Source organism: Prevotella micans F0438 (assembly GCF_000243035.1).
GTDB lineage: Bacteria > Bacteroidota > Bacteroidia > Bacteroidales > Bacteroidaceae > Prevotella > Prevotella micans.
Genome location: NZ_JH594523.1, coordinates 454,115 through 511,785, shown reverse-complemented (window position 1 = coordinate 511,785; position 57,671 = coordinate 454,115). Strand labels below are relative to the sequence as shown.

The 57,671-nt window shown below is 46.5% G+C and carries 38 protein-coding genes; 10 read left to right on the top strand and 28 right to left on the bottom strand.

Translation table 11 applies throughout. The features are described 5' to 3' along the window. Positions 1-568 precede the first annotated feature (568 nt). Complete coding sequence (locus HMPREF9140_RS09820) at positions 569-1,072, top strand: OmpH family outer membrane protein (RefSeq protein WP_006953748.1); 504 nt, start codon at positions 569-571, stop codon at positions 1,070-1,072. A gap of 20 nt (positions 1,073-1,092) precedes the next feature. Then, positions 1,093-1,938, top strand: coding sequence for a glutamate racemase (gene murI, locus HMPREF9140_RS09815; RefSeq protein WP_006953747.1), 846 nt, complete (start codon positions 1,093-1,095; stop codon positions 1,936-1,938). 92 nt (positions 1,939-2,030) lie between these two features. Here murI and HMPREF9140_RS09810 read toward each other — a convergent pair whose 3' ends face one another. The 9 genes from HMPREF9140_RS09810 to HMPREF9140_RS10405 all read right to left on the bottom strand — a co-directional run bounded on the left by HMPREF9140_RS09810 (position 2,031) and on the right by HMPREF9140_RS10405 (position 17,525). Continuing rightward, on the bottom strand, positions 2,031-3,704 hold the full coding sequence (locus HMPREF9140_RS09810; protein ID WP_006953745.1) for an ABC transporter ATP-binding protein: 1,674 nt from the start codon (positions 3,702-3,704) through the stop codon (positions 2,031-2,033). Then, on the bottom strand, positions 3,701-5,491 hold the full coding sequence (locus HMPREF9140_RS09805) for an ABC transporter ATP-binding protein (RefSeq protein ID WP_006953743.1): 1,791 nt from the start codon (positions 5,489-5,491) through the stop codon (positions 3,701-3,703). The genes HMPREF9140_RS09810 and HMPREF9140_RS09805 overlap by 4 nt, the downstream gene beginning before the upstream one ends. Before the next feature lie 216 nt (positions 5,492-5,707). Then, entirely contained in the window at positions 5,708-7,135 is a 1,428-nt protein-coding gene (locus HMPREF9140_RS09800) for a CCA tRNA nucleotidyltransferase (protein WP_006953740.1), read from the bottom strand. A gap of 73 nt (positions 7,136-7,208) precedes the next feature. Beyond that, on the bottom strand, positions 7,209-8,282 hold the full coding sequence (locus tag HMPREF9140_RS09795; RefSeq protein ID WP_006953738.1) for a hypothetical protein: 1,074 nt from the start codon (positions 8,280-8,282) through the stop codon (positions 7,209-7,211). Positions 8,283-8,288: 6 nt separating this feature from the next. Then, positions 8,289-10,169, bottom strand: a complete 1,881-nt coding sequence (locus HMPREF9140_RS09790; protein WP_006953734.1) for a peptidase U32 family protein — start codon at positions 10,167-10,169, stop codon at positions 8,289-8,291. A gap of 298 nt (positions 10,170-10,467) precedes the next feature. Continuing rightward, the gene (gene cdd, locus HMPREF9140_RS09785) at positions 10,468-10,956 is read right to left on the bottom strand and encodes a cytidine deaminase (protein WP_006953733.1); all 489 of its coding nucleotides are present in this window, start codon (positions 10,954-10,956) and stop codon (positions 10,468-10,470) included. Positions 10,957-10,972: 16 nt separating this feature from the next. Beyond that, positions 10,973-12,430, bottom strand: coding sequence for a right-handed parallel beta-helix repeat-containing protein (locus HMPREF9140_RS09780; protein ID WP_018571983.1), 1,458 nt, complete (start codon positions 12,428-12,430; stop codon positions 10,973-10,975). A 122-nt stretch (positions 12,431-12,552) separates the two neighbouring features. Then, the gene (locus HMPREF9140_RS09775; protein WP_006953728.1) at positions 12,553-13,836 is read right to left on the bottom strand and encodes an MFS transporter; all 1,284 of its coding nucleotides are present in this window, start codon (positions 13,834-13,836) and stop codon (positions 12,553-12,555) included. Positions 13,837-13,838: 2 nt separating this feature from the next. Next, entirely contained in the window at positions 13,839-17,525 is a 3,687-nt protein-coding gene (locus HMPREF9140_RS10405; RefSeq protein WP_006953726.1) for a DUF4922 domain-containing protein, read from the bottom strand. An 839-nt stretch (positions 17,526-18,364) separates the two neighbouring features. On the opposite strand from HMPREF9140_RS10405, the gene HMPREF9140_RS09760 reads away from it, so the two are divergent. From HMPREF9140_RS09760 to HMPREF9140_RS09735, 5 genes are all read left to right on the top strand, one after another. Beyond that, the gene (locus tag HMPREF9140_RS09760) at positions 18,365-22,819 is read left to right on the top strand and encodes a choice-of-anchor J domain-containing protein (RefSeq protein WP_006953722.1); all 4,455 of its coding nucleotides are present in this window, start codon (positions 18,365-18,367) and stop codon (positions 22,817-22,819) included. Between the two features lie 172 nt (positions 22,820-22,991). After that, positions 22,992-24,335: a TIGR00341 family protein gene (locus HMPREF9140_RS09755; RefSeq protein ID WP_006953721.1), complete on the top strand. Its 1,344-nt coding sequence runs from the start codon at positions 22,992-22,994 to the stop codon at positions 24,333-24,335. Between the two features lie 200 nt (positions 24,336-24,535). Next, positions 24,536-24,778: a BCCT family transporter gene (locus HMPREF9140_RS09750; RefSeq protein ID WP_036882923.1), complete on the top strand. Its 243-nt coding sequence runs from the start codon at positions 24,536-24,538 to the stop codon at positions 24,776-24,778. A 513-nt stretch (positions 24,779-25,291) separates the two neighbouring features. Beyond that, positions 25,292-25,855, top strand: a complete 564-nt coding sequence (locus HMPREF9140_RS09740) for a hypothetical protein (protein WP_006953717.1) — start codon at positions 25,292-25,294, stop codon at positions 25,853-25,855. Positions 25,856-25,868: 13 nt separating this feature from the next. Then, on the top strand, positions 25,869-26,306 hold the full coding sequence (locus HMPREF9140_RS09735) for a DUF6078 family protein (RefSeq protein ID WP_006953715.1): 438 nt from the start codon (positions 25,869-25,871) through the stop codon (positions 26,304-26,306). A gap of 463 nt (positions 26,307-26,769) precedes the next feature. Here the strand turns inward: HMPREF9140_RS09735 and HMPREF9140_RS09730 are convergent, their stop codons facing one another. The 13 genes from HMPREF9140_RS09730 to HMPREF9140_RS09670 form a co-directional block, all read right to left on the bottom strand. Beyond that, on the bottom strand, positions 26,770-28,113 hold the full coding sequence (locus HMPREF9140_RS09730; protein ID WP_006953713.1) for a nucleobase:cation symporter-2 family protein: 1,344 nt from the start codon (positions 28,111-28,113) through the stop codon (positions 26,770-26,772). A 6-nt stretch (positions 28,114-28,119) separates the two neighbouring features. Beyond that, complete coding sequence (gene xpt, locus HMPREF9140_RS09725; RefSeq protein ID WP_006953711.1) at positions 28,120-28,689, bottom strand: xanthine phosphoribosyltransferase; 570 nt, start codon at positions 28,687-28,689, stop codon at positions 28,120-28,122. A gap of 127 nt (positions 28,690-28,816) precedes the next feature. Next, positions 28,817-30,373: a hypothetical protein gene (locus tag HMPREF9140_RS09720; protein WP_006953709.1), complete on the bottom strand. Its 1,557-nt coding sequence runs from the start codon at positions 30,371-30,373 to the stop codon at positions 28,817-28,819. A gap of 38 nt (positions 30,374-30,411) precedes the next feature. After that, positions 30,412-31,365 carry a PorV/PorQ family protein gene (locus HMPREF9140_RS09715; protein ID WP_006953707.1) on the bottom strand — a complete coding sequence of 318 codons (954 nt, stop codon included), beginning with the start codon at positions 31,363-31,365 and terminating at the stop codon, positions 30,412-30,414. Positions 31,366-31,380: 15 nt separating this feature from the next. Next, complete coding sequence (locus tag HMPREF9140_RS09710) at positions 31,381-34,149, bottom strand: S8 family serine peptidase (RefSeq protein ID WP_006953704.1); 2,769 nt, start codon at positions 34,147-34,149, stop codon at positions 31,381-31,383. Between the two features lie 12 nt (positions 34,150-34,161). After that, positions 34,162-35,775 carry a BACON domain-containing protein gene (locus tag HMPREF9140_RS09705; RefSeq protein WP_006953702.1) on the bottom strand — a complete coding sequence of 538 codons (1,614 nt, stop codon included), beginning with the start codon at positions 35,773-35,775 and terminating at the stop codon, positions 34,162-34,164. Positions 35,776-35,780: 5 nt separating this feature from the next. After that, the gene (locus tag HMPREF9140_RS09700; protein WP_006953700.1) at positions 35,781-37,403 is read right to left on the bottom strand and encodes a BACON domain-containing protein; all 1,623 of its coding nucleotides are present in this window, start codon (positions 37,401-37,403) and stop codon (positions 35,781-35,783) included. A gap of 554 nt (positions 37,404-37,957) precedes the next feature. Further along, positions 37,958-38,797, bottom strand: a complete 840-nt coding sequence (locus HMPREF9140_RS09695) for a DUF6261 family protein (protein WP_006953698.1) — start codon at positions 38,795-38,797, stop codon at positions 37,958-37,960. Between the two features lie 1,367 nt (positions 38,798-40,164). Further along, positions 40,165-41,067 (bottom strand): hypothetical protein, encoded by a 903-nt coding sequence (locus HMPREF9140_RS09690; RefSeq protein ID WP_006953696.1) that lies wholly within the window; start codon positions 41,065-41,067, stop codon positions 40,165-40,167. A gap of 13 nt (positions 41,068-41,080) precedes the next feature. After that, positions 41,081-43,039 carry a TonB-dependent receptor plug domain-containing protein gene (locus HMPREF9140_RS09685; protein WP_006953694.1) on the bottom strand — a complete coding sequence of 653 codons (1,959 nt, stop codon included), beginning with the start codon at positions 43,037-43,039 and terminating at the stop codon, positions 41,081-41,083. Positions 43,040-43,045: 6 nt separating this feature from the next. Then, entirely contained in the window at positions 43,046-43,837 is a 792-nt protein-coding gene (locus HMPREF9140_RS09680; protein WP_006953692.1) for an HmuY family protein, read from the bottom strand. Positions 43,838-43,856: 19 nt separating this feature from the next. After that, positions 43,857-44,429, bottom strand: a complete 573-nt coding sequence (locus HMPREF9140_RS09675) for a calycin-like domain-containing protein (RefSeq protein WP_006953689.1) — start codon at positions 44,427-44,429, stop codon at positions 43,857-43,859. Next, positions 44,426-44,899, bottom strand: coding sequence for a hypothetical protein (locus HMPREF9140_RS09670; protein ID WP_006953687.1), 474 nt, complete (start codon positions 44,897-44,899; stop codon positions 44,426-44,428). The genes HMPREF9140_RS09675 and HMPREF9140_RS09670 overlap by 4 nt, the downstream gene beginning before the upstream one ends. Before the next feature lie 373 nt (positions 44,900-45,272). Between HMPREF9140_RS09670 and HMPREF9140_RS09665 the strand changes: the two genes are divergently transcribed. The 3 genes from HMPREF9140_RS09665 (at position 45,273) to HMPREF9140_RS09655 (ending at position 48,946) form a co-directional block, all read left to right on the top strand. Then, entirely contained in the window at positions 45,273-45,596 is a 324-nt protein-coding gene (locus tag HMPREF9140_RS09665) for a hypothetical protein (RefSeq protein WP_006953685.1), read from the top strand. A 98-nt stretch (positions 45,597-45,694) separates the two neighbouring features. Then, positions 45,695-47,872 carry a TonB-dependent receptor gene (locus HMPREF9140_RS09660; protein ID WP_006953684.1) on the top strand — a complete coding sequence of 726 codons (2,178 nt, stop codon included), beginning with the start codon at positions 45,695-45,697 and terminating at the stop codon, positions 47,870-47,872. A gap of 39 nt (positions 47,873-47,911) precedes the next feature. Further along, complete coding sequence (locus tag HMPREF9140_RS09655; protein ID WP_006953682.1) at positions 47,912-48,946, top strand: hypothetical protein; 1,035 nt, start codon at positions 47,912-47,914, stop codon at positions 48,944-48,946. 857 nt (positions 48,947-49,803) lie between these two features. On the opposite strand, the gene HMPREF9140_RS09650 is transcribed toward HMPREF9140_RS09655, so the two are convergent. From HMPREF9140_RS09650 to HMPREF9140_RS10615, 6 genes are all read right to left on the bottom strand, one after another. After that, positions 49,804-51,357, bottom strand: a complete 1,554-nt coding sequence (locus HMPREF9140_RS09650; RefSeq protein WP_006953678.1) for a peptide MFS transporter — start codon at positions 51,355-51,357, stop codon at positions 49,804-49,806. A 5-nt stretch (positions 51,358-51,362) separates the two neighbouring features. Next, the gene (locus HMPREF9140_RS09645) at positions 51,363-52,097 is read right to left on the bottom strand and encodes a porin family protein (RefSeq protein WP_006953676.1); all 735 of its coding nucleotides are present in this window, start codon (positions 52,095-52,097) and stop codon (positions 51,363-51,365) included. 1 nt (position 52,098) lies between these two features. Then, positions 52,099-53,472 (bottom strand): LysM peptidoglycan-binding domain-containing protein, encoded by a 1,374-nt coding sequence (locus HMPREF9140_RS09640; protein ID WP_006953674.1) that lies wholly within the window; start codon positions 53,470-53,472, stop codon positions 52,099-52,101. A gap of 516 nt (positions 53,473-53,988) precedes the next feature. Continuing rightward, the gene (locus HMPREF9140_RS09635) at positions 53,989-54,915 is read right to left on the bottom strand and encodes a DUF6261 family protein (RefSeq protein WP_006953672.1); all 927 of its coding nucleotides are present in this window, start codon (positions 54,913-54,915) and stop codon (positions 53,989-53,991) included. 395 nt (positions 54,916-55,310) lie between these two features. Further along, positions 55,311-56,957 carry a hypothetical protein gene (locus HMPREF9140_RS09630; RefSeq protein ID WP_006953669.1) on the bottom strand — a complete coding sequence of 549 codons (1,647 nt, stop codon included), beginning with the start codon at positions 56,955-56,957 and terminating at the stop codon, positions 55,311-55,313. A 26-nt stretch (positions 56,958-56,983) separates the two neighbouring features. Continuing rightward, positions 56,984-57,145 (bottom strand): hypothetical protein, encoded by a 162-nt coding sequence (locus HMPREF9140_RS10615; RefSeq protein WP_006953667.1) that lies wholly within the window; start codon positions 57,143-57,145, stop codon positions 56,984-56,986. Positions 57,146-57,671: the final 526 nt, after the last annotated feature.

Here is a 57,671-nt window from a genome sequence, read left to right as displayed (position 1 = left end):
TCTCTACCGTACTCATTGTGTTCTCATAATTTGAGGATTGCCCTGCCCACCTACAGCCTGTCGCCCCCTTCGAGATTCTATGAGTTGCGCGTTTATTTACACAAAGATTGCGCCTTATCGGACTTTACCGCCAGCTTGTAATCTATCGCCTCTCCCAAGCCTACCTGGAACGGTAATCGTTCTCTCAACGAAACAGCAAGTGTTGACTCGACGAAACAGCAATCATCCTCAATCTAATCGACATTTGTCGTTTAGGTTAATCGGCATTTGTCGTTTAAGTTGGTCGACGTTTGCCATTTAAGTTAATCGGCGTTTATCGTTTAAGTTGGTCGATAACTACTCTTCGCCAGTATTGACGGAACCCCGAAGGGGTGGCGAGACCACAGGCAGGCGGTAGAGCGACAGCAGAACCCCTGCAACTCACACCATCAAATAGAGAGCCACGAAAGGGCGACGGACTCCCCAAATTATACCCATTCCGACGCCCTTTTAGTCGCAAAAGAATATCTTTACACTCCGAATCCTCATTCAGAGAAATAGACACAACTTCAAATAACAAACAAAGAACATGAAAAAGATTATCCTCACCATCATCTGCGTCGTCTTCCCCTTGATTGCGGGCGCGCAAGGAATCAAATTTGCCTATTTCAGCTACGAAGAAGTACTGAAAGCAATGCCCGAATACACCACGGCTACAAAAAGTGTAGCCGAACTACGGGCCAAATACGATGCCGAACTCAAACGCGCCGAGGACGATTTCAATAGCAAATACGAAGACTTCCTCGACGGACAACGCTCTTTCGCACCCTCTATCCTCCGTAAACGACAAGCTGAACTGCAGGACATCATGGACAAGAACATCGTCTTCAAACGTGAAGTCGACAGACTCCTAAAACAGGCCGAAGCCGATGCCTATACACCAGTTAAACGCAAACTCGACGCTGTTCTGCGCGAGATGGGCAGACAAGCAGGATACGCTTTCATTATCAATACTGACAATAATTCGCTGCCCTATGCGAACTCGGCCATGGGCGAAAATATAACCGAATCTCTCAAAGCCGCCCTTAGATAGACCGAACAATCAGCAAATAAATGAAAGAAAACCTAGCACACGGCCCTGGCCCAATCGGAATATTCGATTCGGGATATGGTGGACTGACAATTCTCCACTCCATACGCGCCTTGTTGCCCGAATACGACTATGTCTACCTAGGCGACAACGCCCGTGCACCTTATGGCTCACGGTCGTTCGACGTTGTCTATCAATTCACCCGGCAAGCAGTGATGAGACTCTTCAGAATGGGTTGTCAACTGGTTATCCTGGCTTGCAACACCGCCTCTGCAAAAGCTCTGCGAACCATTCAAATGAACGACTTGCCGGCCGTAGCCCCAGCCCGACGCGTACTAGGCGTAATCAGACCTACGGCCGAAATCATCGGCCATCTCACCCGCTCTGGTCACGTGGGAATCCTCGCAACCGAAGGCACAATCCGCAGCCAAAGCTATTCTATGGAGATAAAGAAACTCTGGCCAAACATTACAACAACCGGGGTTGCATGCCCACTCTGGGTTCCGATAATCGAAAACAACGAAGCCGATAGCCCGGGTGCCGACTACTTCGTACAAAAACGCATCAACACCATCATGCAGCTCGACTCGGCAATCGATACCATCATCCTCGGCTGCACGCACTATCCCATACTTTTGCCGAAGATTAACCGCTACATTCCCGCAAGCGTGTCCGTCGTGGCACAAGGCGAATACGTTGCTCGAAGCCTACAAAATTATCTGGTTCGCCATCCCGCGATGAACGAACTATGCACACGCGGTAGAACAGCACGCTACTTTACAACCGAAAACAAAACTAAATTCAAAGAAAGCGCCCGAATATTCCTTGCCGAAGATATCGACGTAGCGCACATAGAACTGGAACTATAAAAACCTCGTGCAAAAAAGTGTATAGCCTCCTGCAATGTCTTGCAGGAGGCTATCTTTCTTGAATATTTCAACTCTGGGGAACTCTACCGAGTCTAAAACTCAGTTTCTTTATCTTGAACGTGAACCTTACCGTCGCGGAGAGTTACAATCTTGTCGGCGCCCGACACCGTGCGCATTCGGTGAGCAATAACCAGTACGGTTTTATTCTCAATGAGCTTTGAGAGCGACTCCTGTATCATTGTTTCGTTTTCAACGTCGAGCGAGGCCGTAGCTTCGTCTAGCAGGATTATTGGGGCGTCTTTGAGGAATGCTCGGGCGAGAGAAATGCGCTGACGCTCGCCACCGGAGAGCTTTGAACCGTTTTCGCCAATCATTGTGTTCCATCCGTCGGGTAAGCGCTCGGCAAACTCGTCGCAATGCGCCATTCGGGCTGCCCGAAGCACTTCGTTGTCGTTAGCGTCTTTACGACCGATACGTATATTCTCCATCACGGTGTTGTTGAAGAGAGTCACGTCCTGGAATACGATTGAGTAGAGCGAGAGTAGAGTTTCGGGGTCGATAGTAGTGATGTCCATTCCGCCTACAGTGATTCGCCCGGCGAGCGGATCCCAGAAGCGGGCAGCTAGGCGAGACACGGTAGTTTTACCACCACCCGACGGGCCGACAAGCGCAGTTACCTGTCCCTGGTAAGCGGTGAACGACACGTCCGTGAGCACCGGTTCGGAGGAGTCATAGGCGAAGCTAACATGGTCGAATACGATGTCATAACCCTGATTGGTGAGCTGAGACGTTCCGCTCTGAATAGGATGTTCGAGGATTTCGTTCATGCGATCGGTTTGCACTTTAAGACTTAGCATTGCGGCAAGGTTGATGAGGACGGCGGCGAGCGGGTCGTACATTCGCGCAACAACGAGCAAAAACATGAAAAACAGAATAACATTGAGCTGTCCCTGAACAAGCAGTGTCCCGCCGGTGAGAATCACGGTAACGATACCGAGTTTAAGAATCATCTGAGCGCTAACTACGAATAGTGACATGCCTAACTCGTTTGTGAACGAGCGTTTTTCAACTGTAAGAATCTTCGCGTCGAGCCCGTCGAGATATTTCATTTCAGCATTGTTAGCATGGAGGTCGCGTAGGGTTTCGAGGCATTCCTGAATGCCGTCGGCGCAAGCCATTTTCGCTTTCATCTGTCGCCGGCCCAGTTGGCTTCGCACGGTGATATAGAGCAGTACTACGCACATGCTCACAGGCAGTACCCACAGGGCTGCCGTAGCCATACGCCAGTCGTATAAGAATAATCCGATGCCCACCGGGACGACGGAGAGAATGGAGCCGAAGAACTCTGGGATCCAATGCGACGAGGCGTTTTCGAGCGTAGCACAATCAGTCATGATGGTGCTGGTAAGGTCGGAAAGATCTTTTTTCCCGAAGAACGAGAGGGGCAGGAGGCGTAGGCGTTCGGCAATGGAAACGCGTCGCACGCCACTTTCTACATAGGTTGCAAAGAAGGTGGCATTGTATTGAATGTGGGTTGTCAGGATGATGAGCCCCACACATGCAGCCGTGAGAACTGCATACCACATGGCGTGTGTAGAGTCTATTCTGCCGTTCTGCAACAGGTCGGCCACGATGAAATAGAGCAATCCGACGGGCATAATAAGCACTAGATTTGAGAACATGCAGCTTATACAGGCTTTGAGCATGTCGTGTGCCCCCTGTTCGGAGAGCGCATATTGATGTTTCAGGGTTTTGATGATATTCATTTTGTTCCTCCCAGTTTCCAGTTAATCGATTGATTATATTCTCGCCACATGTTGGCATACAGGCCTGCGCTCGAGGTCAGTTCGGCGTGTGAGCCTTTTTCGCATATTCTTCCGGATTTTAGCACGTAGATGCAGTCGGCTTTGGTGACGGCCGACAGGCGATGGGCTATCATGATGACCGTTTTGCCAATCGACAGGGTGTTGAATGCTGCTTGTACACGTGTTTCGTTATCGGGGTCGGCATAGGCCGTTGCTTCGTCCAGAATAACGATTGGTGTGTTCTGAAGCATTACTCGGGCGATGGTTATGCGCTGTTGTTCGCCGCCGGAGAGATAGGTTCCCTCACTACCGAGGATGGTGTTGATACCTTCGGGTAGCTTGGCGATTATGTCGTCACATTGTGCCTCAGAAAGTGCACGCCGTACTTCGTCGTCGGTGGCATTGGGCCGACCGAGCCGGACATTGTCGAGGATGCTTCCTTTGAGCAGTCGACTGTCTTGGAACACGAACGACACCTGTTGCATGAGGTCGTCTTTGCGAATGTTGCGAACGTCGGTTCCACCGATGTTCACGCTACCTTTCGTTGTGTCCCAGAAGCGGGCTATCAGGCAAGCGAGGGTGGTTTTTCCGCTGCCCGACGGGCCTACGAGAGCTATGTGCTCACCTGCTTTGATAGTCATTGAAATGTCGTTGAGCGCGTCGGTGTCGGCATCTTTATATCGGAAACTTACGCCTCGGAGTTCCACCGAATTATCGCGTGGTTGGATTGTTTCGAGTGGTTCTTCGAGCGGTTCAACGTCTAGCACGCTGTCTATCCGTTTGAGTGCGCTTTCGACGATTATTTTGTCCTGGCTCATGTACATCACTCTCATGAGCATCACAGTCATGGCGGGTGTGATGATGATATAATAGAGTAGGTTCGACAGGAACTGCCCATCCATCCGTTCTCTGCTGGTGCCCACAAAGAGTGCGGCTGCCACCAGGATGGCGAAGACGCTGTTGATTATCGTAGTGAAAGCTACCATCGGAGAGTGCAGCGAGCGGGTGTAGCCGATAACCCATTGCTGGTAGCGATCGATTGCGCATTTGAATCGTTTGAATGAGAAGACGGTTTGTCCGAAGGTTTTCACCACTGGAATGCCGCGCACATATTCCACTGCTTCGTTGGACATCGTGTCAAGCGCTTGCTGATATTCTTCCATAGTTTTCCGAAGACTGCGCCCGGTCATGAAAAAATACATAATTCCGTAAGCCAGCACAGCGGGTGCAATGCTGAGCAATCCTAACCGCCAGTCGAAATACATCAACATGCAGAGCAGTCCTACGGGCGTTGCTATTCCTCCTGCATTGTCAGGCAGTCGATGTGCGAGATAGGTTTCGGTTTCTTCGCTCGACTCGTTAACTATCTTGCGCAACTTACCACTTCCGATGCTGCTCACAAATCCCATCGGCAGCTTTGTGATGTAATGCATCAGTATCGTTCGGATATTTGTGGCTACCCTGAAGGCGGCTTTATGCGAGCAAAGCAGAGCTGCTATATATACAAGGATGGAACCTATGGCCCACATGAGTGCTGCCCAACCATAGGGTACGATGTTTTCGGCTTGCTCGAAGTGCGGTGCAACGTTAATTATGTCGCGCAGAATCATCCAGATGTAAACGAATGGGGCTAAGGCCATTAGTGCGCTCACAGCTGAGAGAATCCACGAAGCATAGGTGAGAAATCTAAGTGGCCCGGCATATTCGAGCAATCGTCTCAGATTTGATTTTCGGTTTTCTTTTTCCATATAATATTTTGTTTAAGAAATGTGGTTGGTTTCCAACACTCTGCAAAGATAGAACGCGCCGGTAACTCCTTGCAATACCTAAAAATCAGGAATTCTGGGGGTGATGTAGAGCGATTTTACGCAGAATTTCGTCTTTGGAGTGGATTGATAGCAATCATTCCGGATTTTTCGCCCGGGGGCGGATTTTCCAGGGATTATGGTATTATAAGATGTGGGTTACCGCCCGATGTTCATGAGTTTAACTTGTTCTTTTAGCAGTTGCATAAGCGGTTCACGTTCGTTGGGTACGCGGTTGTCGAGCACAGCTTCTTTTAGTATTTTCTTTAAGTTGCCGACCTCACGACCGGGCTTGAGGTTGAACATCTTCATTATTTCGTTACCATCTATGCATGGCTGGAACTCGCGTTCGTAATCGCGCTTTTTTAGGTCGGCCAGCTTTTCGCGAACTATTCTGAAGTTCTCGGTGAATTGTTTTTTTCTAATGGCATTCTTGCTCGTTATGTCGGCCTCGCAAAGTGTCATGAGATCGTCGATATCTTCGCCTGAGTCGTTGAGAAGTCGCCTGACGGCCGAGTCGGTCACCTCGTCATCGGCAATAGCGATTGGTCGCATGTGCAATTCGACCAGCTTCTGGACATATCGCATCTTAGCATCGAGTGGAAATTTCATTCTCCTGAACAAATGTGGAATCATTTTCGCTCCGATTGTATTGTGGCTGTGGAAAGTCCATCCGACCGATGGTTCCCATCGCTTGCTTCTGGGTTTTCCGATGTCATGAAACAGTGCGCTCCATCTGAGCCATGGGTTTTGGGTGTGTAGTGCGATGTTGTCGAGTACCTCGAGTGAGTGGAAAAAATTGTTTTTGTGGGCTTTTCCGTTTTTTGTTTCCACAATGTCCATAGCGGTGAGTTCGGGCATGATTATATGGAGCAACTTTGTGCGATAAAGCTCCACAAAGCCCTTGCTGGGAGTGGGGGTCATGATTATCTTGTTGAGCTCGTCGGCAATTCTTTCTCCACTGACTATTTTGATTCTTTCGGCATTTCGCTCAAGAGCCTCGAAGGTTTCGTCCGCAATGTAGAAGTTTAGCTGGGCGGCAAACCTAATGCAGCGGATCATACGCAGCGGGTCGTCTGAGAAGGTTATGTCGGGGTCGAGCGGTGTACGTATTGTTCTGTCCCAAAGGTCGGCCACGCCGTCGAATGGGTCGACGAGTTTTCCAAATCGTTTTTTGTTGAGGCAAACAGCGAGGGCGTTTATGGTGAAGTCGCGTCGATTCTGGTCGTCTTCTAGAGTTCCATTCTCCACGATAGGTTTTCGGCTGTCATGAGTGTAGCTTTCCTTTCGTGCTCCCACGAATTCTATTTCCATGTCCTTGCTTTTCACTTGCGCGGTTCCGAAATTCCGGAACACAGAAAGATTTGCTTTTCGTCCGAGTTGTTTTTTCAATTCGGTTGCCAGACTGATTCCATTTCCCACCACGACGACATCAATGTCGTCCGAAGGCCTTTCAAGAAAAAGGTCGCGCACATATCCTCCTACAACATAACACTCCAGCCCAAGGCTGTCGGCAGCGTCGGAAATCCGGTGGAAAATGTCTTTGTCTAGAAGTTTCGCCAGTTCGGCGTCAGAGAGTTCTCTCATCTTATTATTGCTTCACAGAATACTTTTTGAGTCACGAATTTAGGAAATATTTCCAATTTAGGATTGAAATGGACTATTCGTTCATAACTCCGCATTTGGGACAGCGACCTTTGCGACGAAGGCGGGCGGAACAGTTGCCGCAGATATAGATTTCTACGCCGTTGCGGAAGAAAGTGCGGAGAGCAAATATTATGTAGACTAAAAGAAGGAAATAGCCTACATAATAAAGCGTGAGAATGGAAAATACAATATAGTTGATGGCGCAAACGGCTGTCAAACCGCAGAGATAGAGCAGTGTATCGGCCGAACCTAAGCGTCTACGCACATCGTCGATTGTTGCCAGGGCAGTTATAAGCATAGACCAAACGAGAATAAGGAAAATGTTAAGCAGGAGCGGTTGTGAAAATGGATTGAGCGACGGATGAAAATAGAATTCACGCCAGGTTTCAGAAGCGAAAAGCTGGATACTAGCATAGAAAGTGGCCGAAATGGCTACGAGTATGGCGAGCGCTGTGGGATAGAACGAGTTTATGTCGTTGAAGTGGACAATGTGTGCGTTTTGGCGCAGAATTTTTCGTGCAAGATAGCCCACAGCGATAAGTAATATGACCACGAGGAAGATTATCAGGTGGCGGTTGGAGAACATAGAAATAAACTGTGAAATAGGATCATCGGGATCTACCTTCTTCAATAAGTTGGTTTCGTGAACCCATCCGAAAGTATTGTTTTCCGTTGCAATCTGCACCCATACGGAGTCAGTTTTATCGGCTGGGATAATCCTAATGTCGGCTACAACTAACGATTTTCCGTTCCTAACAGCGAACGAATCTGTAGGCATTCCGTTGACAACCTCCTCTGGTTGTTGCCTGAAGAGCATGAGTGAATCTGAAGTGACAATAAAGTTGAAGCCCTGTGAATAGTGATGCCGCACGCGAAAGGCAAATGAATCGATCGGACTGGTAGTGTTGTACCAATTGGCTGCGGTATCGGTTTTTGAAAGCGAATCTCCACGAGCTTGCAGATGGCGCGAAATCTGCGCCTCCTGAATACTGTCGGGCAAGTGAAAGCGTGACGGACTTTTTTGATGATAACAACTGGTGAGCACGAGTAATAGCACCAAATGGAGGAAGAAGAATGTTTTGCGCATAATGAGTTATGAATTTGTGACAATGATGTTCATTTGACAATGTTCGCAATCGAAATCCAATTTAAAGCGCCGTCCGTCGGCCAATTCTAGGAAGAGAGGTTCGCGCCATGAGGGACGGCGGCCACCGTGTCGCAAACAATAGCCGAGCGAATATTTTATGCAGTGCCGGCATTGCATCAGCAGCGATTCTTTTGTTGTGGGCACGGCGCATTCGAAAGCCGGAGCGGGAGAAGATAATCCCTGACGGCGATAGAATTCGGCAGCTGCACGATTGGAAATATTATAGAGATAGGGATGGCGGTCGTATTCGCTAGCATTAACCGATTCGAACGACTGCGGCCTAATTGTTTTGCGAGTATCTGTTCGATTGACTGCAATAAGCCTCTTGTCAAGCTCGTCGACGGCTTTGCGGCGTAGCTCAGCCAGAACACTGCTCGGAATAAACAGCTTTTCAACGCTGCTTTCGAGCGTAATATCGTTGCAGACATAGACGGTGGTGCCGAGTTTAGTAAGTTGGTGTCGAATATTATCAACCTGCGGATGCTGTGCCGATTGATGCTCGAAGTCAACTCTGCCTGAAGCATAAATGTCAGTCCCGGACACGCGAAGTTTAAGTAGGAATCCATTCTCCGCTAAACATAAGCGCATGTTGAGCGGAATACGTCTACGGGCAGATTGAGTGCCGAGTAATTTTTCGAAAACATGGTCTTCGTTACGATATAGCGACATGCCACGGCGTAATCTTTTGGGCATTCTGAACGGATAGAGCCTATTACCTATAGCCCGATTAATACGGAAACCCTCAAGTATCGGCACAGAATCTGGCCCGTCGCAAACAAAGCACATTCCGTCGCCGTTACTGAAAGCGGCCGTGCCAGCTACGGTTAACGAATCGCGACCTATTTCCTTGACCCTCCCAACAAATTCGCCGAACGCCTTGGGAGTATCAGGAGAAAAGATATCGGGTTTCCTGCCATCGAAGAAATAATCCGTGTATCCGCGATTGAACGTACGATTCAAATTAGGTTCGAAGAAATAATCAACTCGACCGAGCGACGCGCGTTTGAATTTGTCAGGATGCTGCGCAATAATCTCGTTCAACCGCCTACTATAGGCCGAAACTACATTCTTAACATAAGCCACATCCTTCAACCGCCCCTCTATTTTGAAAGCGCAAGCCCCGGCGCGCATCAATGTTTCGAGGTTATTTATTTGGTTCATATCCTTAAGCGAAAGCAGATGCCGGGCATGTTCTATAATCTTTCCGTCGGAATCTTTCAAGTCGAACGCTAACCTGCAGAATTGCGCGCAGGTTCCGCGATTGGCCGACCTTCCGAAACAATGTTGCGAGGCATAGCACACGCCGCTGTAACTCACGCACAACGCTCCATGCACAAACACTTCGAGTTCCACATCCGGCACAGCCTTATGGATTGCCATAATTTCAGGAGCCGACAACTCGCGGGCCAGAACAACGCGTTCGAATCCCAGACCGTTCAGCCAGCGCACCTTATCTGGCGTTCGTGTGTCGCATTGCGTACTGGCATGCAAAGCCATCCTCAGCCCGAGTTTGGAACGGCATTCGGCTAGCAACCCCATGTCCTGAATGAGTAGTGCATCGGCGCCCGCCTCTTCGAGCTGCTCGATAAGACGGAGCATCTCCGGCATTTCGTTGTCGTAAACTATTGTGTTCACCGTGACATGCACTTTCGCGCCGAATCGATGGGCATATCGGCACAGCTCCGCAATGTCGTCGACACTATTACCCGCAGCCTGTCTGGCACCGAATTTCGTAGCTCCGATATACACGGCGTCGGCGCCGTGGTCGATAGCCGCAATGCCGCATTCAATATTCTTGGCCGGAGCCAGAAGTTCGATAGTCTGCATGGATGAATATTTTCACAGCTTCGCCTTTTCTTTCCTTAGGCTGTTTTCTAACTGAATTGTTAAAAGAAGATGACCAAAACGGCAGAAAAATCAACTTGGTAACTCGTTGATAATAAAAGACTCGGGAGAGTACTAAACTTTCTGCGCAGAAAGTTTAAATTAGATGCGCAGAAAGTTTGAACTTGGTGCGCAGAAAGTTTTACCGACTCCCGCATCTACTTCCGCCTGGCTTTAACACAATGGTTACTAAACATTAAAAAACGGATGAATTGTGAGCATCTACTTATTCATGTTCTTTTTAGAGTGTTTCAATCATTGAGTCGCCGATGAACGAAAGCGGTAGTAAATCTTTCACTGAGTTTACGATATAGACCCCCTCAGTGCCGCAAAGAAGAACTTTCATCGGACGTTTATAACGTTCCTCGATTTCGATGAGCGACTGCCTACACGCTCCGCATGGAGCCACCGGACGAGCTGTAGGCACTCCGTTGTTTTTGGCTGCAATGGCCAATGCTACGACCGATTGCGACGGGCATTGGGCTTGGGCCGCAAACATGGCCGTCCGTTCGGCACACAAACCGGATGGGAAGGCGGCGTTCTCCTGATTTGCACCGATGATAATCTCGCCATCTGACAATCTGAGAGCTGCCCCTACGCTGAAATGACTGTAAGGCGAATAGCTGTTTGCCGTTGCCTGCCGAGCTGCCTCAACAAGTTCGCGGTCGGCTTCCTTGAGTTCATCAACACTACAGAATCCTATTTCTATTTTCAATTCTAAAGTTTTCATGAGCACATATCGCTTTTTAGTTCTTTATATATTCAAAACATCCCACATCAGGCTTGTTGTCGCGTGTGTGCCCCAGACGGTCGGTTTCGCTGAATCCGCTCCAGAAATATGCCGAGTCGATTGCGGTCGACACAGAATCGAGCCTGAAATCGTAGAATTGTTTCGCGCCATCAATGTTCCGGAAGTTCTTTGCTCCGCCTCGAACCGTGTCAGTCGGCTCCTCCCACCAAACGTAATTCATTTTAGAATAGTCTATCGTTTCTGGGCGCGGAGTTCGGAGAATACAGCGGAAGAAACGATAACCGGCTGCCACGCCATCTTTCGTTTTTATGTCTATCACGTCGTTAGCTAAACCCGTTACGAGCAAATTATCGCCTTGAAATCGAACGAGCGGATAATCAACCTCGCCATTACTGTTGCATAGCCTCAGTGCCACGCCTCGCCTACTGTCGAATGGATAGAACTGAGCTATTGTGCAATGAACCATCGCTACGTCCCCGCCCAGAAAATAAACGCAATCGGCTAGTGTGTTCGTAATTTGCGAGTTACTTACGCTTACGGCGCAATTCGTCGCACGTAACCCATAGCCCTGGCAGTTGTGAATTGTACTGTAGTTCATTTCAAGCTTCATTCGGCTCACGTCCGACGAATCGCATACTACCCCATCGTAGGCCGAATGAATATCGGCATAAATGATATAATTGTCGTAGCTCGAGGGGCGGAATCTGATTCCGCGCCATTGTCCGCTCACCCGGTCGTATGGCAAATAACTAAACATTCGGTCGAGCCGGTTGCCACGCAGGATCACGTTACCATCGGCTGTTCCAATGATTCGCAGCGAACCGTATACGTCGATTCCCGCATTGTTTGCGAAGTATATTGTTGTGTTAGATGCTATCGTGAGCCTTACTGCCGAGTCTACCTTTATTCCGCCACGAATCACGATTGGCTTTCCCGATGAAATCATTGTGTCGCGTTTCACAACAAGATTATCAATCAGTTCAGCATCCCAGCTCCATGCATCGAGATTAATCTTTTGCACTGCTCCGCTCTCTAGGGTGAAAACAAGATTATCTTTCACTCTCTGTGGAGTGGCAAAGTTATTTCGTGGTGTGGTTAGCTTTACAAACACTTGCAAACTGTCGTTGCGTCTCACCTCCAGACCGCTTGCCTGAAAGCCGTTCTCCTGTTTGAGCGGAATACCGTCAACGTTCACAGCAAAGCCTGTTTGATTACCGCTTTCGAGTCTTATACTTGCAATTCTCAACCCTTTCCCCCCCCTATTTCTCACCCAGACGGTTTTTGTGGGCGTTGTGACGGTTGAGAAAGTGGTGTCTAATTTAACAGTATCTGTAGAGAACTCGAGCCGGACAGCAGGATCGACTGTGAATATTTCGTCGCTGTCGGAACATGCAGTCCAAAGCGTAGCAACGGCTAGTATTACTAAAATGAATTTAATTTGTATTCTTTTCATCGATTCTCCTAACGCATACACTTACAAATTATTGCTTCGGCATTTTATTCAGATGAAATACCCAAATCATTTGATTTAATATTTGCGGAACTTCCACAAGACCAAAACCTTTTGGTTTTACTCTACAACCTATTAGTCTTGCCTGAATAGAATACATGTGCTGCGGCAAGAACAGGTAAACCGAGCAAAGTTACAATTATAAAGAACTGACGATATCCGATGTACTCCTCCAAAATACCGGCAATGAGTGAACCGAGAAATATCGAGAAAGCAATCAAGGATATCGCAAAGGAATGAGAAAACATGGCACGCGAACTAGAAGATATTTCAAAAACAATGGTGGTATAGACCATTATGCCGAAACCCAAACATAATTGCTCAACGAACATACAGCTATTGATGAGCCACAACGACGAGGTAAAACTATAACTAAGGTAGATATATAGCGCTTTTGGTAATGTAATAGCCAACGCCATTGGCCAGAAACTTCGACGCAAGCCCTGGATTCGAATTGCTCGAGCACCAAGGATAATGCCGATTATCAAAGAGAATGTTCCAACCGTTCCAAGTACGAGAGCAATCTCCTGAGGCGACAAACTTAAACCGCCATTACTTCCCGGATCAATGAGAAACAGCGGTACAACACGCGAAAACATACTTTCAGGAAGAATGAAAACAAAAAGAGCCACGAGAAGCATATTATTCTGCCTCGCAAGGAGGTTTATCCTGGCTTTTAAACGGAACTGCAAACTTTTCCAGGCCGAATGCGATGGCATGTCGACCGGATGCGGAAGAAAAACAATATGAAAAATAAGCAACACCAACATTATCGCGGAAACAATATGGAATGCGGCCGTCCACGACGACTGAATAGTACGATTGATAACCTCCAAATTACCAGCTACCATTGCCGGAAGAGCAAACAACACCGCAATAGACATCAGACAAATCACGGTTCGAATGATTATGCTTGCCCGCCGTTGTCGGCGCACCGTCGAAAGACGATAGAAATACTTTATGGCAACCGAATGGATTTCGCCGGCCGTGACTATCGCTACTAACAGAAATACAGAAATCGGCAACCAAAATCGGGAGTAGAGAGCTAATGCCAATATCTCGACTGCAACAATCACAGCAAGCTCGGTTAAAATAATCCATCTACGCTTCGTACCATACCACACCACAACTCGTTCGAGCAAAGGACGCAAAGCAATGGGTAGAAAACAGAGCGCACTTACAAACGAAATTGCACTGTTCGAAAGTCCCATTCGATTGAAAAACACAATTGCAGTAAAAAATACCGTGACATATGGCACACCGCAAGCTAAGTAAAGCGGTAAACTCCACAACCAATTGCTTTTCCGCCAGCCGGCGATTGGGATTCCATTAATTATTTTATCGTTCATGGTCAATATTGCCTGTCTATCGTGGTGTCGGAATAATAATGTGCCAGAATTTCGTGGTATTTATAACCTTTTTCGCCCATCACGGCAGCACCTATTTGACATAGACCAACACCATGTCCCCAACCGGCTCCGTGAAATACGAATCGTGAGGGGATACCGTCGACCGTTTCGAGTGCGTCGACAACAAACGCCGAACTGTAAAGATGGGTTTCGCTTAAAGCACGACGAATCTCGAGCTCTTTTCCGATGATAAACGTACGATTAGATCCTACAATTTTCAGTCGGCTTATACGACCGCTTCGCCCTCGCTCAAGCGGAATAAGTTCGCGAATAGTCCCAAAATCTATTCCAGTTTTACGTTTGATTAGGGCCGATAGTTCGCTTTGCTCGATTGTAAATCTCCACCTGTAAAAATCAGGCGTTTCCTGATCATAGTCATTAAGTACCTGTTGCAGTACTTCCTTGTTTTTAGTGTTGCAAAAAGCCTCAGGTTCGGCAAGAATCCATCGGCGCGCCTCGTCTTCGCGAGTCAGATTGGGCAGGTCGCCAGCTACAGATTTGTCGGCTACAGCTGTAAGGTAAGGCTTATGAATATTCTCCCAACAGTAAGAATATTCCTCCGTTGCGCCGCCGCAACATTTACTGAAACGCGCATCGCACAATTCACCATCATGCATCAACACTTGTCCACGCGTCAATTCCACAGCCTCGGCCACTCGCCGGTTACTAGCTTTGGTTATACCTTGATAGCGCTGGCAATGGTCGTCGGCACACACGTCAAAGAACTTATGGTCGTCGCGATCATACCATTTTGTCAACTCATCCTCGGTACACTGCTCGGTTGTTTTCGTGCCGTTTCGCTTACCTATCTGTGCCATTATCCAGCTGCGCGAAATCACGGCGTGAGCTTTGAGGAGTTCAGTTGAAGCGGTTGCACTCATTTCGCTCGAAATAACACTCACGAGATATTTTTCGATTTCCACATCGTTCACAGCACAAATACGGTTGTTATCCACTATCAGCCGAAGTGCACCGCAGAAGGTTTGCGATTCGTGCCGCTGCCAATGGAATTCTTTACCAATGACGACATCATTGAGCTTGAATGAGCTTTCAGGAGAGTCGGGCCGAAAGATTATTTCCTTGCTTATCTGCTTCTGCCATTCGATTCCGCCGTTTGTGAATACAACCTTATGCGAACCGCTTATCTTGACCCCATCAACAGTGTAACAGCCATTGAGAGTAAAGCTGATTTCAGATGCACTCATTATACCTACGGCTACAATTGGTTCATTTCTTTTTATTTGTTCGACTAAGCGTGCCATTTTGCTTTCCGAAAGACTCACTTCCTGCAATATATTCGTAGCAAGTTCTTCGGTGAGACGTTCAAAATCTGTTTGACGCGGCGTGATGAGCAGCCCGCCCATATCGAGCGCACCCGGACTCACAAGCAGTTGTTCAGAACCCTCGGAATAATAACAATCAGGCCGATGTTTCGCCCGCGGAAACACAACTGTGAACTGTACTCCCAACTGACGCCAGGCTACAATATTCATCATCGGTTCAATGTTGTCGGCAGGCCATGGAAGCACATAATAGACTCGCTTGAACAAACGTTTGAAACTCTCCTCGTTCTTGCTTTTAACTAGTAACGCCGGACAAACATATCCCTTAACTCGGGCGATATATTCATCGCTCCCGAGTTCGAATATACGCTGTAGATTATAGGCCTTTTCACATGCCAACTGAATAGGTAGAACCAGTCCGCTCCCAGCCTGCAAATGCAGATGGTCGGGCGCACTGGCTCCGCATTTCGGCCCGTTGTAAAACACTATCGTTTCGGGATAAGCGTTGAGGAAACGATTAATCGTGACATAGCTGTCCGCAATTCTCTGCGGCTGATGATTCCGTGACGGTAGAGTGAAATGCATCGGTAAAATGGGGAACGGATTAATAAGAATGTCGAACTGCTCATCGAACTCCAGCTTCATCTGTTCAGTCGGTCTGTTTTCCTCACAAAGGAAGCATGGGCGTGCCTCTATTGCAGCTTTGTTTATCTTGGCGCCAGTGCTTGTAATTCTTCCTGGATTGAATTGAACAGAAAGCATCCCCAGCTGTCGCGTTTGTACGTTTTTAAGTTCATTGAATCGCCTGGCCGCGTCGGGCCAACGCCGAAATTGTTCGCTAGCGAATCGTTGCAATACCGAACAACCTAGTCTCTGTCTCTGGCGAGCGAATATTTCAATTGTGCGTAGCCGATCCTTATAAAGATTGTTTGCGTTGATTTTGTCGATACTTAGAGCTGCATCGCTATTGCCACTCCATCGTCGACAGAGATATAACTCATCATAAATTCGCCCGATTCTATGACTTCGGCAAATCGCCAATCCCATGGCATAGTCCTCGCCATAGCTCGTATTCGGGAATCCAATCTTGCGAGCAAGCGGAGTGAAGAATGCTCGCGGTGCACCGAGTCCATTTATGCGAAGGGCATTATTACAGCCGTTAGCTTCTGTCCATTCGTCGTGACTGATGAGTCCGGGTGGCAGTGTTTCAAGCTGAAAGTTGCACATTCGATAGCTGCCGATAATCATGCCCGACTGTTGTTCATGAAAGGCATCGACAATGGTCTGCAACGTCGCAGACGATGAATAGAGGTCGTCGCTGTCGAGCTGCACTGCAAAGCGTCCGCATCGCTTGTCGGCCAACGCCACATTCCAGCATCCACCTATCCCGAGGTCGTTTCTACCGGGTATAATGTGCACAAGCTTCGTATTCTCAGCTGCCAGTCTAGCCAGAATATCCGTTGTCCCGTCAGTTGAATGATTATCCACAACGATAACATTATACTCGAATTTAGTTTCCTGCTCGAGAGCCGATTTCACCGCATCTGTAATGGTATGCTCGCGGTTATAAACAGGAATAATCACCGACGCCTCTACCGGGAACTCCTCCGTATCGAAGTTGGGCGATTTATATTTAGTTGTGTCTACCAGCGCCCCAATTTCGGCCAGATGATTCGTCACCACACGTTCCATCTCGAGCTGGACCTGCTTGTTATGCGGATTCACATAGTCGAACTGCTTCTCGCCGCTCGTCCGGAGGTCATACTCCTCTTCGGTGTAAAGAAATTCGTTGAGATGCACCAGTTCCCCCCGACGGCTAAGAAACAGCCGAAGGTCGAACCATCCGGCGTGCGCATAATCGGTTTCTTGCCGAGCATATTCATGTAGATAATCAGCCCGAATCAAAACCACCGATCCGAAGTCAAAGTCGTCGCGCACACTTCCAGGCTGATAATCTATGACCGGATGAGCCATCCTTTCACCGCCCTTTATGGAATAATAGTCGGCATAAACCATTGCTGCACCCGACGCTACTGCCACCTGTAGCATCCGCTCCACTGCACGATAGCCCATCACAATCGGTGTTGTTCTGAGGAACAGCATAGCATAATCGCCCATTGTTTCGTGAGCGATGGTTCTCATCGTAACCGATGACAGCAGTCCATCGACCGTCATTACATTAGGCATATCTTCTGCCTGGCTATCTGTGAGAGTCGCCATTTCCCCGTTTGTGAGAATATTCAGTCGACCAACAGTGTCACAACCGCTCATTTCTTTAATTACATTCTCCGCCTGCTCCCTACTAACGCAAGGCACGAAGCAATCTATTTTTTTTTCGCAATTCATTTGGTTTTCGATTTTTCTAATCTTATGCGTGCAAAGGTAAACAACTAAAGAAATTCCAGTCCTGCCCTCTTCATTCCCAATCAGTCATTAAGAAATAAGACGGTATCCGCGCCTCTCATCCATATTCGACACGTGTCCGGCGAACTCAAAACACTTCATGTCGTGAAGCCGTACAATTCCAACATCCCTTATTCTCATATTTCTATCTATCCGGTTAACGCGACCTTGCTTGCATGCCATTCGACAGACGTAGAAACCAAATATTATGTCTTTCTGCAAGTGAATATCGATATAAAACATACTCAATATGTATTTCTGCAAATGAATATTGACACAAACCATACTCGATATGTATTTCTGCAAGTGAATATTGACACAAACCATACTCAATATGTATTTCTGCAAGTAAATATTGATATAAAACATACTCAATATGTATTTCTGCAAGTGAATATTGATATAAAACATACTCGATATGTATTTCTGCAAGTGAATATTGACATAAAACATACTATGATGTATTTCTGCAAGTAAATATCGACATAAAATACTCTTCTGACCCCTTTAGCTCGTATAATAAACCTAGACTTTAATCGCGTTAACCAGAAAAACGCCGAGAAATGATGAGCCACAGAATGAGGGACGGTCTCTCACCCCGTCAATCAACGTAAACTCGGCACAGAGACTATATATAAATGTGTCTTAACCTATCTAAAATCTTAATTAGAGATTCCGCATAAACAAAACATAAGGAAATCTTGGTCGACATAAACACTTTGACTATTTTCGCGCCGTAATAATTTACACAATCTTAATTATCAATTTTATTCCAACACAACATGAAAAGAAAAACATTTCTTTTAGCCGCACTAGCCTTTGTAAGTACAATGCTTGTGCCGGCGTCGGCACAAACGGAGCCGAAAACCGAAGTACCTTTTAAATTTGAAAAGGTGCTACCCGGAACGAGAAAACCGGGCGGAGAGCTAAAGAAGACTAATGCCTTTCCGATGTTCAACCAAATGATGCTGAACCATGCAAAAACATCGCTTATGCGCGAACCGGTGAATGGAGCGTCGCTCTACGCGCCTCTCAAGGCAGGCGAGGTACTAACGGTATTGCCTAATCTGGAAATATGGGCAGATATCTTGTCGAATAACTTCACTGGAATTTGCATGTTCAATCCTGTAAGCGACATCTCATTCACAAGATTAGCCTCCTATGAAAAAGGCTATTTCAACGCCGGAAGCGGCCTAGTGGAGGATGCCGAACAGCTGCACGGAATATATCTCGATACAACCTATTCGGGCTGGGGAATAATACTCATTATTCATTTCGCTTTCGATACCCAGACATGGGAAATGATTGGCGAACCGCAAGTGGTGAGAGATTATAGCGTGGTGGCAACTGAAACAGCTAACGACCCGCAAACTGGCGAAGTGTTCGGCGAGTTCTATAGCTCTGATTTATCTCGTAAAGAATTCGGCGTGATAGACTATCAAACCATGACTCGCACAACCATTGGACCGGCCACACATCAATATGTCGCAATGGGAATCACTAGCGACGGTAAAGCCTACGGTGTTGCCAATGATGGTAATCTTTATCACATCGACCGCAACACAGGAGAGGAAACTCTTAAAGGTTCTACCGGCATCCAGGTGGCCCGACACGACGGTAATGCCTATTTCCAGAGTGGCGAAATCGACCCTCGTACCGATGAGTTCTATTGGGCTTCAGTAGACTCTACCGGATTATCTATGCTCTACACGGTCGATCTTAACGACGGTCATGTGACCCAAGTGGGCAGCTTGCTCAACGCTAATGTTATGGGTCTAACCATACCCGCTCCGAAGGCTGCCAACGCAGCTCCGGCCGCGATAGAAAATCTTACTAAAGAGTTTACAGGTTCATCGCTCTCCGGAAAAATAAAATTCCGTGCCCCCAATAAAACATTCGGTGGTTCAGCATTGAGCGGAGCATTGACCTACAACATAACCAGCAACAAGAACGAAATAGCAACGGGCACCGTCCAGGCCGGTAGTGAATGCGAAGTGGACGTCACTCTGCCAGAGGGAATCAATAGGATTGCCGTGACGGTGAGTAATGGCGTAGGCCGGAGTCCGAAAACCAAGATGGAAACCTACATTGGCTTCGATATTCCCAAAGCTGCAACCAACGTAAAGCTCGAAATAAACTCGGCCAATAAAGCCACCGTTACATGGGACGCTCCTACCGAAGGCGTGTACGGAGGTTTCCTTGGTACGCTGAAATATGACATCTACAAAATATCCGGCAGCGACACCACTCTCATCGTAAATGACTATACCGGAACAACCTATACCGGAATTATCCCCTCAGAGACTCTGAAGAAATACATCTATGCCGTTCGCGCCAAGAATGAAAAACACCAGAGTAGTCTTGCTTTTAGTAACGGCGTGGAAGTGGGGTCGGCATTCAGCATTCCATTCTTCGACGACTTCCTAACCGAAACTGATGCTGCCCTCTACACAATTATCGACGCCAACAACGACGGCTCAACATGGAAATGGCTCAGCGGGAGTACCAACTGTTTCTTCTACAAATTCAGCGATGCGAACCGCGGCGATGACTGGCTCATCACCCCGCCCATACATCTCCATGGTGGTAAGAACTATACATTGAGCTTCCGTGCACGCAATTCGCTTAAATCGTGTATTGAGCGCATCGAAGTGATGTATGGACAAGGTAACAAGGCCTCCGACATGGCCAACCAGATTATGGGGCCAACCGAATTATCATCCATTGCCTACACCCCGCTAAGCAGTACATTTTCTCCCAGTGTGGATGGCGATTACCACTTTGGATTCCACGCCATATCCGACGCCGAGATGTACTACCTCTACATGGATTCGCTCATGATTGAATCGGCAGAACCCACAAGGCCCGCAGCCGTGACCGACCTCACAATTTCGCCCGACCCATCAGGCACGCTAAAAGCATTGTTCTCATTCAAAACGCCAACCCAAACAACTGGTGGAACAACTCTCTCTACAATCTCACGAATTGAAATACGCAAGGGCAACTACATCATCAAAACTATTAACAACCCAACTCCCGGAGCTAACATAACAGCCACTGACGACAAGGCTACTAAGGGACGTAACGAATACTCCGTCATTGCCTTCAATGGAGAAGAACCCGGAGAACGCGCCACTGGCAAGGTGTTCATCGGAATTGATAAACCAACCGTACCGATTGTTCGGGTAATCGACCAGACAACATCGGCTAAGATTACATGGCAGCCTGTCGAGGGCGCAACAGGTGGAATCATAATTCCGTCGGAAGTAAGATACGATATATACAACGTGACCGATGCCGGTGCTGTGGGCGAAAAGATAGGCTCGGTTAAAGGCGGAACGGAATATATTGTAAGCGGACTAAGCAACAACGATGGGCCGCAAAACTACAAGCAGTGGGCCGTGAACGCAAACACCGATATGGGATCGAGTCTCTACGGAGTCGGTGCAATTGTTGTAGGCGCGCCATATATTCTGCCATTCCATAACAGTTTCAAAGAGCTTTCACTTGAAAACCAGTTCTTCGCCATCGAGCGTCCCAACAAGGAAACAACCTGGGAAATCATAGGCGACATGACGGTGGATAATGACGGTGGAGCAATCGTCTTCCGTCCTCAAAGAGCTGGCACTGCATCAATCGTCAGCGGAAAAATAAGCCTCAATGGAGCCACACTGCCCAAGCTACTCTTCGACTATCGCGCACTGTCAGGAACGAAGGGAGCCCTAGAGCTCGAGATTATCAAGAAAGACGGAACATCAAGCAAAATCTGGGAATCGAACTTTGCAGCCTTACCGGCAGGTGAGACCAAGTGGAACCATGTTATATTGGATTTACCATCCGACCTTATAGGGCAGGATTATATCCGCGTTAGGATCCGCGGTATAGCAAATGCCTCACTAGAGTCGACCCCGATATACTTCGATAATATCAACATTACCGACCCGCTCCAGAAAGATGCTGCCATATCCATGACAACCGTTGAAAGCGTCAAGAAAGGACAGCCCATAAACCTCAACATCAGAGTAACCAACGTTGGCATCGATAACATCCGCGGCTCGAAAGTCATCGTCACCGCGAACGGAAAAGAAGCTTTCACAACAACCATCAACCAAGATGTTCAGCTAATGCAACAGGTGGAAATTCCCGTGACCGTGAGGACCAGCTCGCTCGACCAATCATCGAACATGAAGATTGTAGCACGAGTTGAAACAGAAAACGACCTCGAGGATGCCAACAACTCCCAGGAAGAAGACGTGAAACTCAACACAGCCAACCTTCCACAGCCAACCAACCTCCGAGCCGAACAAGCAGCAGGAAACAAACTGAAGCTCACATGGAAAGAGCCCAACATCGAAACAAATATCGTGAACGACGACTTTGAAACCTACGAAGCATGGGCAACATCCTTCGGTGATTGGACAACTGTCGACGCCGACCACGGTCATGCAGGCGCTCTGTCTGAAAAAGGAACTTATCCGCACCAAGACGAGCAATTCGCCTTCCTCAACTGGCAGCCTAGCGATATATTCGGCGCCGGACAAGGCCTCGACCCACACTCCGGAAAGCACGCTCTCGTGTCAATATATCAATTCACTAAAGACGGAACAAAATATGTCGACGCCAACAACTGGCTCATCAGTCCACTCCTCTCCGGTCGTGAACAAACAATCCGCTTCTGGGTGAACAACTTTAAGCCGAAAACCGGCGGACGCGAAACATTCGATGTCCTCGTTTCCTCAACTGACATCGACACCGCTAGCTTCGTCAAAATCGGCGACACCCGCGTACAAGAGTCGGGCAAATGGACCGAAATAAGCGTTAAACTACCCGCAGGCACACGCTATTTCGCCATTCACCACAACACCTCGAAAGACCAAGCATCCATCTTCATGATTGACGACGCAAGCTACGAAACAGGTAACATACTCACGAGCTACAACATTTATTGTGACGGGGCTTATTGCGGTAACACGTCGGAAACCAATTACTCCGACATACCGTTCGCTCCCGACATGATTCACGACTACAGCGTCACGGCTGTTTATTTCGACGGCTCCGAGTCGGCCCCGATAACCATTCACTTCACAACCGACATCGAAACCATCGAACGCGATAAGCCTGCCGCCCACGACATCTACACACTTGGCGGCGCCCTGGTTCGTCGTAAATCAGAGAGCCTTCATAACCTGCAACCAGGCATCTACATTGTAGACGGCAGCAAGTGCATCGTGAAATAAGCAACTAACTCCTCATCAAAGGTTCGACGGTTCAACCATCAAACCCGAACACAATCCACAGGGCTGATTTCCACACCGGGAATCAGCCCTTATTCTTGCATGGCTAGAAAAAACATCACATATAATGACGTTATTTCTTTTTTGTATTTTTGTTACAAAAATACAAAAGACAATGACGCAAGACGGAAGAACACTCTGGCAGGTCGTAAAGGGATACTTTAATGCTCTTCCCGATAAGGAAAGCGAGGCGGAGACAATCAGCCAGATCAGTAGTGGGGTCAGGTTTCACGGTTCCAACCTTTGGGTATTAATCTTTGCCATCTTTATTGCCTCATTGGGATTGAACCTCAATTCCACCGCAGTAATCATCGGTGCCATGCTTATTTCTCCACTCATGGGTCCGATTATCGGCATGGGGCTGTCTGTAGGGATCAATGATTTTGAATTGCTCAAGCGGTCTATCAAAAACTATTTGGTTGCTACCGTCATCAGTGTGATAACGGCAACCATCTACTTTGTCATCACGCCACTTAATGAGGCACAGTCCGAGTTGTTAGCGCGCACTTCACCTTCGTTGTATGATGTGCTCGTGGCTATTTTCGGTGGTGCTGCCGGTATTCTTGCCATAGCCACCAAGGCCAAGGGAAACGTAATACCGGGGGTAGCCATCGCCACGGCACTAATGCCCCCACTATGCACAGCCGGGTATGGTTTGGCTGTTGGAGATTTTTCATTCTTTTTCGGAGCGTTCTATCTTTATTTTATCAACACTGTTTTCATAGCCCTTTCTACTTTTGTCGGGGTTAGAATGTTACGGTTCAAGCGGAAGACATTTGCTGACACCCGACGACTAAAAAAAGCAAAGAAATATATTATTGTAATTACAATCACAACTATGTTGCCAGCTATCTATATGACGATACAGATTATTCGAATGAGTGTGCGAGATAGCAATACGCAGCAATTCATTAAGAATGAACTCACCTTTAAAGGTACGCAGATACTCTCCCATAGTCGCAACGACGACAAGAAGACCATAAGAGTCGTGGCTATAGGAAAATCCATTGAGAAAAATGCCATTGACAAGGCAAACCTTAAGCTGGAGAACTATCATCTTTCAGGGTATCGTCTGAATGTTATTCAGGGATACCAATCCGACAGCCTCCTGTTGCTTGAAGGGCAAACGATGCCACAGGCATCAAAAGCAATCCAGCAGCAGCTAATAGAACAAACAGCGCAACTGAACACAGTGAGCAAACAGTTACAAGAATATACCGCTTATGAGAATCTGGGGAAAGAGATTTCCCAAGAGGTGAAAGCCGTCTGCCCTAAGGTGAGAAGAATAAGTCTTTCGCAAGTGTCAGAAGCCCGCACCGATACTTCGACGACACTCCGCTACACGATAGCCGTTGCCGGCTGCAACAATCCTTTGTCTGGTGCTGAACGCACGCAACTCCAACGGTGGTTGAAAGCGAGGTCGAAAGCAGACAGTTTGCGACTCATCACCACACAATAATTATCTGTGCCGGTTTTCAATCTTTCCGGCAATGCTGTCTAATCTGATTTAAGATAGATAATCATCACCTATGTATGTTTATATATTGTAGGCGGAATCGTTATTTTAATTATTAAGAGAGAGATGAATTTCAAAAAATCAACTTTTACACGTAGCGTTGCCTATCCCGGGTTGTTTGTCCTGATAGGTTTATCATTGGTTTGTGCTTTTTCCCAAAGTGGACGAATGCGGCGCTAACCTCGGTTCAGTCTGGTATTTACAGAAACCTTAGCTGGTCTTATATCCTTTTAGTGTCGTTTTTCTTCATCTTCCTTGTGGTACTTGCGTTCAGCAAGTTAGGGAACATTCGTTTGGGCGCGGATAATATCTTAATTATCACTGATACTGTTTTACCAAGCTTCAGCCCTGCCGATACAGTGATTAAGGGAAATAAAATGAATTAGTATGAGAACTCTTATAATAATATTTCTCCAGTTTATATTTCAGCAATGCTTTTGCCAGATAAGCATTGACAGTGATTGTTTGGAACGTAATTCAATGACGGTTTCCCGAATCATGCTGGAACTTTTAGGACAAGAAACCGTACAACAGATGTTAGACAACAAAACACGTATGCTTTTCATTCTGGGAGTAGACTCATCAGGCTATGTGTCTGAGATAAAAAGGATAAGAATTCAAAACACCTTGGACAAGAATGTAGAGAAGAAGCTTAAGCGATATTTTGGAAAGCATAAAATACAAATGAGAATTTGTTATTCTATTGACTTGAGTAGCGTCTCATACGAAAGAGGATTACAAATAGCTAGGAGTGATTTTCAGAATTCAAAAAAGAAATATATCATAGTAGGCTTCCCTGGAGAATTATTCACTCATTATGAATACTATAAGACACGCGGTTACAAGGGCATCGCTTTCAATTCCAAGTTAGAATATCTCATGTTACGGTTGAATGACAAATGAAAATAAAAGTCCTCATTTTACTTTTTAGTCTATGTTCACAAGGCATAGCCCTAGCCCAGAAGCTCACAACATACAGTGTGAATGAACGAGACTCTTCCTTATACCGCTCTACCGAATATGAGTTCAAAAAACTTAGCATCAGCAATGCCAGGCTAGATTTATACACTATAATCGAAAAGCTATCTGCCGAGCACTCCTCGGAGATGTATGTTATCAGATTCAGCCACCGGCATAATCGTATTTTCATTACAATACAGAATTGGGAATACAGAGGAATAAACTCAATAGCAGAAAGTAACACATACGGCATGTTTCGATCTAAGAACAATAAAGATTTTCTAGTTTGTTACGATGACACTAAAGAATTAAGCTACGTAAATAAGTACTTCAGCATCACCAAAGAGAAAATAAATATTTCCATACGCATAAAAAGCATCACCAACAACATGTACATACTTTCAAACGACCTCACAACCTATTACGAAGGAGTTATAGTACATAAAAAGCTGAAAACAATAAAGTTGATTATAAACAACAAATTGATACACAATCAAACATAACCAATATAAGAATATGGATAAGCTATCATTCAACTTCGACTCCATCCCACCCACCTGGAAGCTCTGTTTCAACGAACCATGTCCGATGAAGGAAACCTGTATGCGCTATTTCGCCGGCCAGCACCTGCCAGCCGACAAAACAACAGGCCCCGCAGTCTATCCCAACGCCTTGCAAAAAGGCAAGTGCAAGCTATTCGTCGAGAAACGAGTAATACGCGCCGCATGGGGATTCCGCAAGATATTCCTCAACGTAAAGCGCGTAGACGACACGCCGATACGCAGAGAAATTCAACAATATCTCGGCAGTAGGCCCACCTACTATCGCTACATGAACGGTCAGCTCACCCTCATGCCCAAGCAGCATACGGATATTATAAACATCTTCCGAGAGTACGGATACACCGAAGATTTGGAGTTCGACAACTACATCGACCGTTACGCGTATGAATAGATTAGAGTATCAGGGAAATTTCAGGCATTGAGACGCACAGTTTCGTCCTATGAAACGCAGGATTCCATCCTATGAAACCGTGCGTTTCATAGGATGGAACGCACAGTCTCAAAGCATGAAATCTTCTTGAGACTCTTACCTGATGGCCCCACGACCATATCTGCAACCATCTAAACCGTCTGATAAAGGCAAACGGCAAGGCAAAGAATACATCGTACGAAGAGACGATGACCTTCGGGCAGATAAGCGAATCACTCACCAATGTACAGCAAGTAGACTCTATCAAGACGGCACAGTCTTATAGAACCCACTTGTTGGGCACACCATTCTGGCATCGTCATCCCCAATGATGCCATAAAAAGAAAAGTACTATGGTATAAGTTGTTAATCAGCACTTATCGACAAAAGGCCTGAAAACAGTGGTCAATCTAGAACTCTTTAATCATAAACATCTACTTACCGTTTACTCCTTGATACGAATGAAAGCATTGGCTAGAATCGCCGTCAAACCGCCGGTTGTTATACCGCTTGCGAAAATACTCTTCACCAGTTCGGGCATCTGGTCGAGTATTCCCGGAACAAGCTCCACACTAAGACCGGTGGCGAAGCTCACAGCCATAACCAAGACAGCTTTCCGGCTTATCTCGGTTGCGGCAATGATTCGGATACCCGCCGCAGCAACCGTCCCGAACATCAGAAGGGTTGCGCCACCAAGCACACTGTCGGGAATAAGCGAGAACAACTGCCCAACAACAGGAAATAAACCTAGCAGTACCAACGCACCGGCAATGAAATAGCCCACATATCGACTAGCCACACCCGTGAGCTGAATCATTCCGTTGTTTTGAGCAAAGATAGAGTTCGGGAAACTGTTGAAAATAGCGGCTAGAAAACTGTTGAAGCCATCGGCCAAAATTCCGCCTTGCGCCCGCTTCATAAATACGGGGCCCTCTACGGGTTCGCCCGAAATAAGAGAGTTCGCCGTGATGTCGCCGAAAGCCTCGACGGCTGTAACAAGATATATCAAACCCAACGCGATTATCGAACCTAAATCGAATCGCAACCCATATTTGAATGGAAGAGGAATATTCAATGCGCCAGCACCCTCCAGTCGGCCAAAGTCTATCATATCAAGAAAATAAGCAGCAACACAACCTATAAGAAGTCCTAGAACGATAGAGCTCATGCGCAGAAACCGATTGCCCGACCGATTAAAAACAATTATACTCACCAAAACGAGCAAAGCTAACCCTAAGTTTTGCATCGAACCGAACTGGCCGAGTTCCATTGCAACCTGTCCACCACCGCAGGAGTTTATTCCAGCCTTAATGAGGCACATTCCTATAAGCGAAACAACGATTCCGGATACCAACGGAGTAACAATCTTTCGAATATAAGGCAGCAATCGGCTCACAACCATTTCGACAACCGAAGCAACCAAACACGCACCGAGAATATAACTGAGAGCCATTTCCGTGTTGAGCTTTCCACCCACCATACCAAGCATTCCTGCACCGATGATTGGACTTATGAAGGAGAAAGAAGTACCTTGAATGCATAGCAAACCAGCTCCCACAGGGCCGAACCGTCGACATTGCACAAACGTGGCCAACCCGGACACAAAGAGAGACATCGAAACAAGGAATCCGGTAGTCTCAAGATCGAACTTCAAGGCCGAACTGATGATGAGAGGAGGGGTTATGATAGCTACGAAAATGGCTAACAGGTGCTGAACAGCCGCAAAAAGAGTCTCCCGGAGTGGTGGCCTGTCATTAAGACCGTAGATGAGTTCTTTCGACTTCTCCATATATTATCAATATTTCAATTTGATTTCACAATTATCCAACGACTCGATTATCGCAAGGCTCTCACAGCGTATACCAGCCTGCTCTATAACTTCTCTACCGTGCTGGAAAGCCTTCTCGATAATGAACCCCATACCCACGAGCTCAGCACCTGCTTGGCGACATAGGTCTATAATTCCTTTTGCGGCATTGCCATAGGCCAGGAAGTCGTCTACGAATAAAACTTTGTCTTTCGGACCAAGATATTCCTCTGAAAGAACAATGTGATACTCCCTCTGCTTAGTGAACGAGAACACTGTTGTTGAAAGCATTCCACTCATGGTCGATGGTTGTTTCTTTTTTGCGAACACAACAGGCAGATCTAACAGGAACCCCATCATAATCGCAGGCGCAATTCCGCTTGCCTCAACGGTAATGATTTTATTTATTTCGCTAGAAGCGTATCGTCGGATGAACTCAACCGCTATTTGTTTCATCAAATTCGGGTCTAGCTGATGGTTAATAAACTTATCAACTTTCAGAATGCCGCCCGGAAAGCACTTCCCATCTTTCAGGATGCGGTCACGTAATGTTTTCATTGTCGTTAGGATTATTATGAGATTTGTGAGGTGAGATGCGCACAAAAGTAGTGAAAATATGGAAAAATAAATGGGGGCTGCTCACTGCTTGAGCGCCCCCTAGAGAAAATTTTGCTATTGTGCTTGGTTAGCGATTGGAAATTACTTTTATGATTTTTCCGTCGGACCGACGCACAATGTTTAAGCCTGGCTGGAGAGCACTTATACGACGTCCGTCAGTGGAATAAATTTCCTTTACGGCAGTTGTGTTCTCTTGTACATTCTCAATTCCGGTGTTGACAACCTCTGCGCGCATAACAGAACTGCGATATGTGTTTGTTCCGTCACTGTAGACCATCTGGACACCGAGTTTATTGATATTGTTTTCGTAGAAGTGCAGATATCGTTCGTTATTTATGACTTTGATGTCGCGGTTGTAGGAATCTTTATAAGCAAACGGAATATCGGTCATGTCAGCTGCATTGTAGTTATACGTTTTTTTGAGGAATGTGTACGGTGTCGGAGAGTCATTGACAAAAACATTGTAATACATTTTGTCAGGGTCGAGGTACTTACCTTCCGTACTTTCATTTTTTACGTAGAATGCGAGCGTCGTATTTGTCGTAGAATAATCATAGCTCGGAGATGCAGAGCAATAGTATAGCTCCGGAGCTACAGGAGTGCCTGCTGCTTCTGAATAGGGTGTCAAAGTGAACCTAGGCATGGACTGTTTGATATTGTCCGAGGGAGGATTTTGTGTTCCGAGCGTGATGCAGATGCTTTTGTCTGTGGAATATTTTCCGGTGACGGCATCCTTTTTCAGTGTAACATTATTAACTATGGCCGAATCGCCAGACGATTTCTTCTCATAAGCCACAGCGAAGACGTGGTATGTATTCTTGTCGCTGCTATAACCGCCAAAATCTTCGTGTTTTGCTTGTCCGAGATACTGACCAGAGGTAAATGAGAGTCCGTCGGCAGTTGTTAGCATCTCAACCCACTTATCTTTTAGTTTTGGAGCAGTCGAGAGGCCTTTAAGATAGACTTTTCCATCCTTTTCAATCGCATCTACAATAACCGCACCCGTGCTACCGGTGTAATTTACCTGGAATTTAGACTGCACACCATCCGTTGGCGGAACAATTTCGCCTGTTGTGAGCTTCATGACTGAGATTGACCAATCGCCTTTGTTCTGCCACTCACCTTTGCTGTCCACCATACCGAGAATAATGTTATTATTCCCTGCGTCGTTCACCATTTTGAGGCTTACTCCGTCCCAGGTGAACTCAACTTGACTGGTTTTCGACAAAACTTTATAACTCGTTCCGCTTTTGAACATTCGTTGAGCGAAGAATTCATGCTTCACGCTCTGTCCACCTTCGTCATCATCGTCGTCTTCATAACTGTAGATGAGTTGGGGAAGCTTTGCTACGTATTTTCCTTCACTCTTTTTCTCTAGTTTAAGCCAACTTTTACTGTCGAGAGAAGCTATGGGGTTGTAGAGATAGAGAGCGCCGTCAGTTCCCTCAACCATTTTGGTTACTACACCGTCGTATGCGCCTTCTTTTGCACTTGTCCATGTTGCGACCCACGAATCGCTATATCGATAAAGGTTTTCATGAAGCGTACCCTCTGGTGTTTCTGTGATTTGTGCCGAAGCTGCAATGCTCACCATTGCAATAATTAGAAGAAAAATCTTTCTCATGTTTGTAATGTGTTGTTAATGTTATGATTTTGTTTATCCTAAAAATCGAATCCGAGCCCTACGACAAAATTATTGCTTCCTTGATTATTGGTTTTGAGCAAATAGCCGGCATTTAGGCGCAGTCCCTTGTAGCACAAGCCCGCTCCGAGCGTTATGTGCGAGAGGTTATGCTGTGAGAGTTCGTAACCGGCTCTAACTGCTACAGTGCGGTTGTACATGTATTCCGCACCGATTCCGGCAGTGAGAAGTTTATCGTGTGAGGGCATAAAATAATATCGCGAAGCCACTGCTGCTGTGAGCATGTGTTCTGGCGCGAGATCCATTTCCAATCTCCCGCCGATGGCTGCCGATGCTGGAAGATTTACCTCGGTGCTGCCGTAGTCGAGCTTCGGTCCGAGGTCTGATACACGAGTGCTGATGGAATAACGTGCCGGAACAGAGCCCAGTTTTACATTCTCCGAGTTATAGACTGCGCCAAATGATACCGAGCCACCGCGGGCGTTCTTTGCAAGATGACTATAAACAGCCGAGCCTGCGATGAAGGCTGCAAAACGAGTGCTAAAACGGTATGTGTAGGCAATATCGGCCGTCCAGTCATAGGGTTTATAATCTTTTGTCGGATTCCCCAATGCGTCGAAACCGGCGATTTTCAATCCGCCGGCATATCGGAAGCCTGCAAGAATGGCATGCCGACCGGCTACACGATATGCGGCGCCTGCAGAATAGACTCCGAACTGCCCGACATCGCCCTCTTGTTTCGAGAACATGGCTGCCGAGACGTCGACAGCGCCCTTGTTCTCTCCTAGAACGAAAAATGCTGGATTGGTATAGATGTGCATTCCTCCGGAACCCGTTACTGTAATTGCGCCCATACTTGCCGAGCCAGCTTCATTGCTAACCGACAGCACGGGGAGAGTTCTGTTTTGTGCAACTGCGCCTGCGGTCGATAAGATTGCGACCATGCAGGCCGCGAATATGCTTTTTTTATTCATTTTTCTACTTGTGCTTTATCGTTTAATGAAAACCTGCTTATAGTTTCCAATCTCCGTGTTGACAGACAAGCGATAAGTGCCAGGAGAAAGGCGGCTGAGGTCTATGGTTGCCACATTTTTATTATTGGTTTTCACTCTTGCGCGCATCACCTCTTCGCCCGTTTGCGAATTTATGACAAATTCGGCCTGCTTGAGTCTGGAATTTAGAAGTGCGTTGAGATTTGTTTGCACCGGGATTGGATAAATCATATAAACCGGGTCAGACTCATGCTGCACAACTCTTACCTGGAATGAGTTTTGTGATGTATTCTGTCCGTCGGTCACGCTTACGGTTATGCGAGAGGTACCCTTGCTCAATGCACGAATGCTAAACGTGCCGCCTCCCGACGCAGCCGAAGGCTCCACAACTGCCACCGCAGGATTAGACGACACGGCCGAATAGGAAGCGACTGCAGGATTACTCATATTATAATGTGTAGAAACTTTCACGACATGGTTTTGCATATCCATTCCGAGGATGATGTCATTGAACGGTTCAATTAAAGTTGGCGGAACATACTTAACTATCCTGAACTTCACCTTTTTTTCTGAACGTGCGCCATACTCGTCGGTTGCAACAACGGTAAATTCATAGTCGCCTGCACTCAAGATGGGCCAGATTGTGACTTCAACCTTCTTTTCATCAATCTTGCGTGTTGATACTCCCCTTGTGTCGCCGCGGAGAGCATACGTCCACTCATGACCATCGGCATCCTGAATCGTGAACTCGAACGATTTCTTTGCATCACTGCCAACTGTAACCGTTTCGGCTGGCGTGCCCTCTATGGATGGGGCGTGATTGAGTTTTGTTTTACCTTCGGCGAATGCGGCTGGCGATTCGTGACCCCATCTGTCGATGGCGACGATTGCGAAATAGTAGTTTGTATTATCGCGAAGATACTCGAAGTTGTGATTAATCGTTCCGCCGACCGAATAACCGATTCCGTTGACTCGTTGAGCCTCCATCGATGCAAGCGAAGCGGTTGTGATTGGTGCATCACTTATATATATATTGTAGAAAGCAGCTGTTTTGTCGTCGGCATCGGAAACTGCTTTCCATTTTAGACTCACACTGGAGTAAGAGGGCGAAATTTCGATATTTTCAACCTTTTGCGGTGCGATTCCCTGGTCTTGAGCGAATGCAGCGTAGGCATCGATAAAGCCGGTGCCCAATTTTCCTTTATAAGATGGGTTGAGCTCATCGATATTGTAAGGCAGGAATGAAGACACGATTCTCTCTTTGAGCATATCTGCCGTAAAGCCTTGTTTTCCGAAGTATGAAACCACCAACCCAGCAATTCCCGACACATGAGGGCATGCCATAGACGTACCCTGCATATATCCGTAGCCAGATGAGGCAATCTTCTTAGGCATGGTACTCAAAACGCCGGCTTTTAGCCCAAATGCATCCTGATCGCCTCCCGGCGCGCTTATAGAAACCCAGTCTGCATAGTTAGAGTAGCTTGCTTTTTGAAAATTCCAGGCAGTCGAAGCCACCGAGATTACTTTCTCGTAGGCAGCAGGGAATTCCTTGAAGTTCATGTTCTCATTTCCGGCGGCAAAAATCATTACTCCTCCCTTCATGGGTGAATCCGAGCGTTGCGCACCGTGAGCATCGCATCCCGCGAACGTTATAAAATAGTCGATTGCCTCTTTCAGAGACTTCGGAAGTTCTTTCACGTTCTCTTTTGAGGCATATCCCCACGAACACTGTGCAATCACGGCGCCATTATCGGCAGCATACTTGATGGCTGCCTCGGCGCTGCCTTCTTCTTTACTCTTGCGGAATATTTGACAGCTTAAAAGCCTCACGCCAGAATTCGTGCTACCATCGCCTCCGGCAATTCCGGCCACGCCAAGACCGTTGTTGTTTCGGGCTGCCACGGTTCCGGCCACGTGTGTTCCGTGGCCAGCATCATCTGGCTCAATTTTTCCACCGACAACATCCGATGCCTCTACGAAATTGTATCCGTAGACGTCGTCGACGAAGCCGTTGCCATCATCATCGACTCCTTGCGTTCCGTTAAGCTCTGCGGTGTTGACATGAAGGTTATCTTTCAAATCTTCGTGAGTCACGTCTATTCCACCATCGATAATTGCGACAATTACGTTAGGCTTGCCGGTTGTATAATCCTTCCAAACGGGCCAAACATTACAGTCGGAGCCTGCACGACTCCTGGAATCAATCGAGCCGTCGTTCTTGTAGTGCCATTGAGCGCCAATTTGCGGGTCGTTGAAGGGTGCGCTGGCTGGGCCTTTGGCTTTTAATGGCTCGGCAGGCATAGCTGCAGTCGTAGTCTCCGGAAACGAAAGGCATGCAACCTCTTCGGCTACCTGAACCTCGTCTAACGACTGAAATTTTTTGAGAGCTGCTGTTAAATCCTGTCTCGAATCGAAGTGAATTGTGAACCATCTATCGAGCCCGAATGCAATCGAACGTTCCTCGAACTGTCCTGCAGGTGCAAAGAGTCGTTCAATGCGATAGGTTCCGATGTCGTTCATTGCGCGCGACAGCCTTGTAGGCGCACTTTGCATGGAGATGACTCCGCTTGTGCCCGGTTTCATTTTCCGAACGGCCTCGGGCGACACTTTTATGTGCATTCTGCCTGCCAGAGCCTGTATGCCGCCCGGTAGCGACACGGTTCGGGTTTCAGAATATGAGTCGCGCAGGTCGTCGCTGCTGCTACACGACGAAATTATCGGCAGTGCGAGTGCTAACGCCAGGTATAATATATTTTTTTTCATGTTGTGTTGTTGTTATCTGTTGTTTTTCATCTTCAGAAGGCACTCATGCAGTGCGCGTCTGGCCTCCGAACTGTTTTGAGAGAAGAGACTCGGCTTGTAGAGTACGCCTATTTGAAGCACGGGCTTATTGTTATTTATGTCGGAGAACTTATCGCCTTTTATTGCGAGCACTAGCTTGTCGCTCTTGCGCCCGTAGACATGAAATTTGCCACTGCTCTCAATGAACACGAAGCCATTTGCTTTCAGAAGGCTATCGAACTGGCGGGTGATGTCCCAATTATTTCCATTTTGCCACACGCCCAGTGTGGGAGTGTCGAAATTTAGCGTGTATTGCTCCACGCTACCTATCTTCGAGTTGGAAATTTGCGGACTATTGCTCTTGGAATAGAAGAAGTAGCTCCTATTTATGAGCGGATTGCGATTGGTGTTGAACGACAAGGCCTCTATTTCGCCATTTTCGTTGGTATGCTTGGCCATCAAGCTGCTTCCTTGCGAATTTTCCCAGGCTTCGACATCGGACGACTTCTTACTATCGTTATTTAAGAGTTCTAGCGGACCGAGGTTCAGGGTTTCAAACGTCGGATAGTCCTGCTGCTGTGTGCGCACCTGGTTAAAAAAGAGCACGACGCTATGGTTCGATTCGAGAATGTCTATTCGCATGGCTTGTTTTTCAAGCTCGCTAACATAGATATTCGTGTCTTGCTCACTTCTCACATATCCGCGCTCTGCAAGATAGGCTTTGAACTCGGGCGAGCGAACCGCTTTTATTCCTTCATCGGTAAACGAACGCGTGAAAACTCTCGTGGCCACTCCGGTTCGCGTGTCGTGAACATAATATATGTCCTTGAAGAGCGGTGAAGTGGTGTGAAAGTAAAAACTTTCTTCCGTGAGGTCGAAACTTGCGTCGGGCGCGGCATATTCGGCGAGTATGCTACCTCGACGATGCTCAAAATCCATCATTTTATAGATGTCGAACGGTGTACCTGGGTTGCATGCCAGAATGAAAAGTGATATGCCCGGTTGGCGAACGATTACTTCAGCCGTTTTTCCACTGCCTACGAGTGCGAGCTTGGCAACACGGTCGTTGGTGCTGCGGTTTACAGGTGCAACAAACTTCACGGAGTGTTTTTTGGGAATCACGGTGAGCCAGTCGGCCGTTTCGGTTTTCTTGATTTCATAGCCCGACAGGTTGGATGTGATATATGCCGTTACGTCGCCACCCTTTTGTGGTAACAGAACCTCACCGCCTTCGATTCCGAGAGTCGCGACGGCTGCAGCTTGCGAAACCGTGATTTTTTTTACGGCTCTGCTGGCATTGAGAATGATATAAGTTTTGCGAATTTCGCCCGTGACGTTCTCTTTTGCCTTAACTACGAGCTTTCCGGCACTCTTTTCGAGTGAGAGCCAGCTTCCTTCGGCTGGCGAAGAGGGCATCCAGTCGGCAAGATTGGTTTCAACGGTAACGATTTTCTCTCCTGCACTCTGCTCGAATGCTAATTCGGTTTCGGAAACCGCAAACTCGGGCTGCACAACCTCAGCTGTATCCGAACATCCGGCAGCTGCAAACAATAAAACAAAGAATGATGCAGCCGCGAGTAAGCGGTTTTTATTAATGAGTAGTTTCATGATTCTTATCTCCCGGTTGTTTTGCGTGCGGCTTTGCCCGACAGAAGATTTTTCAGAGTCGGTATGCCTCTCTCTGCGCTTCCGCTGGCTGCTGCATCGCCGTAGTTGAAGAGGAGAGCCAAAACTGTTTCGTCGTCGTCCTTTATGGGCGTAACAGCTATGCGTAAATGGTCGTACGAACGAATGAAGAAGTGTTTGTTTCCCGAACTGCTGTTAAATTCGAAACCCTCTTGACCTAAGAGCTCCTTAAATTCTTCGGTTACGTGCCAGTCGGTGCCGTTACGCCAGAGTCCAAGGTTCACATTCTTAAATAGGAGCACTCCGGTTTCCACACTTCCGATGAATTTTGCATCTACGGGCACTTTCGGATCGGTTGTGAAGAAGAAATAAGCACGGCCGTAGAACGCATCTGTGCTTCCGGCTTTCATTTTGTATTGCATGATGGAAACCTCTGAGGTATTTATTTCGCTCATCGTACGGCTGACGAGTGTACTTCCGGCTGCGGTTTCGTAGGCAACAACCGCGGGCTCTTTCTTATTTTCTTTTCGGAGCAATTCCAGGGGGAAGTACGGCATGGCTTCGAAAGTTGGGTATTTTTTGTCTTGCTTGAGGAACGGACGGAAGGTTAAATTTACTCCTTCGTTACCCTCTCGCTCTGATATTGTGACATTCAGAGTCAATCCGGCACTCTCGTTCACAAAATCTTTCGCAGAATTGGCGTTTACACGTCGGTAGCCGTTCTCTTCAAGGAAACGCTCGAATGCTTTGTCCTTGCAGGCGTTAACAGCAATCATTCCGTCGCCTACGGTTGTAATTCCGGAGGGCACAACTCCGTCGTAGCTGCTGTATTCAATGAGCTTGAAGATTGGAGATGCCGTTACGAACGTGTACATCTCGGGCATGCCGAAGTTGGGATAGGCTGCCTGGTAATTTCGGAGATAGCTGCCGCGCGAGAGCTCGAAATCCATCATTTTGTGGACGCTCATGGGGTTTCCGGGATTGATTGCAAGAATGTATTTTAAACGGCCCGACTGTGCGACAACAATTTCCTTGGCCTTTTCGCCACTCCTGGCGTATAACTTTACGCTTCTTGCTCGCTCGGTGTTATTCGCTTCGGCTCGGAGCTTCACATCTTCGTCGTGTTTGTCGATTGTGAGCCAGTAGGTTGTTTCTTCCGGCACGATTTCGTAGGAGGTGGCGTTTGTTGTAATGTCAACTGTTCGTTCGCCGCCAGTCTGTGGCATGTATATAGTGTCGGGAATAACGTCAAGTGTAATGTCGGCCGCACTCTGAGTAACTTCCAGCTTTGCCGAAGCTCCGCCGGCGTTAACAAGAACGTAAGTTTTTCGCTCTGAACCACGGGTGTTCTCAAGAACTTTGATTTTCAGAACATTTTCCTCGCTCGTTACTGCAAGCCAATCGCCTTCTGCTGGCGATGAGGCAATCCAGCTGGCTTGGTTAGTGGTTATTGTAACGGTTTTTTCACTCATGCCTTTATCGAAACTCATTGCTGTTTCCGATAAAGTAAGCGTGGGCTCGTCGAACCCGTCTTCTTTTGTGCACGATGCTGCAAGTGCAATTACGCCACCAAGAAAAATTGGCAACGATTTCCTGATAAAGTGTTTCATCTTGAACTGTTTAATTTTTTTGTAATATTCCTATAGCTTTACTCCCTATTCTATGAAGATTTTTCCTGTTGCTCTGCGCACATCCCAGGTTTATAATCAAAATTTCTAACTCGTGTGGAGAGCAACGCAGGCAAAATTAATGTTTTGTAAACATCTTTTTTCATCTTGAATGACTTTTCTGAACAAAATACCTACTTATTATGTGCCTCGAATGCTATAAAAACCCAAAATCACTCATAAGCACTCATCGGCTGTGTTTTCATTCTAGTAGACTGCATTCATGTAGCCTGCATAAGTGGTTTCTTGACGAAATAATACGGTCATGCAGCCAGCATAAGTCGCTGAAAATTAAAAGGATATATTCATGCATCCGACACAAGTGGTTTCTTGACGAAATAATACGGTCATGCAGTCTTCACAAATGGTTTATGATGATTTTTTTGCAGAGAATTGGAGTCCGAGACCCTCATTTTTAGTGATTTTCGGTGGGGTGTTACATGAAAAAGCGGAGACAACCTCCAAGAAGTGCCTCCGCCAAGCATATGAACAAAAAATCAAATTTTGTCTTCCCCAGGGTCTTCCTCCCGACCTGGTTTTTGTTTGTCGTCGGGCTTCTTCTCGGGCTCCTTACCTTCCGGCTTTTTGTTTTTTCTCTTTTTCGCAGCCTTCCTCTGTGCAATACTTTCATTGCGAGAGAGCTTGATCTCATTGCTTACCACGTTTAAGCCATCGATGAGGTCGGAGATGAGGTGTTGGTCTGCCTCATTTGCAGCATAAATCAGAGACGCTTCGATGTGGGAATAGACTTTTTCAATCATTTCGTCATTCTCCTTGCGCACATCTCTGCTTTTATTGATAACGTGGAGCTTCTTGCTGTCTGCACGCCTGGAAAAAATCATTTCGAATTCCTCATTCTTTGCCTTCAAGACATCAATCGCATAACGAAGATCGAGAGCCGCAATGTGCGGAACTAGCTCCGGCTTCTCCAAATCGATGAGCAGCCCCTTCACCGTCTGCGTTTGGAGGGTTGTGTTTTCTCTCTGGATGTTCTTGTAAGTGTCAACAATGAGCTTCAATCGCACTCCTGCTTGGTGCTTCTCTGCTTTAATCGACTTAATTCCCTGTCTGATGTCGCCAAAGAGCGATGTCAACGCTCTCGAACGCGCATGGTCAATGTGATTGAGCTTCGCCGTGTCTTCAGAAGCCACAACTGTTCGCGCCGCATCATCCTCATAATCGATTCTTTTCCTCCATTCGGCCATCTCCTCTGGAGTCAACTTGATTTTTTCGGGAGCTACAGTGCTCACAAGTTTAAAAACTCTGTTCTGCATCAATGCGTGCAGTCCGATGGTTAGCGTTGAACCGCTAATCCGCTTAATTTTCTTGTTCTTCATTGTTTTTCTAAATGAATTTTTCAGTTAATGAATACTATTGATTGCCTTTTTGTGTCAAGTGGCGATTCTTTTAGTGAGCATGGCTCCAAAAATTCGCGGTTTTACATGACGTGCCAAAGAAGGCCGTTGAATAAAGGTTAGTTACTCCACTCTTGAAATGGTCTGCTGTGCAATTCGAGCCCTCGTTTCGACTTGTGCAGTGTGCAGAAGTGCTTTCTGTAACCATTTTTCGACTTGTGCAGTGTGCAAAAGTTAAATCTAGTTCACATTTCCGACTTCTGCAGTGTGCAGATGTTAAATCTAGTTCACATTTTCGACTTCTGCAGTGTGCGAAAGTTAAATCCGATTCACATTTCCGACTTCTGCAGTCTGCATGAGTCATTTCTTGGCTGAATTTTGCGGTTATGCAGTCTGCACGAGTCATTTCCTGGCTGAATTTTGCAGTTATGCAGTGCGCACGAGTCTATTCGCAGTCCATTTTTGGGGTTTCGGAGACGGAAAGAGCTGTTTCGAAATCTCGTTTTACGCTCTCATAGTGGGAGAGAGTCGTCTCGAAGGCTAGTTTTCTGCATACGGAGAGGTTTTAAATGATTGTGAGGGTCTACTACTGCATCCGTAGCTAAAAACAAGTTGATTTAGGCTCCTGATTCCCGCTCTCTGCGTGAGAACAAGCGGAAACAGTCTCTTTTTTTCCGTTCTCCGATAGAGCATGAGTGTCATTCTGTAAGTTGTTTTTGCGGTCAGAGAGGAAGAGTGTCCAATAAAGAACGTTTTTCACTGTCATTGAGTGTCCATCTCCTCCGCTGGTTATATAGCTTCATATCTCTGTGCCGTGAGAGTATTTTTTTTATTCTATTTCCCAAGTTCACTCTCGTCTGCTTGCAAAGATAGGGAAAATTGTGATATGGTGGCGCCAGACAAGCATTAAATTTTGATTTTTTCTCATCGGTCGAATTCTGCATGAATCAAAAAAAATGTCTGTCAACGATTCACATCGTCTGACAGACTGAAAAGTATCAATAAAAATGTTATTTAGGGATGATAACGAATTCTTTCCAAATAAAAGATGAATACGAATGGCACGCCTGCCTATCAGAAACAAGATGATACTTCACAGCATCGTGCCACAAAAGTAGAAAAAGCGGATTAAAAACCACAGATGCAGTCGTCGTATATGGAAAATTTTTTCTGTATTCCATTCATGTTCCGGTTACGAGGGCTGGCCAGTTCAATTTTTCGACTTGTGCTCTTTTAGTGAGTGGCAAAAAAATCTCGCCGACGATTCACATCGTCGGCGAAGAACAAAATGAAAAACTTAATATCATTTTTGGAATTAATCCATTTCAAAGAATCAAGATAAAAACGTACTAATCATATTGAGAAATTTCCCGTCGGAGTTTTCTCCTTGATGCTTTGAGCCACAAATATACAAAAAGTGCGATAAAAACCACAAGTATAGTCACCATCTGCGGTATATAATGTTCAGGTTCCACCCATATTTCGGTAAAGAAGTTCATCCGACCGAGAATTTCCACAGGTGTCCAGAAAATGATTACTGTCGCGATGGCCATTCGGATGTTTGCACCCCACGACCCAAGGTAAAGTTGCCTCTTAAACATGAAGAGCGAGCCGATGAGGCAGCCTATTCCAACAATAAAGGTTACGGGATGATGGTCGCCCAGGAAATTTTTGTCGTAACAGAACATAAGGAGTAAGTACATGGCCCATAATATCATATTTAACTCCATAAACGTAACGATTGAGGTGTGTCTTGTCATTGGTTGAGGAACTATTTCTGCTCTACGACTGCGAAATAACTTCTTTTGAATCCAGGTGATGAAGTCACAACCGTTCTTTGTGCTGAAGATATACATTGTCATAACCATCATCCACATTCCAAACGACGCCGGAAGGATTAAATACTCCGGCTTGGTTACAATTTCACCATTCTCAATCTCCGGCTGCACACCGAACCTGCGGGCATAATACATAAAAAGGAATTCAACCCATCCGGTCCAGAACAAAAGTCCACCGAAAAATCCCCAGAGCGTTTGTCGAGTATCGCTTTTTACGAACACTCCGACGATTACCATGAGTAAACCTGCCAATCCCATGAAAAATGCAGCGTAGTGCATTGGTCCGGGAGTCATAAATTTTTCCATGAGAATCATCAGTGCATGCCCAAGAGGCATCGAGAAGAGTACGATTGTGAATGATGCAATGGTACGCCACCAAAATTTTTTCTTTTTTGTGTTGTGTTCTTGTTCCATAAGTGCTTTTATCTTACTTGAATAGCTGGTCGACATCGAGAGATAGACCCAGCATGAAATTTGCGCCATCAGTGAGCGGACAGTTGAGATAATAGTAGCTAGGTTTGTAATTCAGTACGTTGTCGACTGCCGCTGTGAGCTTTGCAAACTTACGGATTCTTGCTGCAACCGAGAATTTCCAAAGCGTGTATGGGGGATAGTGAACTGACACAAGTCCTTTCGACACGTCATAATAATCAACATACTCCTTATTGTCTACTGCCGAGAGTATTCTTCCGTCAAGTGCGATGCACAGCCCCAGATTTTTATTCAAATTTTTGTCCCAATCGGTATGCACGACTATCGAATGTTTCCGTGCGGGGATGTATTGATTGTTCACCTGTGCTCCCTGTTTGTTTTTGGGCAGTTGTTCGTGCGTAAAAGCATAAGAAATTCGTGCCGAAAGGCCGCATTTCCACCGCGCCTGTGCTGTCGCTTCTGCTCCGAGGGCAGAGTATCCGGCCAAGTTTATGTATGGAAGCCTTGGAAGGCGGTCGGAGGGGGTGGCGAAGTAGGGTGCACCGGCTGCAATCTTGTCGTCCACTCTGTTGTAGTAGGCACACACGGTTAAATTGTAGGGGTTACGTGTGTATTCGGCCGAAATATTGAAATTATGGCTCACCTCCGGTTTGAGCGAGGGATTTCCTTCGACAATCCAGATACCGGACATGTCGAAGTTGTAGTATTTCTCTTTCAAAGTTGGTGAGCGGAAGCCCATTCCATAGCCTAAACGAATGTTGAGATTTCGGCGGGGGCTGTAGCGAGTGCTTAATTTGGGCGTGATTCGTGAGGAGCGACCGTCGGAAAAGTAATCATAACGCAAAGCTCCCACTAATTCCCACTGCTGCCCCAGATTCATATCATATTGTGCGAATGCATCGAACGAATCCTGTATTTTCGTTGAACCGTTTAGCCGGTTGTTGAATAAGTAGTCGTGCAAAAAATCGGCTCCGATTGAGAGCAGGTCATCGCCGACGAGCATTTTGTTGTATAAAACTCGGAATGAGTTCTGAACATTTGAGTATCCGCGGATGTCGAGACGAGTTATTGCCTGGTAGTCCGACTTATCATACTGGTCGAAAGCATATGCACCCTCGATATAATCGTTTTCTGCAATTTGCCATTGCGCTCTCACACCTCCAGAGAAATCGCGATAGCGTTCTTTCGTGCCTGGAGTTCGCTCCACCTGTCTTATAAAATATCCAGCTCGGCCTGTTAGTATCAGCTTGCTTATCGGTGTGAAGGTAAATTGCTCTTTCACACTTGTTACATCGTCGCCATAGATTGTTGAGATGACTCGTGTGATGGGCTGGTTTGCGTTTTTGACATTATAATTGTCTATTGTGTTACGACTGAGTGTCAGCAAGTTTGTGAATTTGCCGGATGCGAACTGCAGCACAGCTCCGTTGCGCCATTCTTTGTGTCGTGCGATACGCGAGTTTAGATTCAGACCGAATTTTTTGGCTCGTTCCTTGGTAATAATATTTATTACGCCTCCGTTTGCGTTTGACCCGTAGAGCGCAGATGCTGCACCTTTTATTATTTCGATTCTCTCGACATTTTCCATTCCTATCCTGGTGAAATCAACGTCGTCCATAGTCTCACCGGCCAGTCGCTCGCCGTCTATAAGTACAAGCATACTCTGCCCGCCAAAGCCCGAGAAATTAAAATGCACTTGCTGATTCATAGCATATGAAAACTCAACGCCCGGAATGACTTGTTGAAGTAGGTCGCGTAGATTCGTGGCATCGGTTTTCTGAAGGTCGGAGGCCGTGATTACTTTCGTAAGCACCGGAGCGCTAGAGAGCAGTTTGGGGGTGCGGGTTCCGGTAACAACAACCTGCTCCATCTCTACGGAGTCGAGCATTTCTTGTGCTTGTAAGGCTGTTGTGCATAGCAGGACTGTGGAAAAAATCGGTATGATTCTATTCATGTGTTTCTAGTAAGGATATTTATAATTAACGGTTAGCTGGCATTTTGTGCCCGTGAGTCCGATATAGTTTTCCAATTGCACAGCTGCACACTTCCCGTCACTGAATCGGATTATGAAAATGTGATTGTTGTGCTTGAATGAGGGGGGCATGGGAGGAATTTCGAGAGTCAACCACGAGGAGAGAGTGCGATTTATACTTATTCCCTGACAGCCGATGAGCATAGAAAACATTTTCGACTGGTCGGCCCACACTTGATTCTCGGTAAACTCATCTTTTTGGAAGCTCGCACCCATAAATGCAGAGCTAGTCTTCGGCAATTCGTCCATTGAAGTGTAGTTTGTTTCGAGCACAGCTGCTCCATTTGTCCTAACATTGTCTCGATGAATGGCAATGCTCCATTTCTTTGGTTCGGGTTGTGAGGATGTTTGGTAAAAGCCTCGTTTTTCATTTTTCGAAATGCCTTGTCCAAACACATCGAACCAATATGTGTAGATTCCCGTCTGTGTTACGGTTTGCACGTCTGTCGAATCAAGCGGAATAGGATAAGGTACGAACTGCGTCTGTGCTTTCGCAAGTGCCAACGAGTCTCCAGATTGAGCAATGAGTGCTAGCGAATCGAAATCAACGTAGTACCAATCGGTCCAACTTGACGCATCTATTCTTAATTGCCCTTTCTTTGTGAGCAGCTCAGCCGTCGGCTTGTCGTATATGCCTTCTAGAATACCGTTACAGGCTGTAATCGTTACGAAAACGACACAGCCTGCAAGAATATTTAGCGTATTGAATACAAAACGCATGTGTGCTGGGAGTTGATGATTATTCTTTTGTTCCTACGAAAGTTGCGGTGATTTCGAAAGGCATTCTTCCAATCTTGAACACGTTAGTGACGTGAAGCTTTCCGTCGGAGTCAAGACTGGCGGTAATCTTGCCGCTGGTGAAACTGTATTCTCCATCCATTCCCGTGCTCGATTTGAAACGCACTCTCACTCCGTCGCTTGTGTAATCGCGCACGTAGGCTTGGGCTGCGTTATCGTAGGAAATGTTTCGAATCGTGAAAGCTCCGAGCTTGAGATCGCCCATCTGAGTTCCTTTGTATTCTTCGTCGGCAGTAGTTATATTAATCGTGCCGTCGGAGTTGCTCTCAACATGATAGGTCACGTTGTTCGCTACATAGGAACCGGGCATCGGACCAACCTTCAAAGTGTTCGAGCCTTCATAGTTGCCAGCTATTCCTACGGACGTTGAGGCCGGATTGAAAGCTATGTTTTGAACTTCCGAGACATTATAGGTCACTGATGTACCGTCTGTCTTGTTAATGACCACTGTTTGCGCCTGTGTGGAGACTGCTGCTGTGAGAGCGATTATTACCAGAGTAAAAATTTTCTTCATTTCTTGATGAATTTGAATGTTTTGGATGATGATTTAACGATTAAGACACCAGCGAAAGAGCTGATTTCGATTTCGGCTGTACCGTTGTTTGCTACAACAGTGCTTGCCAGAAGTTTTCCGTCGATACTAAATACAGCGAGTTTACTTCCGGGGTTTAATCCTTCGCCCTTGAGCGTGTTGCCAAACGAAAATTTAGCCGTTTCGACATTTGTGCTTTCAACACCTGCACTTTCGTTGACAAATTCAAAGGAGCGATAACTTACAAGAGGATATTCCACAACTTGCGAGGTTGTTGTGAGTACTAAAGATGTGGAATTAAACGTAACTACAGGTTTCTCTGACAGTGCAAAGAAAGTTGCCTTACCGTCGGAATCACTTACCTTCACATAGTCTGCGGCAAAAGCAACTAGATTTGCTGTAGCCAACAAAACCACCGTAGCAAATGCACGGAGAAATGTTCTCTTTCTCATAATACAATTATTATTTGTGAATAAAAACAGGTTTATACAATTTGCACGCAAAGGTAGACAACGCAGAAAAACACCGCAATACCTATTACTTATGATTCTATTTTACATTTTTCCACTCGTTAGAAAAGTCCAAATCAAATCTTGAAAAAATTTACTGCTCATTTTATATCCAGAAGTGGCATTATATATTTTAATTATGGTAGAGAGTTATGAATGACTGACTTACGAATCTAAAGAAAGTTAATAATACGGAGCACATGTACTATCTGAGCTCTACACATCGGAACATTTATCTTATCTTTGCCCGTGCTTGACGATAATTGTTCAGAATCGCCAAGAATATCTTGAGAGTGACAAATAAAACATAGTCTGGATGCATATCAATAAACAAAAAAGAGTGCTATTAGCCTGGATGTTGCTTGCAACATTCATGTTTATGCATGTTTTGAAAGATGTGCATATCCATCACCCGCTGGAAAAAGCAGGGAAAGCTATGTCGACCAATGAAGATGGCCCTTCTGCGAAAGGTAATTGCTTCATTTGCGACTTCACTCTAAATCAAGCGACACAAACCGGAGGAGTGGAATTCCGCCCAATGATTTCATTCGTTGCTTTCACACTTAACCACTTCGAGACACTGATTGTTTACAGACTGGTTGAATCCGTGAACAGTCACTCTCCGCCAACTATGGCCTAAAAACAATCGTATACTTTCCATTCAAGTTTATTCCACGTGTGTTTCGCGGAATTAATTGCGCGATTACTGTAGAATAAAAATAATTTTTCAACACACAGATGAAATACAATGCATTGCAGCTTTGCAGATGCGTGTGGTGTGTACTGCTAATGTTGGGTTTTGCCATTCAAGTTCCTGCTCAGAACATTGCAGGAGAAGGAAACGACAACACTTTTGCGGTAGACACAATTAAGACGACATCGAAAAAGCAGAAAAAAAAGTCGGCCTTGAACAGCGAGCAAACTCTCGGCGAGGTTGTTGTGACTTCCGAGCGACGCCAAACCAGTATAAACAGCGTCAGCAGCAAACTCTCGGCAAATATGATTGATCGCTCGATGGGAAAAACCTTAGCCTCACTACTTGAACATGTGAGCGGAGTTAGCTCAATTCAGACGGGCACAACAGTTGCCAAGCCTGTGATTAACGGAATGTATGGGAATCGCATCCTGATTGTGAATAATGGTGCCCGGCAAACGGGACAGCAGTGGGGAGCAGACCATGCTCCGGAGATAGATCAGAATAGTAGCGGTTCAATAGAAGTTGTCAAGGGGGCCGAATCGGTGAGATACGGTTCGGAGGCCCTCGGCGGCATCATCGTAATGGAACAAAAGATACTCCCATATCAGCAAAAAGAGATTACGGGACACACTCGTGCACTCTACGGGACTAATGGGCGCCGCTTCTCTTTCGTTGGGCAAGCAGAGGGAACCATTCCTTTCGATCGCAATTTTGCATGGAGACTACAAGGAACTGTGGCTAATGCAGGCGACCAAGGCACTGCCAACTATCTACTGAACAACACCGGCTATCGAGAACACGACTTCTCTGCATCGCTCGGCTATCGTCGAGGTAAATTAAGAGTGGAAGGTTTCTACAGCATGTACAATCTTAAACTGGGCGTGATGAGAAGTGCGCAGATGGGGAGTGAAGATATGCTGAAAGAGCGCATCAAACTTGGGCGTCCCATGGATATATCCCCGTTTAGTAGAGAGATTGACTATCCATATCAGCATGTTGTACATCATACGGCAATCGGGAAGATATATCTTGATGTCGGACGACTCGGAAGACTGTTCTGGCAGACTGCATATCAATATGACGACCGAAAAGAATACAGAAACCGGCGCATGGACTATTCGAAAATTCCCGCAGTTAGTATGATACTATCATCGTTTCAGAATCAATTGAAGTGGAATGTGGATTATGCAGGGTGGAACACTGAAACAGGCGCATCATATTTACACATAAACAATACGAATCAGGAGGGAACGGGAGTTGTTCCGATTATCCCGAACTATACGGAATACGATTTCGGATTGTATGCACTGCAAAAATACCGCGCAGGTGCGTTCGACGCGGAAGCAGGAGTACGTTTCGACCATCAGGCAACTCGTGCAGTGGGTTATGATTACACTTTCAAAACCTACGGCGGTCATCACCATTTCAGTAATTTCTCTTACAATTTGGGTATGAACTACAGACCAACTGAAAATTGGAAATTCACATCCAACATAGGTCTTGCCTGGCGCGCACCGCATGTTCATGAGCTCTACAGCAACGGAAACGAACTCGGTTCGGGCATGTTTGTCAGAGGCGACTCAACAATGCACTCCGAGAAAAGCACAAAATGGGTAACATCGATTGCCTACAGAAACGATTTTCTCGATGTCCGCCTCGACGCCTATCTCCAATGGGTGGGCGGATACATCTACGATGAGCCTTCGCACCAGTACATAACAGTTCTTTCGGGGTCGTATCCCCTGTTTCAGTATAAACAAACCGATGCTTTCTTCAGAGGCATAGACATCGACCTGCATTTTGAACCCATAAAGCATCTGGAATATCATATACTCTCCAGTTTGATATGGGCGAACGAGCAGAAAACACATGCCTATCTGCCTTATATCCCATCAGCACGAATCGATCACGATGCAAGTCTCACCGACATAAAACTGGGAGCGCTCACGGGCTGGCTACAAGTGAAACATCGATTCGTTTTCAAGCAGAGACATTTCGACCCCGCTCGCGACCTGGTGTCGTTCACGCCACCTTCCTACAGCCTGTGGGGATTCGAAATAGGCGCTGACTGGAAAATATCCGAGCGCAACAAACTACGCATTTTCATTTCGGCCGACAACCTGTTCAACAAAGAATATAAAGAATATACAAACCGGTCGCGCTACTACGCCCACGACATGGGACGTGACATACGCTGCTCGATCGGATGGTTCTTCTAGGAAAAACTTCATTTATAATAACTTCAAAACAAAACAAGAATGAAAAAAAATCTGTTTAAATCGGTTATGCTGTTGCTAGGAGCAGCATTCATGACCGTGGCTTTCACAGCCTGCGAAAAAGACCCCGTAGTTCCAACACCAGGACCCGACAAACTTCACGAAGACCCCGTCAAGGTGTCCATTAAACTTGTGGAATGCCACCTGCACAATCCATGGGATAAAATTGATACCGAAGGCGGCCCTCACCAAAATCCAGAAACCAAGGCCAAATACCTCAAACGAATCCAGACGATAACATACGAAAACAAACCTGGAAAGGGATGGGGACTGGCAGACGGAAGCCAAAGTAAATTCTATGTAATCGGGGCATACGACTACGACAATGGTAAAGGCCCGATACCCACCCCGATGTATCTCATGTTCATCAAGTATTACAACATCAAGGGCGAGCTAATGAACAGTCAGTTCATTTTAAATAATCAGGACGCCATTCATCAGCACTTCTTCACAATTGAAAATGCGAAGAATCTCATGACAGGCCAAGAACTGGCCGACAAAGCCACGACCAGCTTTATCGATTATAAATATGTTGACACGACTCCCTGGGATACGACCTATCACAGCGGCTTAGCTAAGCTGACCGGAAGAACCAATCCACTCGGATTCAAAGGCGCCATTACCTTCCTGAAAGATCGCACGACAATGGACATGAGAATCCGACTGCTACACGATAACCGCGGAAAGAAAGACCCGAAAGCCAACGGTTTCAGTCCTTTCTATAAGCCCTCGGCTTCGCAGGTTCAGGTTGGTTCGTGGGACATCAACATAACCGTCCCGGTAGTGGTGTTGATGAACAACAACGAATACCTCGAAGAGTTCGATACGACCATGGGTGTCGAAGGCATCGAACCATATGTAAAGAAAACTCCTGAAAACAGCTTAAGCGCAGGCAGCAACAGTGTGCTTCAGGCCATCATGAAAGCCTTCAATATTTCGTGGAGCGAAGCTCTAACCGACTATCTCACGAAATATTTCACACAAGGCTCTTCAGAGTCAGGTTCCATCTGGCTATAATTCTTCGCCAGTCGGCCAGCCCGACTGGCTTGGTATTTTAAAAACATTATATTCAAACACCCCACAAGAGCTGCCCTTTTTCGGGCAGCTCTTTTTGTGCTCATATCTAATTCACATTGTTTTAAGGATATGGCAATACCAGATTACGCAGTTTCATCTTATCGGCGGAGATATTCGCAATCGATGAGCAATAATTACAAATGAAAAACCTCGGTGCGAACAGATCTCCCTGTTATTATCTTGGATTTTATAATGTTACTTTAAGATAAGTGTGAGAAAACCTGCTTTTCACACAAGCATCTTAAGTTCCCTGTGAGAAAACTCTGTTGTTACACAGAAATCATAAGTTCCTTGTGTAGCAACAGTGTTGCTACACAGGGAATATAAGTTCTTTGTGAGGAAACACTGTTGCTACACAGAAACCGTAAGTTCCCTGTGAGAAAACACAGTTGTTACACAAGCAGTTTAAGTTCTTTGTGTAGCAACAGTGTTGCTACACAAAAACCGTAAGTTCTCTGTGAGAAAACACCGTTGTTACACAAGCAGTTTAAGTTCTTTGTGAGAAAACGCTGTTTCTACACAAAAACTATAAGTTCCTTGTGTAAAAATATTATTGTTACACTATCTGTTTAATCTCTTTGTGCAACACAATATATTTCTAGGGTTATCCTCCATGAATACTAAATTACACAGAGTGTTATTCCTCATTTTTCTAGCGTAGCTCTTCTATCGCAGTATGAAATAAGGCCCGGAAGCAGACGGAATGTGGAGATAACAGACAAAAAAAGCAGGCATAAGTTGAACAATCATGCAACTTATGCCTGCTTATTAAATCCCCAAAGGGAATTGATTGTAGATTATGATTTGGTTACTCTTTCGAGCCATTTAACCATGCCGAACATCACCGACATGGAGATTATGCACACAAGAGCAAACACTAACCAGCATATCCAGAGAGAATATTTGTTGTACATCCACGGACCTATCCAAAGAAGAATGTTGCCAACGGCCGTTGCACCCAACCATAATCCCTGACATAGACCTTGGAGATGCTTCGGGGCTACCTTGCTCACAAAACTGAGACCTAGAGGCGAAATAAACAACTCGGCCATCGTGAGCAGGAAGTAGGTTAGAATGAGCACCCATGGGCCAACTTTCATCACGCTGGAGAGTTCGGGCGATATATTTCTGAATGTTTCGGCTGAAGGATAACCCATCGTCATCGACAGGGCCATGAGGAACAGATAGGCCAGGCCGGCAATTCCCATTCCGTAGGCTATCTTCTTCGGTGTTGAAAGAGGCTTGCCTTTCTTGGTGAAATAAGAGAACACCCACATAATAACGGGGGTTAAGAATATCACAAAGAAAGGATTAACAGCTTGCCATACTTCGGGTGCCACGGAATCGGTTTTCACAAAGTCGCGAGCGAAGAACGATAAACTTTGTCCGTTTTGATGGAACGAGAACCAGAAGAACACACTGATGCCAAGCACTGCAAAAAGAGCATACATGCGCTGCTTGATTTCCTTGGCCATGGTGATTTTTTCTTCTTCGGTGTATTCCTGAACCACTACTTGTTCTTTCTTACCTGGCATTGGGAAGAGGTGTTTCGAGGTCATGAAGATGATTAGCGAAACGAGCATCATCACCACGCTGGCAATGAAACTGTAGTGCACGCCGGTGTTGAACACGTCGAGATATTGTGGACAGAACGATGCCAGGTCGGCCGCATTTCCACCGACTTCGGCGGCTAGTTTCTGTAAGTTGCCAAGGTTTCCGCCAATACTTCCGTTTATAAAGTCGTGGCATAGGCGGGGGAGGTCGGCATTGTAGACAAATCCGTTTCGGTTGAGCCACCAGCTACGCAGAAGCGGAGCGATGAAAGGAGCCACCAGGGCACCTACATTTATAAAAACGTAGAAGATTTGGAATCCGGCGTCGCGTTGTCCAATTGCCCATTTAAGTTTTTCGGGCGATTCTTTTGCGGCTTCGGCTTCAAAGTCGTCGTACATCTGTCCGACAATAGCTTGAAGATTGCCCTTGAACAATCCGTTTCCACACGAGATGAGCACAAGTGCGAAGATCGTGAACGCAAGCAGATAGGAGTTGTTTTGAGGTGTTGCAAGAATCGGAATGGATAGCGCAACATAACCTATGGCCATGATGACGAGTCCACTTTCGATTGTTCTTTGATAGTTTTGCGTTTTGTCGGCGATGGCTCCTCCAACCAGACTCATAACATAGATTGCTGCGAGGAAGAACGCGGCAATCAAGCCGGAGGTTTCGTCGGACAAGCCGAACTTTGAACACAGAAACAGAGCCAATACGGCATTCATGATGTAGTAGCCAAAGCGCTCTCCCATATTGCTGAGAGCAGCTAGCAGTAGACCTTTCGGATGATTTTTGAACATATTATTTAATTGCTTTTGATTAAGTCGAACAAATAAGTTGCCTTGATAATGATGTTTCCGAAGTTTGACTTCCCAAAGTAGTCACGCTTCGAATTTCCGTAGATATTTCCGAGCCCGTAGTAGTAGCGTGCCTCAAGGATAAATCTCCCTGCTTTAGGGATGTACCATTCGGCTCCGAGTCCGGCTGTTATTCCGTAATCGAATTTGTTTTCCACGGGCATTTCTTCTTGTTTAACGATAGTATTGCTTCTGCCAGTCCCATCGTTCGCGAGGTTTGGTTGGGTGTAGTTTTTCGTTGTCGATTCCCCCAGATATATTCCAATCTGCGGACCGGCCTGAGCGAAGATATTCACTCCGTTTTGTTCTTTTCCCCAGGCAAGATGGGCCATGACGGGAATCTGAATATAGTTTATCGTGCGTGAATATTTCTCGGCTTGCCCATTGGAATTAATCACAGGTTGGTCGGTTCGGGTGAGAATTTTTTCTTTCCATCCAATCGAGGCGTAGTTCACTTCGGCCTGCACGGAACAGATGGTTTTGAAATATTTCTCACACACATATCGAAAGCTGGCGCCAGCAATGAGTCCACCGTGTTGTGATTGCGACACGCGGGGGTCGAATCCCACGTTTGACATAACATATCCTCCCCCGAATCCAATGGAGAATTGATTTCTGTGCTCGCCAACTTGCGCAAAGGCCATAATGGGCAGGAACAGGGATAGAAGGAGGAGATTCTTCATGTTAGTAGATGAGGTTGTCTATCGTTTGGTCTGACTTGAAATGAATCAGTTGGAAATGATTGTTGCGATAACCGCCCTGACCAACTTGCTCGAAGTTGTAGCGTGTTTGTAGAGGTTTATATTTCACTTCAGAGTTCATTCCTCGGAATGACTGTCCGCTATTTTTGAGTCCGCGCACGAAGAATTCTGCCTGGTCGTAGCCCACAAGTGCCATGCGCGGAATATTGGTTTTCTCCATCGGCTCACCATAGGTTTCCTTATAGAGTTTCTCGAACGCCTCGGTGCGATTGGCAACCTTGTTATAGTAGTAGGTCGTGGGGATATAAACATTATACTTAAAGAAATTCTGCAGCGCGTGGTCTTGATACATGAACCATTGTGTGTAGCCATAGGTTACTATCGCTGCTCCCGGTCGAATACGCTTAAGCGAATCCATCTTCTCGAATACCCGATTCATTTGCGGACTTTTCTCGGTATTAAGCACAACCACATTCGGACGTGCTGTGTGGAAGTGTTTCGCAAAATCGTAAATGGGCGAGTTCAAGTTCGTGAGGTCGTATTTGACATTCATAACCTCAAGTTGTTTCCGCAATCCGCTTGTGAACGCTCCCACTCGACTGTGCAGGTCGTTACAATTAATGAAGATGATATGGTGCGTACTTTGGAATCGCTCCAGAAAGCAAGCAATTGCACGCTCGTTGAGCTGCATTTCCGGCTGATAAACCTGAAATACATCGGGGGTCTGCGCTAAGTTTACACCTTCAACCGAGAACGGAATTACCAATTTCGTTCCGCGTGCACGACAGAAATCTTCCAACGGCTTAACCTGGAACGAATAAAGCGGACCGAAAATTATGTCGAGATTCTCCGCATTCTTGTCCATCAGAGTAGTTTTAATATCGCCATCCTTAGGTACATTCCACGCATGAACATCGGTTGTAATCCCTTCGCTTTTCAGCTGTTCCAATGCAAGAAGAATACCGCGATAATATTCAACCATTCGCTTTCCGTCGCCATCCAGATTGTGGAGTGGCAACATGATTCCTATTCGTATACCTTTTCCTTGCACAGTTTGTTTAGCGGCGGTTCTGTTGATTGTTGATTCGGTGCGCGATTCATTTTTTTTCGAATCCTTGCCTTTCGCAAAAGGCACGAGGATGAGGTCGCCTTTCTTGAGCTCATAGCCCTCCTGTTTCATTTCAGGGTTAGCATCAATTAGTTGTTGAATGGTCACGCCATATTCCTTAGCCAATCCGAATATGGTTTCGCGTTTGTTTACCTTGTGCAGGTGTTGCCATTTGTGGCTTTGCGCCATCGCCTCGAAACCGAATGTCAAAGCGACTGCCAACAGCAGAAACCTGAGAAAACATTTCATAATCTTATTTTTTTGGTTTAACAGCGGCAAAGATACATAATAGCACACGTTGAATCTTAAAATTCCTGTTTGTTTTTAAAAAATGAAAAGACCTGCACGCGTCGAGTGACAGATGCAGGTCTGAATGATTATATAAACGATATTTTCTTTGTTCCTAATAGAGCGTTTTTCTCTTCCTAGCTTCGTGAGAACTATCCCTACCACAGACCCAATCAATCCAATCAATGCCATCGATGCCAATTCGGCCTATCGGCCGAGTGGGAGTGTATATCCAATTGTCCGTCAAAGGGGGAGAGGATAATTTCTCTTAAACCGAACACATGTATATATAAAAACGGTCGACCTGCACGCGTCGTCGCGACGGATGCAGGTCTTAATGATTATATAAACGATATTTTATTTGTTCCTCGAGCCTGAAGGGAGGAAGGCTTTCTAAAAACAGGATGAGAGAGACAAGAGTCTCCTAGAGGGAAATGGAGAATGAGGATTTCCTAGCGTGGAATCATCCCACCCTCTTTATACCTGGTCTTCGCCGGGGTCTTCTTCGCGCCCGGGTTTGGGAGTATCTCCTCCGCCGCCGGGTTTCTTCGGGTCATCGGGTTTCTTGGGGTCATCGGGTTTCTTACCGTCGGAGGGTTTTTTCGGGTCGGAGGGCTTTTTACCTCCGCCTCCGGGTTTCTTGGGGTCATTGCCGTCCGACTTCTTCTTCCGGGCCGTGAGAACCTGCTCTTTGTAGCGCTTGATGAGCTCGTTCATGTAGTCGATGAACGCCGCGGCGTCCGATTGATTCACGAATATCGGGAAGGCATTCGCAACCTTAATCAGGTAAAAATATGCCGAATCGCTTTCTCGTCGGGCGATTCGCAAGGCACCAAGAATTCGGGTGGAATCGGAGTCGGTGCGACTGTGAATCAGGCTTTCCAGCTTCGTATTGGCCGTTTTGAGCGCGGCGACGTAGGGTTGGATGCCGAGTCGAGCCACTTGGGCGGCGAATTTCGTCTCGCAATCGTCGATGAGGTTCGCAATCAGAGCCGTTTCGCGCTCGAGCTGCATGTGAGGATTGATGCTGTAGTCTTTAAGATGCTGGGCGAGCTCCTTGGCTGCCTGTGCGACGTCGGCAACCGGCATGCGAAGGAACCCCTTCACGGCCGAACGATAGCCGGCGAAGAGTTTATCGCGTTCGATGTCGAGCTCCCGGATGTCGTCGGTCGACAGGTTTTTCTGCGACAGAACCAGGCATCTGTCCTCCTCTTTCAGGGCGTTTGCGAGGCGTTCGGCGGCAGCCTTCACAACCGGATTAGCAACGAGGGCGGTCTCGGTAGCGATGCGCGTCGAAACGTCCTTGATGAACTGGTAATGCGCGCCGTTGTTGAGGTGATTCACGTCCAGATTATCGATTTCGGCGACATTTACCGTACTTGAAATGATTTTCTGTTTAACCATGATTTTGAATGATTTAAGTTCGAAATATTTACTCTTTGCGGAACTTCCGCGAGGGTTATTCAATTCTGTTTTTTGTTTGCGGGGGTTCCGCGAGGCTCAAACCGTTTAGTTTCTTGTCTGCGGAACTCCCGCGAAGCCCAAACTATTTGGTTTTTCATCTGCGGAACTTCCGCGGAGCTCAAACCATTTGGTTTCTCATTTGCGGAACTCCCGCGGAGCCCAAACCATTTAGTTTTTCATCTGCGGAAGTTCCGCGAGGCCCAAACTATTTGGTTTATCATTTGCGGAAGTTCCGCGAGGCTCAAACCATTTGGTTTCTTGTTTGCGGAAGTTCCGCGGGGCTAAAACTATTTGGTTTCTCGCTTGCGGAACTCCCGCGAGAGACTATATACAAATTATTGATACTTGATAAATGGCAAGTTAACATAGGCACTCCAGTCTTTAAGTCCGTCACCACTCCAATATATATTAGTTGAGCTAAGATTGAGTTCGGCAAACCAAGACGGATCACTTTCAGTACTGGATAAATAATAACGATTCGAAAATATACCACCACCTACCTGCGTAAATGCCTGCATGGCTAGATAACCGTAACAAGACGAGGTGAATGACCAATATTGTGAACTTGAAGGTGTGCCTATAAGCAATGATTCGTTGCCGAAACCTAAAGTGAGATAAAATAATTTCCATTCGCCATAGGCTGGCACATACCATCTGTGCGCCGATTGCTGCAACCATGTTGTGGATACTCCTGGATTATAACGTCCTGCTTTAAAGAACCCCACAGCATTCGTCGGATCGTTTGCCTTTACGGTTCCATTAACACTATAAGTTGTTTCCCAAGTATATTCGTAGCCCCTCATATCACTGATACAGGTTGTGAAATCGGCAAACATTGTGGTAAAATGCTGTATTTTCTTTCCAAAAATACCACCATAATCTACTGGCCTTAACGCCACGGCGCGTCCCTGGCCAACAACAACGGCAATGGGTGTCTTGGCTGTTGCAGCGGGAGCTCCGCCATAGGTGGTTTGTGAGCGAAAACCTGTTGTGCCATCACTAAATAGATAGGTGAACCTAGGTTTAAGCTTGATTTTTATTAGATACGATTTACCCGATTGCATAGTCAGCGTTGCACCTAGCTTAGGAATACTACCCGTGAGAGGATTCCAAAATACGGTGCCACCAGAGAGATTGAGTTTAATATCGGTGCCAGTGGTGGTAGGTAGGAAATAATGATAATTCGAAGAGGTAGAGGTGTAGTCAAATGTCTGCCCACCGTTCGAAGCGGTGTATTTGGCTTGTGTACTGGCAGGTGAGTTGTTGGTTCGGGGAGTCATAGAGCCGGTAGTCGAGGTGTAGGCCTTTGTCATGGGATTATAAGATATACTTACGGGTAGGGTGTTGGCTGTCGTACCGGCGATGGTGGTGGTGATATTCCCGGGAATATCTTTCTGACAAAGAAACTGTATGCGCAAACGCGCTCCTACATGCTTCATAGTGAATGCAACTTGCATTTTCTTAGGATGATTCGCGAGCACTGTGGTTGTGCCGATGAAAGCTGTACTAGCTTTATCAAGAGAAACGGTCAGATTATCTCCCATTGGTATTACATCATCGTTGAAAGCTACCAGGTCATAGGTCATACCAAAATTCAATGGCAAGTCTTTGGGAGATGTTACGTCGTGAGTGAATGTCGAGCCATTGAATGTGCCTCTTATTTCGCCAATCTTTACACCGTTGCGATAGGCGCGAATTGTGTAGTGCTTGTTGGTGATGGCACGGGTTTTATTCACGGTTATGTCGGGATCGTTTTCTACGCTCACTTCGGCCTCACAGTCACTAAGGTATGCGGTTTCCGTACGAGGTGTAGCACGAGTGAGCTCCTGGTCGGATTCATAATCCTGCTCGGTAAAGCTGAATGTTATACCTTGCTCTTCGTTTGGCATGGGCTCGGGCTGGTTATTGTTTTCGTTGCCGCACGATGAGGCCAGAAAGCCGGCAAGCGCGGCGAGAATCATAATCTTTGAGTTTGTCTTCATTTTGCGTCTTGTTTTTTGGATGTTGTTTACTCGAATTCATATTCGCCGCCGTCGATGTCCTCATCCGGGTCATAGTCTTTCTCGTTCGAGCCGCCAGGGTTAGGACTTACGGATGTGCAAAAGAATAATTCGTTCTCGAGTTCGATTGCCTCAATCTTGGGAGGCTCGTAGAAATGCTTTCTGTTCATAATGATACTTGTTATTTCGTTATTGCTTTATTTATCGTCGTGGCAAGGGGTTAGGGGTGATTGAAGAGGGGATGATGGAGCAAGAGGGTATCCGTAACCCAACCGATGCCAATTCGGGCACCAGCCCGCACGTAGGGACAGACCCCGTGTCTGTCCGCACCGTCCTTTTGACGGACGGGATAAACATATTATCCAAGTAAGACCCGAGCGATTGTGCATGTATTAGGCCTAGGTGCCGGCGGACAGACACGGGGTCTGTCCCTACATGCGGCCTATCGGCCGAGTGGGAGTTTATGTTTATGGAGGTACGGTAATTTACTGCACGGAAATCGTGCAGGTTTTGCCGGTAAAATCTTTCCTTATTTTCTCTTATATCGGTTGCCGAGAGGGTACGAAAAACATAACACCAGAGATAGCTATACCCCTTGTGTTTCATTAGGTTTGCGTAACTTCTACGCGCGCGTAAAAATAAGTTAGGTGAGGCTAGATGCCTGTGTGTGTGTGTGTGTGTGTGTGTGTGTGTGTG

Coding starts and splice junctions, on each gene's coding strand:
- HMPREF9140_RS09820 (WP_006953748.1), top strand. CDS start 569: ATGAAAAAGATTATCCTCACCATCATCTGCGTCGTCTTCCCCTTGATT.
- murI (WP_006953747.1), top strand. CDS start 1,093: ATGAAAGAAAACCTAGCACACGGCCCTGGCCCAATCGGAATATTCGAT.
- HMPREF9140_RS09810 (WP_006953745.1), bottom strand. CDS start 3,704: ATGAATATCATCAAAACCCTGAAACATCAATATGCGCTCTCCGAACAG.
- HMPREF9140_RS09805 (WP_006953743.1), bottom strand. CDS start 5,491: ATGGAAAAAGAAAACCGAAAATCAAATCTGAGACGATTGCTCGAATAT.
- HMPREF9140_RS09800 (WP_006953740.1), bottom strand. CDS start 7,135: ATGAGAGAACTCTCTGACGCCGAACTGGCGAAACTTCTAGACAAAGAC.
- HMPREF9140_RS09795 (WP_006953738.1), bottom strand. CDS start 8,282: ATGCGCAAAACATTCTTCTTCCTCCATTTGGTGCTATTACTCGTGCTC.
- HMPREF9140_RS09790 (WP_006953734.1), bottom strand. CDS start 10,169: ATGCAGACTATCGAACTTCTGGCTCCGGCCAAGAATATTGAATGCGGC.
- cdd (WP_006953733.1), bottom strand. CDS start 10,956: ATGAAAACTTTAGAATTGAAAATAGAAATAGGATTCTGTAGTGTTGAT.
- HMPREF9140_RS09780 (WP_018571983.1), bottom strand. CDS start 12,430: ATGAAAAGAATACAAATTAAATTCATTTTAGTAATACTAGCCGTTGCT.
- HMPREF9140_RS09775 (WP_006953728.1), bottom strand. CDS start 13,836: ATGAACGATAAAATAATTAATGGAATCCCAATCGCCGGCTGGCGGAAA.
- HMPREF9140_RS10405 (WP_006953726.1), bottom strand. CDS start 17,525: ATGAATTGCGAAAAAAAAATAGATTGCTTCGTGCCTTGCGTTAGTAGG.
- HMPREF9140_RS09760 (WP_006953722.1), top strand. CDS start 18,365: ATGAAAAGAAAAACATTTCTTTTAGCCGCACTAGCCTTTGTAAGTACA.
- HMPREF9140_RS09755 (WP_006953721.1), top strand. CDS start 22,992: ATGACGCAAGACGGAAGAACACTCTGGCAGGTCGTAAAGGGATACTTT.
- HMPREF9140_RS09740 (WP_006953717.1), top strand. CDS start 25,292: ATGAAAATAAAAGTCCTCATTTTACTTTTTAGTCTATGTTCACAAGGC.
- HMPREF9140_RS09735 (WP_006953715.1), top strand. CDS start 25,869: ATGGATAAGCTATCATTCAACTTCGACTCCATCCCACCCACCTGGAAG.
- HMPREF9140_RS09730 (WP_006953713.1), bottom strand. CDS start 28,113: ATGGAGAAGTCGAAAGAACTCATCTACGGTCTTAATGACAGGCCACCA.
- xpt (WP_006953711.1), bottom strand. CDS start 28,689: ATGAAAACATTACGTGACCGCATCCTGAAAGATGGGAAGTGCTTTCCG.
- HMPREF9140_RS09720 (WP_006953709.1), bottom strand. CDS start 30,373: ATGAGAAAGATTTTTCTTCTAATTATTGCAATGGTGAGCATTGCAGCT.
- HMPREF9140_RS09715 (WP_006953707.1), bottom strand. CDS start 31,365: ATGAATAAAAAAAGCATATTCGCGGCCTGCATGGTCGCAATCTTATCG.
- HMPREF9140_RS09710 (WP_006953704.1), bottom strand. CDS start 34,149: ATGAAAAAAAATATATTATACCTGGCGTTAGCACTCGCACTGCCGATA.
- HMPREF9140_RS09705 (WP_006953702.1), bottom strand. CDS start 35,775: ATGAAACTACTCATTAATAAAAACCGCTTACTCGCGGCTGCATCATTC.
- HMPREF9140_RS09700 (WP_006953700.1), bottom strand. CDS start 37,403: ATGAAACACTTTATCAGGAAATCGTTGCCAATTTTTCTTGGTGGCGTA.
- HMPREF9140_RS09695 (WP_006953698.1), bottom strand. CDS start 38,797: ATGAAGAACAAGAAAATTAAGCGGATTAGCGGTTCAACGCTAACCATC.
- HMPREF9140_RS09690 (WP_006953696.1), bottom strand. CDS start 41,067: ATGGAACAAGAACACAACACAAAAAAGAAAAAATTTTGGTGGCGTACC.
- HMPREF9140_RS09685 (WP_006953694.1), bottom strand. CDS start 43,039: ATGAATAGAATCATACCGATTTTTTCCACAGTCCTGCTATGCACAACA.
- HMPREF9140_RS09680 (WP_006953692.1), bottom strand. CDS start 43,837: ATGCGTTTTGTATTCAATACGCTAAATATTCTTGCAGGCTGTGTCGTT.
- HMPREF9140_RS09675 (WP_006953689.1), bottom strand. CDS start 44,429: ATGAAGAAAATTTTTACTCTGGTAATAATCGCTCTCACAGCAGCAGTC.
- HMPREF9140_RS09670 (WP_006953687.1), bottom strand. CDS start 44,899: ATGAGAAAGAGAACATTTCTCCGTGCATTTGCTACGGTGGTTTTGTTG.
- HMPREF9140_RS09665 (WP_006953685.1), top strand. CDS start 45,273: ATGCATATCAATAAACAAAAAAGAGTGCTATTAGCCTGGATGTTGCTT.
- HMPREF9140_RS09660 (WP_006953684.1), top strand. CDS start 45,695: ATGAAATACAATGCATTGCAGCTTTGCAGATGCGTGTGGTGTGTACTG.
- HMPREF9140_RS09655 (WP_006953682.1), top strand. CDS start 47,912: ATGAAAAAAAATCTGTTTAAATCGGTTATGCTGTTGCTAGGAGCAGCA.
- HMPREF9140_RS09650 (WP_006953678.1), bottom strand. CDS start 51,357: ATGTTCAAAAATCATCCGAAAGGTCTACTGCTAGCTGCTCTCAGCAAT.
- HMPREF9140_RS09645 (WP_006953676.1), bottom strand. CDS start 52,097: ATGAAGAATCTCCTCCTTCTATCCCTGTTCCTGCCCATTATGGCCTTT.
- HMPREF9140_RS09640 (WP_006953674.1), bottom strand. CDS start 53,472: ATGAAATGTTTTCTCAGGTTTCTGCTGTTGGCAGTCGCTTTGACATTC.
- HMPREF9140_RS09635 (WP_006953672.1), bottom strand. CDS start 54,915: ATGGTTAAACAGAAAATCATTTCAAGTACGGTAAATGTCGCCGAAATC.
- HMPREF9140_RS09630 (WP_006953669.1), bottom strand. CDS start 56,957: ATGAAGACAAACTCAAAGATTATGATTCTCGCCGCGCTTGCCGGCTTT.
- HMPREF9140_RS10615 (WP_006953667.1), bottom strand. CDS start 57,145: ATGAACAGAAAGCATTTCTACGAGCCTCCCAAGATTGAGGCAATCGAA.